The following is a 57671-nucleotide window of genomic DNA, read 5'->3' as shown; positions in this document are numbered from 1 at the left end:
ACAGTTGCATCAAGCTTTCAATGCCAATACCAAAGCGATTATTATCAACACACCCCATAATCCCACAGGTAAAGTCTTTAGCCGTGAAGAACTCACCTTAATTGCAGAACTTTGTCAAAAATGGGATGTGTTAGCGTTCACAGACGAAATATATGAACATATTCTCTATGACGGCACTCAACATATTGCCCTAGCGACTCTTCCTGGAATGGCAGAACGCACCGTTACTATTAACGGTTTGTCCAAAACTTATAGCATCACCGGATGGCGAGTCGGCTACATTCTGGCAAACCCGGAATTGACAGGGGCAATTCGCAAAGTCCATGATTTTCTCACCGTTGGCGCACCTGCACCTTTGCAACGAGCCGGAGTTGCCGCCATGCAACTGCCACCATCCTATTATGAAGAATTAGCCAAACTTTATCACCAGAAGCGAGACAGCATTTTACAAATTCTAGATCGAGTTGGCATTCCCTATTTCGTTCCTCAAGGAGCCTATTACGTTCTTGCAGATATTTCTAAATTTGGCTATAAAACAGATGTTGAATTCACTTACCATCTGATTAAAGATATTGGCGTTGCTGTAGTTCCTGGTTCCAGTTTTTTTAGTCAACCAGAAAAAGGACATTCATTGATTAGATTTTGCTTTAGCAAAAGACCTGAGACATTACAAGCAGCGAGCGATCGCTTACTGAAATTGCAATCAAATCTATAACTTACATCATATCTTATGTAAGTTGTGAAAATTACTTTTTTCGAGGAAATTTTATTTTAAGTGCAGTTGAAATTCTATTATGAATTACGAATTTTTTAATACCTATATCTTCAAGTTAATATAAATTAATCAAATACAAGTTAATATAAATTTGCAAATGCTTAGTTTAGGCATTCATTTGTTAAAAACAATAACATTATTTTCGAGTTAAATGTAACTCTAACTTGTGATCCCCAAGTAAAGTTGACTTGGCACATGAAACCCCACTCTGAAACGAGCGTTTCTAAGCTTTAATATATAACAGTTTCCAACAAAACAACACCAAACTAGTGTAGAATTAGTTCAGATTTCCGGTAATTATATCGGGATAGTAGGCTTAAAATTTATCTCTTAAAAACCCCATTGACTCTTTAAAAGGATAAGACTAATGTGATAAATAGTCCTTCGGGGACACTATTTTATGCATCAAAAAATCAGGAGGTACTTCCGATGATGATGATGATGACTGAAACCATGACTCCAGAAATGCAGACTTGCATGGATGTTTGTATGGACTGTCATAAAATGTGCATGGAAACCATGACTCATTGCATGAGCAAAGGTGGTCAGCACATGGACAAGAACATGATGAGCATGATGAGTATGATGCGTGATTGCTCTGAAATGTGCATGATGTGTATGAATATGATGATGAGTGGTTCTGAATTTATGGAACGCACTTGTATGCTTTGCGCGGAAATGTGCGATCGCACTGCAATGGCGTGTGAGATGATGAGCGATGATGCGAAAATGATGGAATGTGCTGCCGCTTGCCGTAAGTGTGCAGAGTCTTGCAGAAGTATGCACATGATGCCTGCTTAATTTCCCTAACTAGCAGAAGTTTCTCTGCAACCTAATATTCAAGCGCTCAGACTCTTTGGGTCTGGGCGCTTGAAGTAAGGGACTTCCAAGTAAAAAAAATATTCCATAGCAGAGGGACAAGGAAGACAAGGGGGACAAGGGAGACAAGGAAGAAAGAAGTCTAGTTCAGTAGACAAATTGGATAATTTATTTTTTGGAGTTCCCTAAGTACTTATAAAATTATCGGTTGATGCAAGTCTAAACCAATACTTTAAAAATATTTAATATTACTTAAAATAGTTTCAGAATTAGAGCGATGTCTGCGACAAGACGTCCGCGTAGCGTCTCCGACAGGAGAAGCGTTTATGCACTAAAGTAGTTTTATTTAGTGCAATCTTGCCACCTTGGAATTTGTTGAAATAGGCAATTGTGCTATATCCCTGTCCCACGGTTATTGGTTTATTTCCCGCTATGGATGTGCCACTATGTTCATAAGTTCTTTCTTGTAGTTAGTGAATCGGTGTTCTAGTTGCCAAATGAAATTTCTGGTTGAGGGACTATGGAAAAGATTCTGCATATTGATTCAAGTCCGCGTGGCGATCGCTCCAAATCTCGCAAATTAGCCAAGGAGTTTATCGCTGCGTGGCAAGACCAACATCCCGATGATCTGATTACCTATCGTGATTTAAGGCAAACGCCAGTTCCCCACGTCACCGAAGATTGGATTGTGGCTTGTTTTACTCCACCAGAAGCACTGACTCCAGAAATGGCTCAACTGCTAAAGTTTTCCGATGAGTTGGTGGATGAGTTTTTGGCGGCTGATCGGTGTGTGTTCAGCGTGCCGATGTACAACTTCAGCATTCCGTCCAACTTCAAAGGATACATCGATCAAGTGATTCGTGTGGGTCGCACATTCACGGAAGAGGATGGTCAAGTCAAAGGACTTGCGAACGGTAAAAAAGTGTTGTTCATCACATCACGAGGCGTTGAATATGGAGCAGGTTCTCCTTATGAAGGATGGGATTGTCAGGAACCTGCGCTTCGGTATGCTTTTCAATTCATGGGTGTGACTGATATTGAGTTCATTCATGCCAATGGTCTAGATATGGGAGACGAGGCACGGAAACGGGCGTTAGACAAAGCACAATCTGAAATTCAAGAATTAGTTAATAGTTGGTAGCGCCAGCCAGTTAACAAGTCGATGAAGCGGACGGGCAAGATATAGCTGTCGCCAAGTAGTTTATGACATAAACGATCGCCCCACTGAGTATTCCTGAAACAACTCCCCAACCCGAAAAAACAACATCACGGCAACTGCTTCAGGAAGCTGGTGAATGGCGATTGCTCCCAGAGTTGCGATCGCAACGCTTAGTGAAATATCGAAGAGAAGGACGTAACGTCTATTATAGTCTAGCCGATCGCCATGTCATCAGCCTTTATCAGGAGGTTTCAGAGCATTTGAAAGAGGTGAAGGATTAAATTACAAACTGAGTAGATTGCATTCAGTAACTCTTGGCTGTTATAACAAATCGCAGACTTAGAAAATCAACATTTTTTAGCTTTCTGTTGGCGTAAGGCAAAACCCACTGCCCCAATGATTAGAGTAATCAATTCCAATGTGCGCTAGCTAATAGTACTGAAAAAATATATAGGACTCCTATTTGATTTTTGAAAAACTTAGCATACCTCAAAAAGTCTTCTTTCCTCTTCCCTATTCTCTCCCTACGCAAGTAATTTCAGAAATCAAACCGGATTCCTATAAATAGATATTTCTGGTTATGTTGTGAAAACATCTACATAAATCCAAAAACCTCTATATTATGTGTACTTTATACTTATTGAAAATCTGTAACTTTTAAAACATAAATATAGTTTAAATCTCATATAGTAATTTTATTTAATTTATCAGAAAAAAACCTTTGAAATACCTATAGATAATTATTTTATATTTACGTATTTTCTCAGTTTTTAATTTGGATGGCTATAGTTTTTTTAATAGCGATCGCCACTAAAAATTTCACCCAAATTTCATATCGATATGAAACACTAAAAAAGGAGTACTATTCAAACTCCTTAAACTACTCACAAAAGCAATGTAACTAGCTAAAGAAAGCAGTAGTCCAAATTTGCACATTAAATGCCAACATCCAAAGGCGATTCTGCTTTCTCACTAACTTAGGACACAACAAGCGATGGGAATCTCTAATTTGTTTCAATCTTCTACTCCACTGCATTATGTTTCATTGACAATGTTAATGTTACTACTAAGTACTCCTACTACTGTTTTAGCTGGTGGTGGTCACGATCACAGTGGCAGCAGTTCGTTTCAAGCAGGAGGCGAATCGACGGGTTCTGTGGAAGTCGATGCAGAAACCGCAAAACTATTAGGAGTGAAGATAGAACCAGTACAACGCCAACGATTAGCGATTGGTATTAAAACTACTGGACAGATTGAAACTTTGCCTAGCCAGCAAGTAGAAGTCACCACCCCAATTCAAGGAGTAAAAGTAGTTGAATTGTTGGTAGAACCAGGCACAATAGTCAAGAAAGGTCAACCTGTCGCCATTGTAACTAGTCCTGATTTAGTGGAATTGCGAGTCAATTCTCAGGAAAAACTGGCACAAGCACAGGCTGATTTACAGCAGGCTGAAGCTGACTTGAGGTTAGCACAACAAAACCGCGATCGCTATCAACAAATAGCTGACGCTGAAATCGCCCAAGCCCAAAGCCAAGTCGCATTTGCTCAAGAAAAGTACGAGAAAGATCGAGTGTTAGCCAATGAAGGTGCTTTGGCACGTCGCAACGCCCTAGAATCTCAAACCCAGCTAGCAGAAGCCAAAGCCAAACTAACCGCAGCCAACAGCCGCCGGGATGTGATTGCTGCTGAAAATCAGCTAAAGCGCGCTCAAGCAGCAGTTAGCCTCGCAAAGTCTAATATTAATCGCAGTAGTGCTATTTATGAAACGCGGCTGCAACAACTAGGAAACAGCGCTAATGCTAAAGGGCTAATTACAGTAACAGCTCCGATTTCCGGCAAGGTTGTTGACAGGGAAGTTACTATCGGCCAATCGTTTGAGGACGCAGGTGGCAAGTTAATGACGATTGTAGATGATAGTCGGGTGTTTGCCACAGCGAATATTTATGAAAAAGATTTAGGCAAGGTAAGAACAGGTCAACCCTTAAGGATGAAGGTTGCTAGCGTACCTAATCAAACCTTTACAGGAAGAATTACACGGATTGGCTCAGTAGTGGCAGGAGAAACACGAGTAGTACCAGTACAAGCCGAAATCAATAATGCCAGAGGACAGCTCAAACCCGGAATGTTTGCCGAACTTGAAGTTGTAACAGACCAGACATCTACAGCTACTTTGGCAATTCCCAATTCTGCTGTAGTGGATGCAAATAATAAAAAATTGGTCTATGTGCGAAACGGTAATGCTTTCCAATCGGTTGAAGTTGAGTTAGGACAAACCTCTGGAAATTTAATTGAAATTAAAAGTGGTTTATTTGAGGGAGATTCAGTAGTTACTCAACGTGCACCACAACTTTATGCACAATCGTTGAAGGGTGGTAGTAAAGAAGAAAATCACGAAGAAGGTGATTCGCACTCAGAAGAAATTGATGCTCAAACTAACAGCTTCTCTCTACCTTTATGGTTGCTAGGTGCAGGGGGAGGAGTGGCGATCGCAACTTTGGCTTTTGTCGCTGGTAGTTTCTGGTCTAGCCGTCGTATCCGTTCCCGTATACTACAAGTAAGTGACGGGTTCAATTATGAAACCGAGCTTTATATCGACAACCACAAACAACCAACCGCTTCTATTTCTACTGAAGAACATGAAAAATCTCATCATTCAGACAGTCATTAACACTTCATGAAAACAAAATCAAAAATTAGCAATCAACAATTCAATAAATAATGATTAGTGCAGTCGCTAAATGGGTAATTTCTCGACGTTGGTTAGTAGTAATTGCGGCACTTATTTCCACAGTAATCATATTATTTAATACCATTCCGCAAATGCCGTTGGATGTTTTCCCCAACTTCGCACCTCCCCAAGTCGAAATTGAAACAGAAGCTCCCGGACTTGCTCCTGAAGAAATAGAATCTTTGGTGACATTACCAATTGAAAGCTCAATCAACGGTACACCAGGGATCGGTGCAGTTCGTTCTTCCTCTTCAGCAGGACTTTCTGTAGTCAGAGTTGTTTTTGGCTGGGGAACAGATATCTATCAAGCCCGCCAGTTGATACAAGAACGACTGCAACAAGCAGTGAGTAAGCTACCCGAAGGAATTGAAACACCTAGACTTGCTCCTATTAGTTCGCCTATCGGCACTGTATTAAAATATGCTTTGACAGTAGAAAATGAGGGAGAAAACCAAAACCTCAAATCCCAAATTGATTTGATGGAAGTACGCCGCATCATTGATTGGCAAGTGACAAACCGCCTTTTGGGAGTCCCTGGCGTTAGTCAAGTGCTAGTGTATGGCGGTGATGTGCGTCAGTATCAAGTACTAGTAGATCCGAACAAACTCAGAGCTTTTAATGTATCCTTGCAGCAAGTATCTGAAGCAGTACAAGGAGCAAATGTCAATGCTCCTGGTGGCTTTTTAATCACACCTGATAAGCAAACTTTGATTCGGGGAATTGGGCGAATTGAATCCCTGAACGATTTAAAACAATCTGTGATTGTTGCCCGTCAAGGAACGCCTGTGCGATTGGGAGATGTTGCCGAAATTAAAATTGGCGGTGCGATTAAGATAGGCGATGGCAGCTTAAATGGCAAAGATGCAGTAGTGGTGATGGTGAATAAGCAACCCCTAGCTGATACTCCTACCGTTACCCGTGCCATTGAAACTGCAATGACAGAGTTGGAAGCAGGTTTACCTCAAGGAGTAAAGGTAACACAAACCTTCCGCCAAGCAGATTATATCGATGCTTCACTAGAAAATGTCAGATCGGCCTTGGTGGAAGGCAGTATTATTGCTGCACTTATCCTCATTCCTTTTTTGATGAATTGGCGGACTCTGGGAGTTGTGCTGTTAAATTTTGCCCTAACTTTTATATTTTCATTACAAGTATTATCTTTTTTGGGCTTAGGGCTGAACACAATGACTTTGGGAGGATTAGCCGTAGCCATTGGTACAGCAATTGATGATGCCATTGTCTATGCGGAAAATGTTTTTCGTTTGTTGCGACAAAATAAGTCCTCTCCCAACCCTCGTCCGGTACTAGAAATTATTTTTGCAGGAGTACAGGAAGTTCAAGAATCTCTAATTGGAGCAACTTTAATTACTATTGTCGTTTTTGCTCCGATATTTGCCCTCGCAGGTGTAGAAGGTCGAATTTTTGGCCCAATGGGCATAACTTATCTGGTAGTGGTCATGGTTTCCAGTTTGGAATCATTACTAGTGAGTCCGGCGTTATGTGCAATTTTACTTCCGCACAAAAAAATGCCGTTAAAAGAACCATTAATACCCCGAATTTTCAAGCGGCTATATTATCCTTGTTTAGATTTTGCTATTCACAGTCCCATGATTATTATCTCTGTGGCTGTGGCGGGAATGATAGCGGCAACAGTGATTTTTCCAGCTTTAGGACGGGCTTTTTTACCAGAGTTTCAAGAAACAACTTTGGTCAATACTTTAGCTCTTTATCCAGGCTCATCTTTAGAAGCTACTAACAGTGCCGCTTTTGTATTGGAGACTAAACTAAAAGACGATTCCAGGTTAAAATATGTGCAATTACGGGCAGGACGCGCCCCTAATGACCCAGATGCAGCACCCGTAAATCTCGCTCACCTCGACATTGGGTTGAGCGACAAAGGAATGGAAAAACGTAAAGAGACAGTAGAATGGTTGCGAGAAGAATTTAATCAAGTACCGGGTGCAGCCGCCAATATTGGTGGATTTATTTCCCACAGGATTGATGAAATATTATCCGGGGTCAGAAGTCAAATTGCTGTGAAAATATTTGGCTCGGATTTAGAAGAACTCCGCCGAATTGGTAAACAAGTTGAAGGTGTAATGTCATCTGTTTCTGGGCTGGTGGATTTACAATTAGAACCGCAAGTTCCCATAGAACAGATGCAAATAAAATTTGACCGTGTTGCCGCATCACGTTATGGTTTAACTGTTGGGCAACTATCTAACATAATTGAAACTGCGCTCAATGGCAAAGTGGTATCGCAAGTTTTGGAGCAGCAACAAAGTTTTGATTTAGTGGTGTGGTTACAACCACAATACCGGAATAATTTACAAACAATTGAAAATTTATTAGTTGATATCCCTTCTGTTGGGGGAGATGCAGGGGCAAATAAAATTCCTTTAGCTAAGGTGGCTAAAGTTACTTATGGTACTGGCCCCAATACTATTAACCGGGAAAATGTCTCTCGTCTAATTGTAGTATCTGCGAATGCTCAAGGTAGAGATTTGCGATCGCTAGTCAATGAAATTCAAAACAAAGTCAAGTCCCAAATACAATTGCGCTCTGGTTACTTTATTCAGTATGGCGGTCAATTTGAAGCCGAAGAAAGAGCCTCACAAAATATTTTGATTTTCAGTGGCATTTCCTTCGTAGTAATTACGGTATTAATGTATCTTTCTGTCAAATCTATTGCTTCTACAGCAATGATTATGATTAACTTGCCCATCGCTTTAGTCGGAGGTGTAATTGCTGTAGCATTAACAGGAGGCGTTGTTTCAGTTGCTTCCTTGGTAGGTTTCGTGACTTTATTTGGTGTAGCTACTCGCAACGGACTGCTTTTAGTAGACAATTACATAACTAAATTTGATAGCGGAATGTCGTTAAAAGAAATCCTTATATCCGGTTCAATGGAGCGACTTAATGCTATTTTAATGACATCATTTACTTCGGTATTGGGATTAGTACCATTAGTCATTGCAGTAGGGCCAGGTAAAGAAGTTTTGCAACCACTTTCGATAGTAGTTTTGGGTGGTTTGTTTACTTCTACAGCTTTAACCTTGATAGTTTTACCTGCTTTATATTCTAAATTTGGTAAATTTTTATTGCCTCAGAAAAATTTAGCCTTTGTGGAGGATGGTAAGGTTGCTAATCCTGTTTTAGAAAATTAATTTTCTTAGAACAACTCCGCCAGCTTGTGATGCAGACAGAAGTTGCATTAGAGGCAAGTTTTTAGTTGTTAATTTCCAAAATATTGAGGAGTGTAAATCAATGAAATTGTTAAAAACTAGCTTTGTATTTTTAGGCAGTATCAGCTTGCTTTTCTTAGGTGCTTGTAGCGGTAGTAATCAAGCTGCAAATTCAGAGAATAATTCAGTAGCATCAACAACAACGGCTGCCAAGACTGAAACCGCAGCAAAAGATAATCACTCAGAAAATGATGGTCATTCTCATAATAAAAATAATGCTCAAGGTCATTCCGAAGATGGCAAAGGCGAGCATTCACACGGCGGTCAAGTTATTGAGTCGGGGCAGTATCATTTAGAGTTTCTTGCTGAACCGCAAAAGGATGTAACTCACATAGATTTCTATTTAAAGAAAGGAGAGAAGTACGATACAGTTTCAAATGCCAAGGTAACGGCTCAAATTCAACTACCTGATGGGAGTCAAAAATCACTTCCCCTCACCTATGAAGCTAAAGAACAACATTACCATGCTGTACTTTCTGAAAAAGCAGCAGGTGAGTATAAAGTTGCTATTCTGTCTGATATTAATGCTGAAAAGATGAACGGTCGCTTTACTTTTAAACGATAATTAACAGCAAGTGGTAGCAATAATCTTTAATTATTGCTACTGTCCCAGTGGTTATGGATACAGTTTTTAAATATTGAATCTTCTGCTACCTCAATCGCAGTTCTCCTTCATCTGTTGCCACTTACCATAACATGAATGAATAATTTTTATAAATATAGCAAAGAACTAGGGACTGGGTGAAAAGCCTTTTTGTGTCTAATTTTTATCGTCTGTTGATGTCTTAACCACCTTGACTGTTGCTATATATCTAATTTTATACAAATACAAAAAATACTAAACTTATGTCGATTTGTAACATAATAATAACAACTTTAAATACTAATATTTTGCTTCTTCAACTGTTTGTCAATATCGTTATATTTTAAAACGAAGTTAGAAAGAGCTTTGAGTCTATAACCAGACTATAAAAAAGTATACGTTTACGAAACGTTACGGCTCTATCAAAAATCCTTATTTATTTTTATTTTTAAAAAATTCCTTGAACTAGCTAAAATTTCACCCAAATTTCATCTCACTTTGTCAAGCTATTAAGAGGTAACATCTTTCACCGAAGATGATTCTGATAATTGATGGATATAGTGAGGTAATCATAAGAGGGTAATGAATAGAAAATTGATACACACTTCGATTTTAGCCTTAAGTATGGTAGTTTTAATTCCAGCTACTTATGCAAATTCTACACCAAAATCTAGTAACTTTCCTCACGTTATTAGCTTAGGGGAATCTCCTCAAGGTATTCGCCACTGGAGAATTCTCAGACATACTTTAAAAATAGCAGTTCCCCAAAACAGTAAGGCTATTTCTCAGCTAATAATCGAAGCTCCAGCTAACATTGTTCTTAGAGAAAGTATTGATGTGTCCGAGGAATCTGGTAAAGAAATTGCGGCAAAAGTTTCTATTCAAGGCAAAAAAGCTACGCTAGAGTTTTCTGAGTCAGTCGCTCCTGGAACTATCATCATCGTAGAAATGAAAAATGTTAAAAAAACAGCAATGGCCACTGGCGATCAGTTCTACAAGATATCTACAATTCTCGCTGGTATGAATGTAGAGTTACCAATTGGTGTCGCTCAATTGCGTGTAATTTAATGAACAAATTGCTAAGATACATCTCTTGATTATGAAAGTTTTGCTAGTGGAAGATGAGCCAGATTTGGGTGCATCGATTCAGCGAAAGTTGAGTAAAGAAAGATATATTGTTGACTGGGTTTTGGATGGAAATGAAGCCTGGATTTATCTAGAACATGATTGGACTCAATATACACTGGCAATTTTTGATTGGTTGCTACCGGGAATGTCAGGTTTAGAACTGTGCAAGCGTTTAAGGGAGCGGGGCAACGCTTTACCAGTGCTAATGTTAACCGCTAAAGATAGCATGGCAGATAAGGTTGCTGGACTAGACGCAGGGGCTGATGACTATCTGATCAAGCCGTTTGGCATGGCAGAACTACTGGCACGGTTGCGGGCTTTGCAAAGGCGAGCTTCCTTTGGAGGTGCAACACTTACACCCCAGTTCCAGCCTTTACAATTGCACGTTGGTGGCCTTATCCTAGATTGCGGTAATTGTACAGTTTCTCGTCAGTATTCTAATGGGGAAAATAAGGTAATTTATTTAACAAAAAAGGAATTTCAATTATTAGAGTACTTGATGAAACGTCCTAATACAGTTATTACTCGCGACCAGATTTTGAATCATCTGTATGCTTTTAGTGCAGAACGCGTTAGTAATGTAGTAGCAGCTCAAATCCGACTTTTGCGACGTAAATTATCGGAGTATGGTTGTGATGGGCTAATCGAAACAATCCCTAGTATGGGCTATCGTTTCAATCCTGGCAATGCAAATTCGACTATTTCGTAAGACTCGCTGGCAATTGGCTACCTGGTATGCGGTAGTTATGGCTTTAATTCTGTCCTTATGCGGTTTCGTGGTTTATGAGGTAATTATTGATGCTTATGTGGTTTCTATCAACCGTGAACTGGAATCGGTAGCGGGTACACTTCATGATGTAATTGAACCAAATTTGAAACAACCTGGTATTACAGAGCCAGTTTTTCGGCAGGTTTTACCGAATATTTGTTTAGCCCAGTCCAGTTGTTCTACCCAAAAGATCCTTCGGCACGGTAAAACCACTCCTGATGAACACGGCATTTTTAGTCCTGTATACAAAGATAAGCAATATTACATCCGTTTTGTCGATGGTTCAGGACGGTTAATTGCAGTGGCAGGTTTCCAAGCGGATGAATTGCCACCGACTGTGCTTCCCCAAGTTTGGCAAACACTCAAAGACTTACAAGGTAATCGTTACAGTCAAAAGTCTTTACTGCTGCACACTCAAGATAATCAATATTGGGGCTATATTCAGGTAGGGCGCAGTTTAAATGACCTTGATAATCGTCTCGCGGCTTTGAAAGTAATTTTGGCGCTAGGATTGCCAATTACGGTATTGTTAGTTGGCGGTTCTAGTTGGTGGCTGGCAGGGTTAGCAATGCGACCAATTGACTCTTCGTATAAACAAATGCAACAGTTTACGTCTGATGCCTCTCATGAGTTGCGTACTCCTCTAGCAGCGATTAATGCAACGGTAGAAACTTTATTTGATATGGAGTATCTATCTGAGGAGGCGCGAGATATTTTGGCATCTATTCAACGTCAAAATTATCGACTAGCTGAATTAGTTCAGGATATGCTGTTACTGTCTCGATTGGAACAGCAAACGCAGGCGACACAACAAATACATTGCTGTTTGAATATTTTGATTAATGACCTGATAGAAGAATTTTCAGCGTTAGCGGCTGCGGCTTCTTTGCAGCTAACATCTTTAGTGTTATGTCAAGAGCTTTTATACGTAATGGGAGATGAAGATCAACTGTTACGTGTACTTTCTAATCTAATTGCCAATGCTATTCAATACACCCCTGCTGGCGGTTATGTAACTGTCATCCTCAAACGCACCAACGGTCTTGCTGTAATTGAAGTTCAAGATACAGGTATTGGCATTGCATCGCACGAGCAAAAGTGGATTTTTGACCGTTTTTATCGAGTGAACAGCGATCGCTCACGTCGTACTGGTGGATCTGGATTGGGATTAGCGATCGCGCAAGCAATTGTTCAGGCTCATGGAGGTAGTATGCAGGTGCAAAGCCAAGTTGGTAAAGGTAGCTCCTTTATCGTTCACTTACCCTTGACAGAAAAACAGAAGCAACTGACCTGTCTATCAACAGATGAAAATTGAGTGGAATTGAGATTGCATTGTGTATCTCTGCGTTCACTCCATCAAAATTAACCGCAGAGGATCTAAACGCACATACCAAGGAAAAGGCTGGTCTTTCATCGTCGCCCATTTTTCTTTAAAGACTTCAGCTTGCAGATGGTAATCTTGAGAATTCTTTCCAGCCGAATGTAGTTTGAGAAACAATGTCATCCGGTGGGGCGTTTCACTTGTTCGTACTACCCAGCAAGGAAAGGTATTTTGCTGTGATGAGTTGTTGGTAAAAATAAACTGATGGGCACGGATACCCACGTGGGATAATTCGCTCTTGACTGGTTCAATTACTTGTAGAGTACAACTCCAATCAATCGCTTCCACCTGTTGAGATGACTGGAGAACAGCGCGGGAGAAGTTTTTACATCCAGTAAGTTGGGCGACACTAACGGTAGCAGGATGCTGGAAAATCTCATGTTTGCTGCCATAATGAACGGCTCTGCCATGCTCCAATACCAACAGATTTGGACAAATCCGATAAGCTTCTTCCATATTATGGGTGACAAATAGAGTCACACCTTGGTAATCAGCAAGAGTTTCTGTCATTTGCTGTTCTAATTGACTACGCAGATGTGTATCAAGTGCGGAAAACGGCTCATCTAAAAGCAATGCTTCCGGTTGACTCGCTAATGCTCTTGCTAAGGCTACCCGTTGTTGTTGTCCCCCAGAAAGTTGGTGCGGATAGCGATCGCCTAATCCCTGCAACTGCATCGCTATTAGTTGCTCCTCAACCTGTACCCGAATACTTCCAGCAGATAGGTTTTTGGGCAAGCCGAAAGCGATATTTTGCGCCACACTCATATGGGGAAACAGAGCATAATTCTGCACTAAAAAACCGATGCGGCGATCGCGGCTGGGTACATTAATTCCTTGTTCTGAGTCAAACAAAATTCTGTCATTTAAAACTATGCGCCCGGTTGTGGGTGTTTCTATTCCCGCAAGACAGCGCAAAATCATGCTCTTACCCGCCCCAGAACCCCCTAACAATCCCAAGGGTTGCTCATCAGTATTGAAAGCAACTTTTAAATCAAAGCTAGGAAGTATTTTTTCAATGTTGACAAACAATCCCCCAGATTCAAAGCTAGTGTGCGGAGTATAAAGATTTTCTCCCCCTGCTCCCCCTGCTTCCCCTGCTTCCCCTGCTTCCCCTGCTTCCCCTGCCCCCCTCCTCTTTTCTCTCAATTCTTGCCAGAAGTTGACTGCAATAATTCCAAAAAGAGAAATCACCATAATTGCGATCGCCCAAAACCAAGCCTCATTCATTGCTCCCGCTTCCACTGCAAAATAAATCGCCATTGGAATTGTCTGCGTTTGTCCGGGAATGTTACCAGCTAGCATCAATGTCGCACCGAATTCTCCTAAAGCACGGGCAAAAGCCAGCATTGTGGCGGCGACAATGCCGGGTAGTGCTAAGGGTAAACTGATGCGCCAAAAGATTGTGGTTTCATTTGCACCAAGGGTTCTAGCGACTCGCAGTAAATTAGCATCTATTTGTTCAAAGGCTCCCAGTGCAGTTTTATACATTAAAGGGAAAGAAACTACTGTAGCTGCGATCGCTGCACCATACCAAGTAAAGACGATGCTGAAGTCAAAAGCCCCCATGAATTTCCCTACAGGGCCATTTTTGCCAAAAAATAGCAGTAACAAAAACCCAACAACCGTAGGCGGTAAAATCAGGGGCGCAATAAAGATACCCTCAATCAACGATTTACCTCTGCCACCATATCCCAGCATCCAGTAAGCAGCAGCGATACCCAAAAAGAAGGTAATAAATGTGGCAAGTAATGAAGTTTTGAGTGATATCCAAAGAGGCGATAAATCCAATGGCATAGTTGCGTAGGGAAGAATTAGCTCAACTAATCCCTAATTTACCAACTTTGGCTTGAATATGTTGGAAAAAGTTGGTAAATTACATCACAATCAAGGAAATCCCAAAAATATCCAAGATTTAAACAAGATTCGCCTTCAGTTAGGTATCAAATATCAGAATTCGATACGGTTTACGATCATTTGATACTCATCTTGAAACCAACTGCTAAAATTGTTGGAAATTACCCAAGTGTAAAAACCTTAGTAAACACATCCTGTTAGCAGTATCTAATACTACCGTCAACAGAAAGTGCATCCTCCTCCTACCAGCAATCAAAAAAAACCCCAAGACCTTTTCTTAGTATGCGGACTCAAAAGTTTAGGGCAACATTGCGTTGCAATCCTCAAAGAATACGATGTTAAAGTCAGTGCCATTGAGGATGTGCAGCCCGAACATTGGGAAGTCCCAGAAGTACCTAACTTACTAGAAAAGTTAATCGTAGGAGACTGCCGCCAGCCAAGTGTTTTAGAGCAAGCAGGTATATGTCAGTGTCGTTCCATACTTTTAGTAACCAGAAATGAGCGGATAAATATAGAAGCTGCCTTTGCAGCACGGCGTCTTAATCCGCACGTTCGCTTGATTGTACGTTCTGACAAACAAAATTTCAACAAACTCTTGTGGGAAAATCTCGGTAATTTTGTTGCCTTTGAACCTACTCATCTTTCAGCTCATGCCTTCGCTCTGACAGCCCTTGGTTCTGAAGCTATTGGATATTTCACCTTAGAAGGGCAACTGTTGCAAGTCATAAAGCATCAGGTACAAGCAAAGGATAGCTGGTGTAATGGGAAGCCGGTACATAGACTTAATCTGACAACTCGCCGCATCTTGAGTCATACACCTGTTTCATCTAAGCCACTCAAAGAATTGTTTGGCTGGAATCCAGAGGCAGAAGTGCAGGTAGGAGACACGCTAGTTTACATTGATGTGGCATACGATTTAGCTTTCTCTGAACAACGCCGACAATCTTATAACCAAAAGTGGCATTGGCAACAGTTTATCCAAGGTATCACAGCGATAAATCTCAAGGAGAAAATAGTCCAATTTTGGCAATCTTACTACCAAAGCCAAAATCAAATCCGGCGAATTGCAACAATTTATGCGATTACTGTAATCATCCTGTGGTTTGTTGGGATAGTTCTTTACCGCTTATATTATCCTGATATCAGCATCCAAGAAGCTTTCTATGCGACAGCAATTTTGCTCTTGGGAGGATACGGAGATTTATTTGGTGGTGTTGAGTTTGCAGCGCAATCAAAGCCCTCAGACGCTATCCCTTGGTGGTTGCGGTTGTTTAGCCTGGGACTGACGTTGACAGGTCAAGCTTTCGTGGGAGTATTATATGCACTGCTGACTGATGCTCTTGTCACTTCAAGATTCCATTTTTTCAATTCCCGCCCTCCAATACCACAACGCAACCATCTAATAATTATTGGCTTAAATCGCTTGGGACAAAAAGTAGCTGCTCTTTTACAAGAACTCAACCAGCCGTTAGTAGGAATTCATCCTACCACTCTCGACCAAGAAACTTTACCCGATATGCCCCTTGTCGTTGGTAATGCTACCGAAGCACTCATTAAGGCGAATATCTCCCATGCTAAAAGCATCATTTTAGTTGGGGATGACAATATGGAAAATCTGGAAATTGGTTTGATGGCTCATGCAATGAATCCCGCCACTACCTTGATTATCCGCTCTCAAGACCGCCAATTTAGTGATAATGTCGCTCCTCTGTTCCCTTATGCTCAAGTTATATGTGGTGCGGCTTTGTCGGCAGAAGTTTTTGCTTGTGCTGCTTTTGGAGAAAATGTTCTCAGCTTGTTTCACTTGAATGAGCAAATAGTCATGGTGACGGAATACAAAATTGAAAATGGCGATACCCTGAATGGATTGCTTTTATCTGAAATAGCTTCTGGCTACAGTGTTGTACCGATTCTCTACCAGAAATATCAGCAAGACAATTACTCTTTAATGCCCTGGTATGATGTTAAGCTTGATGCTGGCGATCGCTTGATTGTTTTAGCCACAAGCAGTAGTTTGCAGCGAATTGAATGGGGTGAAATGCTGCCTCGCCAATGGAGCGTGCAGATTGAAAAAGCTCTGACTACAAATGCCATTATGTATGGCGCCCAAGAGATAGTTTTGATTACGGGATGTAGTTCCACGACCGCTAGACAATGGATGAATAATTTGCCTAGAGTGTTACCAATACCACTTTATAAACATCAAGCTCAACGTCTCGTGCGCGAGTTAACAAAAGTACAAGTTTTGGCGAATCTAATCTTCATTGGGCAACCTTAATCCTCCCATAACTAGAAGTCATATCAATACTGTTCGGTTAAGGCAAGAGACGCGATGAATCGCCGTCAAAACAAAAGACTGATTATTGTAGAGACGGCGATTTATCGCGTCTTTGTGATGATTGGAGTTTAGACTAAATAATCAAACTCAAAGTAAAAAATAAAAAACTAAAGTTCATAGGCATTTATTGTAAAAATAAAAGCACAACATTGTTGTGCTTTTGTAGATTATTTGTATTCCGTTTATTGTAACAATCAGAGAGTTTCTTAATTAATCCAGTTTCGTACTGTAAGCACTAAAACCATAAGCCAAAGTTTCTTTTAAATTATCTGATGGCTTGAGACTTCTGTTGATAGCATTAGCAAACGGCACCGGAATCCCTTTGATAGTTTCCGGCAAAATTGCATACTCTGCTGTTGGTTCGACAATGTATTCTGGACACTTAGCTTTCATCCCAGCAGTAGCTAACATTTCTTCTATTTCAGCAGATGAATATTGCTTGAGGTAAACTGGATTTCTCACAAATGGGTTCAGCCTTCTGATAAAATTATGGATAATATGAGAAGGACAAGACTTATTGTGAAAGGAATGATTAAAAACAAAAATTCCACCAGGTTTTAGCACACGAGAAATATCAGCTAATAAATTTCTTAATTGGGCATCTGGAATATGCATAAAAACGCAATTAGAAATTACCAAATCTATAGAATTATCTTCTAAAGGCAATGTTTCAGCAGAAGTGCAAATCAAGTTAAATTCAGCTTCTGGGAAAAAATTATATTCTTGTTTAACTTTGATTAGCCGCCGCAATAAAGGTTCAGAAATATCAATGCCGTAATATTTCTCGCATTTGAGATTTTTCGCTTTAGAAAGATGTAAAGGTGCGCGACCATAACCAGAACCAATTTCTAGAATAGAACCAACAGATTTATTCAACGGAAATTTGTTCCAAGTACCTCCAGGCGTACCAGTTAGCAGAGTGTAATCTTGTTTAATAGGTGATGTTGCTGCAACTTTTTCAATTTTTTGGGAGCCATAATATGTTTTACCAATTGCATCCCATGTTTTTTTATGTTGAGTATTAGTTAATTGTTCATAGTCGCTGGGAAAATAAATTCCATCTCGTAATTCAAAGTCATTTAGACTGGATTTTACATTTGCTAATTGAGACATTATGATTATCCTCATCAATAGTGAATTCTGTTTTCTGTTATACTCTTAACTCAGCATTAACCGCAAGTGATTTTTACTGAACGGCTTTCCCTAAGCCTTTTTTCAAGTTTATAACTATTTTAAATTCGATGGAATGTGCTAGCAAAGAGCCTATTGCATCCAAGTGAAAACCGCTATAATGACAACCCTTGCTCGATCGAAACACAAGTTCGTATACATTAGTTGATGGACTGCAACAATTGGAGGCGGCGATGGTAGGAGGGTTACAACAAAAACGGGTGGTAGTTGTAGGTGCGGGTTGGGCTGGTTTAGGAGCAACCTACCATTTGGCAAAACAAGGTTATGATGTGACACTTCTAGAAGCAGGCCCCTATCCTGGGGGATTGGTGGCAGGTTGGCAAACAGCAGCCGGAAAATCTGTGGAAGCTGGGATTCATGGGTTTTGGTATCCTTACAGAAATATTTTTTCCTTAATCAATGAATTAGAAATTAATCCTTTTACTACTTGGACTCGTTCTTCGCAATATTCACCAGCCGGTTTGGAAGTTGAATCACCAATTTTTCAAGATTTACCGCGACTCCCCTCGCCACTAGGAACTTTTCTCTACACTCAGTTTAAGCGGCTGCCACTAATTGACCGTCTCAGTGCCCTGCCTTTACTTTATGCGGTTGTTGATTTTGATAATTCTGATGCAGCTTGGCGGCGCTATGATTTTGTAACTGCCCGTGAATTGTTCAAAGACTTTAACGTTGCTGCGCGACTTTACCGCGATGCTTTTGAACCAATGTTATTAGTGGGCTTATTTGCCCCTGGCGAACAGTGTTCAGCCGCCGCAACTTTAGGGATGCTTTACTTTTTTATTCTGGCTCATCAACCGGATTTTGATGTGGTTTGGTGTCGGGGAACTGTCGGAGAAAAGATATTTCGTCCTTGGGTAAAACGTATCGAAAAAGCTGGGGCGCGAGTATTGCCTAAGCGTCGGGTTACAGACTTAATTGTTGATAGTAATCAAGTTAAGGGTGTGGTTTGTGGTGATGAAGTAATTGATGCAGATGCGGTGATTTTCGCGGTTGGAATCACAGGGATGAAGAAAATTGTCTCAACTAGCCCTAGTTTACAAAGTCGTGAAGAATTTCGTAATTTGAGCAATTTAGGAGCAATTGATGTTTTAGCCACGCGATTATGGTTTGACCGCAAAATTGATATTCCTCGTCCTTCTAATGCTTGTTTTGGATTCGACGTAACTACAGGTTGGACGTTTTTTGATTTGAATGCTCTACATGATGAATATCGAGATGAGCCGGGAACAGTGATTGAAGCTGATTTCTATCACGCAAATCAGTTTCTTGGTTTGAGTGATGAGGAAATATTAGCAATAGTTCAGGGTTATTTAGCAACTTGTGTGCCAGCATTTCGGGAGGCAAAGATAATTGATAGTAGTATCATTCGGCTACCTCAAGCAGTGACTCACTTTGCACCTGGTAGCTATCGTTATATGTTGCCTGCGAAGACAAGTTTTGAGAATGTGTTTATGAGTGGGGATTGGATTGTGAACCGTCATGGTTCCTGGTCGCAGGAAAAGGCTTATGTTACTGGTTTGGAGGCAGCGAATTTAGTAGTGTCTTATTTGGGAAAAGGTAAGCCAGCTGAGATTTTAGCTGTAGAAGAGGACGAAGTGCATATCCAAGTGGCGCGATCGCTCAACCAAACTTTGCGTAAATTGAGCAAATCTATCCTACCTGACTTTTGGCTGCCGTAATCTGTAGGGTAGCACAGCAGTGCATCCCTACTGCATGTATATTTCTCGCAAATCTAGTTAATCATCAATTGTAATTTAAATTCGATAAGCTAAAGAAAGCGATCGCGATACTATCCTTATAATGTAAATCAAATCACATAAGCTTATGGAGCCAGACTCTTTACCAACTGAGGTGATTCTGACGCACCCGCGTGAGTCCCTCGGTAGAGTGCAACTTGATTGGACACCCCAACCCGGAAACTATCTTGATTTTGAAGGTAAAACCTACGCGGTTTTAGAGCGCCGTCATAGATACAAACTTCAAGCTGGGCGCTACCGCTTGCATAATATTGCCATTTATGTACAGTCTGCTAAACGACCATCTGAGAAAAGTTTGGTAGCGGGACGTTGGGTAGTCGGCGATGCCACCTGCTGCTACAATGCTCATTCAGAACTTATTCGCTGTGCAGTCAACCCAGATGGCCCTTGCGAATCTTGCCGCTTTTATGAAAAGTTAGAAGTTAGGAGTTAGAAGTGAGGAGTTTGGAGTTTGGAGTTTGGAGTTACAAGTTTGGAGTTAAAAGTTATTCTCCCTCATCTCTTCCATCCCCGTCAGCTTCCCGTACCAAAAACTTCTCCTACAGTTAAGCGGGTACCATTCACAAAATCCCATCCAGACTGGGGACGTTTACCAGCTAGCTGAACTTCTCGCAACAGCAATAAACCTTCCCCAGTCTGGACAATCGCGCCAATTCCTTTAGCAATGCTGACTACAACTCCTGGTCGATCTGATGTATTTGACAAATCAGGCAATTTATGTATTAATTCTTGTAATTCTGGTGGGAGATCGCAATCGCTTACAGAACCAAGAGGAGCAGAAGCGGTGATTTTCAGCAGGTTGTTACGAAAGGTAGCGGTGCAGTTAGGGTAAAAGCCTCTGATTTGATTGTGTAGTTGGAGCGCGCTTTTTGACCAATCCAAAGCATAATCTTGTTTTTGAATTAGAGGCGCATAAGTAGCTGCTAAATTATCTTGAGGTATTGGTTGAATTTCTTTACGTTCCAACTTCAACAGAGTTTCCACCAACAAATCCCCACCGATTTCTGCTAGTCTGTCGGCTAAATCTTGAGCATTATCCAGTAATCCAATCGGTGTAGTGGCTATTTGGAGCATTGCGCCGGTATCCATCCCCACATCCATCAACATGGTGGTGATCCCCGTTTCTCTCTCACCGTTATACAAACACCACTGAATCGGTGCTGCACCGCGATATTTGGGTAAAATCGAGCCATGCACATTAATGCAAGCTAATTTTGGCATATTCAAGATTTTTGCCGATAAAATCTGTCCATAAGCGACAACAACAAACACATCTGCATCTAATTGTTTGAGTTTAGTTAAAGTTTCTTTGTCTTTTTTCACCCGTTCGGGTTGCCATACTGGTAAGTTGTGAGCAATAGCGATCGCTTTTATGGGTGAAGGTGTAAGTTTATTTCCGCGTTCCCGGCGTTTATCTGGTTGAGTTACAACCGCCAGCACCTCAAATTCTGAATGATTCAATAATTTTTCCAAGGTGGGTACAGCAAACTGAGGTGTACCAAAAAATACAATTTTCATTAATAATTTAGTAGTTTTTAGTTGTGAGTCATTAGTTCATCGTAAGTGCGCCCTTCATAACTGACAACATTAGACTTCTTGGCATTTATCGGGGTAAAGGTGAAGGGGAAAAGGGTAAAGAAACTCAAAAACCTTTCCCTTTACCCTTTTCCCTTTACCCTAAGAGTGCAAAAATATATTTTTGCAAGAGGTCTATTTAAGTTGTATGTTGAAACAGAATTCACTAAGCCTGCATCTAGCAGGTTTCTGTATTCGGGACGCAGTTGCAAAATACAGTTGTTAGCTGTAAATAATATTGGCTGTTTGGTGGTACAATATCTTCGTATTCATCAAACCAAAGGCTGCTTGATTAACTTGCCGGGTTAAGTTGACAAGCGTAACAGCTAGTATCAGCCGCATTTGCCTCTAGTGAAATTAATCACTTAGTGGTTTTTCTTTGCGAGTCGCTAGAGCATCTACCGAGTGAATTTTGTTGTGTTCCCGATCGTCTGCTTGAAATTAACTTTAAATGTAGTTACATTTCCGAAAAACTATTGCGTCTTCTAACTACTTCTGTAGTTTAGAAAGCAATTTATAACTTTGGGTTGCTGATAGCAATATATTCTGAGTATGATGTATTATGCGTCCGCTTTCCCAGGTTTTTAATTAACGCCTCACGTTTACTATCATGAGGGTTTGCGCTGTTATATTTAGTGTGTAACCTAGCTTATTTGCAGTGTACTAGCGATCGCTAGTACGATCCCCGATAGCTGAGTTATCTAACTCTTGTTCGCCAGCCTCATTCCTCAAACTATATCCTCAATATTTCTTAACCAAGACTTATTTTTGGTGTGTTTGGGTATAGGACACTATATATCGTGTAGTAATTACTGAGTTCTCAGCATATTTACTATACTCGCATATTTTTGCAAAAAAATATTCCGTATCTAAGCAAGAAAAGGTGTAGACAATGATACTTAATTTTTGTAAACCTCTGCAAACTTTGAAGATATTATTTCGTCATTAGTTTTAGTTTCTTGTTATACATATAACTACCACCTGCTCGTTGCTGTTGATGTATTGCTTCTCACATAGCAATTGCCCCCTCTAGAGAGTCTACAAATGCTTAAACCCCTTTTGCTGTCAGGATGGTTCCGCACCCAACCATTTCTCAATTACGTTGTCGTTGTGATACTGATTGCACCTTTATTAGGAGCATCGGCTCACACGATCCCAGTAAGATCCGAAGTACATAAACTAACTTCGATAACTGAAGAATCTGACTCTGGATCAAAGGAAATAGCTGTAGTTGGGGAACCTGAGATAGCTGAAACATTAAAAACAGATCAAATCGAATCGATAACAGAAGAATTTGACTCTGTACCAACACAAAGTACTGCTGTTCAGGAACCGCAAGTATTACCAGCAAATAAAATTGAGTCTTCAACTGAAGTAGATAATTATCTGTCAAGCAGCGATTTAGATGTAAGTGATGTAACTGTTCCCGATTCTTTGGCAGCAGTTGAACTCGCACCATCAACAGATGTTCCTGTTAGTCAACTTAATTTAATCCGCAAACTTAAAGCTGCTAATGTCAAGTTTTTAAGAGGACAAGAAAATTATCTCTCTAGAGAAAAGTCTTTGACTGAATCATTGACAGCAACTCAAGTAGCACCAGCTATTAAAGAATCTCAATCAACCACAATGACGGAAATACCTGTTGTGGAACCAGCTAATGAGTCCCAAGCAGAACAAATAGACCCAATAGGTAGTCCTCATCCGATTCCTTGGAAATGGATTACAGCAACTCAAGAAGCTGTTGCTGCTAATGGTGGTTCTGGAGTGCGTCACTATCGCAGCGTACCCGTGATTTCTCCAGATGGTAAATATGCTGTTTATAGTCGGGTGCAACTGGAGGTAAAACCTCAAATGTACAACAGCCGTGTCACCAGCGTGCTGTTTGTCCAAGATATGCACACTAAGAAATTGTGGGTGATGGCTTCAACGACTCCAGTTAGCGATCCTTTATTAAAGGTAAAGGCAGTAAAAGCGGAATCGTCAGAAGAAACCGATCCGAGCGGTAAGATTGGAGTATTAGTTCCAGTTAGCTGGTCAGAAAAAGGCGATCGCTTCTTAGCACGCAAGTTTGATGGTATATTTAACACAGGTGATTCTACAGATAGTGCAGTGATTTGGGATCGGCAAAAAAATCACGCTAACACAGTCGCTCCTGTAAGTGACGAAGAACATGAAAAAATTGCCGTATTGTTAGGCTGGAGTAAAAGCCAACCAGATCGCGTATTATTCCGTGCGGGAGAATTGGGCGAGGAAAACTGGCCATTAATGCAAGTTGCTAATGATGGTAAGACTATCACTACAACCGACAGCGATCGCGCGATTACTTTTGGTAAAAAGGTGACAGAAATTTGGGCAGGCCCCCAAGTTGCCTACCGATAGATTATAAAAAACCCTACATACTCCCGTTGTCGTCACTGCTGACAACGGGATTTTTTATCTGTGTTTTCGGAGAGTGACAGAGATTGAATATCTTCAATTTTTACTGGTTTGGTGAGACAAATTCATATTTTCAATCAGCAATATAATATCTACCAAACCATCTATAAAAAGCAGTTTGTAATCAAGACTTTAGTCCTCAAAGCCAGGACTAAAGTCTTGACTACGAACCAATAATTTAACTAAATCATAAATAAAAATACTTAAAATTAAACCTAGAGAGGCTTATCACCTCTTTCCCATTCAGGTATAGCACCCTTCACCCGGCGGATGGGTAAGTTGGCAATTAAAGCTGTGGTTCGTTGGTTGCTTTCTAAGGAGAACTCCAAGCCCTCTGTCTCAATTTCTACATAGCGACAGACTACATCTAGGATTTCTTTGCGCATTTTTTCCAACGTTTGAGGATCTATATCAGCGCGATCGTGAGCAATCACCAATTGCAGGCGACGTTTAACTTGAGTTCGACTGCTATCAGGGCCGCGAAAAAAAAGTTTTTCTAGAAGTTCAATCATTACGAATAGGTCTGGCGCGGAGACTGGAAAAGTAAGTTAGACAATCTTTGTCCTGAACAACCTTCGTATCCGGGCGAAGATGCTGTCTTGGGACGAGTCGATCTCCAGAAATTCGACACTTTCTCCTTCTAATCTACGAGCAATGTTCTCAAAGGCTGTGGCAGCTAAAGAGGGATTTTCTGCTAACACTAAGGGTTCGCCGCGATTGGTAGATACAATAACACGCTCGTCGTCAGGGATTACCCCGATCAAGGGAATGGCGAGAAGTTCCTGAACATCTTGCACTGACATCATATCATTTGCCTGCACCATTGCGGGTCTGATGCGGTTAATTATTAAATGAACACGCTTGATACCTTGTGCTTCTAGTAACCCTACTACCCGATCCGCATCGCGAACTGAGGAAATTTCTGGTGTGCTAACAATTAACGCTTCTTTGGCTGGGCCGATCGCATTTTTAAACCCATTTTCAATCCCGGCAGGGCTATCAATAATCACATACTGATATTTTTGCGCTAGTGCATTCACCAATAACTTCATCTGTTCGGGTGTGACTGCATCTTTGGAGCGATTTTGGGCTGCCGGCAAAAGTACGAGATTGGGTTGGCGCTTATCTTTCACCAAGGCTTGTTCTAAACGGCATTCTCTGGCTAAGACTTCTACCGCAGTATAAACAATGCGGTTTTCCAGCCCTAACAGCAAATCCAAATTTCTCAGACCAAAATCCGCATCAACCAAAGCAACTTGACGCCCCATTTTGGCTAAAGCCATACCCAAATTTGCTGAAACTGTGGTTTTACCCACTCCTCCTTTACCGGAGGTAATCACAATAATGCGAGTCATGATAGAAATGCGGTCAATGAGGGTTCAGGAAATATAAAACAGTAAATTGCAGTATAAAGTATGAAGTATCGTATCAAGTATGAAGAAATATCTGTTCTCCCTGATGAGGGTGAGGCATGAATATTTGTTTTATTTCATCTTTACTTATATACTTCATTCTTTAAGTAAATATTTATGGTTCTTAATTGCTCTTGGTGAATTGGTTTCTGGAAAAATCAGTCGCCCTAGCGATACGAATTCCTTGGGGCGTAATATGTGCCACCTCTGGAAAAAACTGCATTGGCGGTTTTTCTGGTGCTCTAGCTACAGCATCTGCGATCCGCAGTTGGGTTGGTTCCATTTGCAAGGCCATAATCAGACACTCACTATTGCCTCCAGCCCCAGCATGAGCGATTCCACGCAGACGACCCCAGATAATAATATCTCCATCTGCAATTACAATACCACCTGGATTTAAATCTCCCAAGAGAATTACTGTCCCAGGATGACGAATTTCTACTCCAGAGCGGACTGTCATTTCTAAATAGAGGGCATCTTCTTGGGGGATCGCTGTAGCTGTTGGCTCGGAACTCAGGGAAGTTACGGGCTGTAATTGTTCTACTGAATACCCAGATGTGACAGCAGCGATCGCAGTTTGTCGCCGACTCGTCGAGACAGATATTAGCCGGAGTTGGACTTCACTCAAAGCCTCGGCGAGTTCTTGGAGTTGTCTGGTATCTACCAAACGGTCTTGTGCCATTAAATGCACAGGTGTATTAGATACACGGAAGCGATCGCCTGCACTCAGACGTTGCCTGATTTGTTGCCAAATATCTGACCAAGTGAGTTCTGAAGCAGATACTTGAGATTCTGAGGGCAAAATTAATAAAAGTCGTCCCTCCTTACTTTTTAACTGGACTTGAGTATTATCATTTACGCGATGCGCTGGTAATGCTAACTCATTGGGATTTAAATCAGTCAGGATAAAATCCGATCCGGCATCAATATTTGTTGACTCTACATCTGGGTCAGCAGGATTTGACTCTACATCCCCAAGAACAGTATCTGATTTTAAATAAAGGAGGAGAGATTTTAACTCAGCATCCGGGAGGATAGAATCTGACTCTACATCAGAAACAGTAGGATTTGCCTCTACCTCAGAAAGGATAGAGTTTGATTCTGCATTAGGAAGCGCAGAATTTGACTTTAGATTGGGAATCGCAGAATCAGAAGTCATGCAGTACTAGCCAAAAGACAATAGATTTTCAATTTTGGGTCGCACCTTTGGTGCGCTGACAGCGCAACTTGGATTTTGGATTTGTGTCACGGAAAAGGGGTGTTGGCGTAGCGGGATATTAGTCCGACATTAACCAAAAGACTCTTTAATCTAAAAATCTAAAATCTCAAATTGGCACCGTCAACCTCTGATAAACTGTCCCCAAGGCATCAGCATCGCCGACATTACCTGGAAACAGCACCACAGGCAAATCAGGAAACTGGGGATGATCGGATGACGTTAACACCATTGAACAACCAGCTAAAATTTGACCGAGTAAACGGGCTGAAGTTAAAGCTAGTCCAGTACTCAAGACATCGTTTGAAGTAATGCCACCCTTGCTGATTAAGAATCCTATATCAGATGGTAAACCTCGCACAATATCCATTAATAAACTTGAAACTTTTTCCCCAAACTCCAATCGTGTTTTGGCATCTTGAAAATTTAGTTCCTGACGGCTAGTATAAACCACTGGTGTTTTGCCATCTTTGTGTGCCGCTCGTGTACTTTCTTGGATTTCAGTTAGTAATGCCGCAGATTGATTTGCATCATCAACTAATCGCTCTACATTTACTTCGATGCCTACAGTTCCTTCTAGTTGCAACAGCGTCTCTAATTGCTGGGTAGTCTTTTTCACATGGGAACCAACAATCACCGCACCTGGTTTGCCTTGGCGCACGTACTGAGCCATGTTTTCGGCGGCAATGGGTTGGGGTGGTAAAGCGGCTAAAGCCGTTAAAATACTTGCTGCACTGCGAAATAAAAAGCGTTTGCCTTGACTGGCGGCTGCTAATATATCTACTGCAAAGCGGTTGAGATCGGCTTGGGTTTCACCATCGACGACAGCGCACTGATTACCATGAAGTTGTAACAATCGTTCCAAACTACCAACGCGAATATCGGCCAGGAGAAACCTTTCTACAGCTTCGGCACTAATTCGTCCTTGAGTCTTTTCTTCGACGTACTTGGGTAAGTAACTGTGATGGTAGCTGAAGACGGAATCACGAGCAAATTCGGTTTCATGGACTGGGGTGGTTACACCGTCAATCATCAAGTAATGAACGCTATCGCGGGTGATGCGTCCGCCTTCAAAAAATGCTGGTACGAGAAAATGAGCATCAAAGGGGCCGAGTTCTTGGGCGATCGCATCTGTTTCAATGGGATAATGTCCCCGCAAAGTAGAATCAGAACGGCTGACAACTAAAAAATCGTCAATTCCTTCAGCCTTCAAAGCGATTTTGAGGTTGTGGCAAACTTCTTTGGTGACAGATGCAGCTGACTCTGGCGTTAGCGCTCTAGTATTAGTCAGCACAAAGAAAATCGGCGAATCATCCTGCAACCCACGGCGTAAAGTCTCCACATCCCAGTGCATTAGCAGCAAGCAGCTGTGGACTGTTTGAGAACCTGTAGGGTCATCATCCAGGACAATTATTTTGGGTTTGTTGCTCATTTAAGTCAACGGGGCGATTGTTTTCTGGGAAAATATTGGGTGACTAGAAGTCACTACTACATGAGTAAAGTCCACCTCCGTGAACTAATCCAAAATCAAGGGTTTTATAACCTGTGGAGGCAGGTAAATTCTCGTGTAACCACTTTTACAAACATTCTCTTAGCCTTTGTGCAATTTTCTGATTTCTGCTTGGACATCGATCGCAATTTGCAATGATTGATTTAGCAGTTGAGCATATTCGCCTGCTTGACTACTAACTTGTAAAGCTCGCAGACTGGCTAAATTATTCACAAATAACTCTTGGTTATTAGCAAGCAATTTTTTATTATCTCGCAAAATTCGTTCCGTTTTCAGAGCGCGGACTAAATCTTCTCTAATTAGTTGTAAAGCGGCGGTGACTTGATCTCGGTCATGGATACTGCTTTCTACGTTTCCTGATGCTGCCAATTGGTCATTAATATCGATAGCAGCAACCAGGTCATGATATTTATCAACTTCATCTAAAAGTATTGTCAGTCCTTCAGGACAGGTTAATTGTCGCCACAGCCATCGCCCCACTAATATCGGCATTGGCACTAAAATTAGTAAAAGAATTCCTAATCGAACTGAAGAACCAATTGTTGGCAGAATAATAAACGCGTAAACAAAGCCTACAATTATTGGCGTTAGCGCCAGCGTCACCAGCATTTCACTGATAAAAAACCCTAATCGCTTTTTGCCATCTCGCAAAACCGAGGGACGAAAAACGTCTTCTGGATCGAACCCAGTCAAACGTCTTAGTTCCCCCTTACTAATTTCCAAGCCTATTAAATCCGGCTGCACGTCTGCATACTCCTATGGAAACCCAAGTTGCGTATTCATTTTAATCGGGTTTACCGTGATGATTGTGGTTATATTCAGGAAACCAGTTTTCATCTAAGATTTGTTCTAAAGAGCCAATGGGTATAGAGGGAAATATGTCAATGGCAAGTTGAGAGCGATCGCTTGCTTCTATCCTTGCATCTTGATAACATTCATCAAATATTTCTAAAATGTAAGGTTTAAGACTAGGACTCTCTTTAAGTCGCTCTTTAATCTCTCTACGAAATGTCCTGATTTCGCCTTTCCAATGCCCTTCATTTCGCTCCCGTTCCCTATCCCAATATATGAGCTTAAGCAGATGTTCCAAAAGTCGAGTCAATAGACTTTTGACCGCTCGCTTTTCGCTCCTACCCATAGTTTCTAATTCTTCTAACAAATTATCTAAATCAACAGCAGAAAACTGTCCAGCGCGAAGTTGGTTTATAGTTGTCCTCAGCCACAGGTAATAATCTTCGTCGTATAAACTTTGAGTTGCTGGTTGTATTATTGGTGTCACCATACAATAGCCAAACTCCTACTATTTTTTTTAATTGAGCTTCAATTGAGCTTCTATGCAATTGGAAGCCCAAGTTGCGTATTTATTTTAATCGGTTTTGGTGTGGATGAATTTCTTTAGCCAGATCGACTGAGGGTAAACGCCAACTCAGCGTGACTCGCACCCCTCCATTAGGCAAAGTTAGGCAAAGTTAACAGAAGTAACTGATTGTCACTTCTGTTGTAACATCAAAGACAAGCAGAACTTAGTACAGCATTTCATTAATTCGTAGCGAATTAAATTTGGCAATACACGACAATGCTAATACATCGGCGGCCTTGTTAATGCATCGGCTTGCATTAAAAACGCTACGCTTTTACGCAAAGCTGTACTTAGTTGTGTTCAAGACTTATATCACTAACAGTTTCACTGTCAGCTTTGGTGTTTCAACAAAAATCGAAAAAGTCTAGCTAAGGTGCAGGAGCAGTTTAGTAGTGTACCGTGTGGGAATCTTCAACTGGTGTTTGAGGTTTGAGCTGTAGCCTTGAGTTGCTAATGATATATACTCAGCATCCATCATGCTGAGGTTATGAATTTCAATCAAGGTGCTATACCGAAAATATTCCTTAAGTCTAAATTAAAGCTTACTCAAAGAATGAGGTTTTCATTTCTCAAGTCATTGAGAATATACGAGTTCCCATTCATTAACCTCCAAATATCAGTCTGATAAATCAATTATTACTGAGGTAAAAATGGCTAAAACTAAAGCTAAATCAACAGATATTCTTTCATTAATTGAAGCAGAGCATCGCCAAGTTGAGAAATTTTTTGCAGAAGCAGAAAAAGCTAAAGGTGCAAGGTTGGTTGAGCAATTCAATCAAATCTATATAGAATTGATATTACATGCAAGAACTGAAGAATTAGTCTTCTACCCAGCTTTGCGAGAATACGAAGAAACTGAACAATATGTTGAAGAAGCTGAAGAAGAACATGAAGAAATTTCAGTTATTTTAGAAGAAATTAAGGCGCTTAAGCCTACTCAACCTGAGTTTAAAGAAAAAATGAGCGAATTGAAGGAAACACTTAAGCATCATGTAGAAGAAGAAGAGGGCGAAATTTTTAATGCTGTGCGCGAATGTATGAGCGATCGAGAACTAACTGAATTGGGACAGGAGTTTCAGGAAACTAAAGCTAAGTTGGTGTCAAATGTGGAAGCTGCATTAGCAATGTAGGAATACATTTGTTCTAAATGTTTGCATAAATAGTTAGCCATAATTTCCACGTAATTAGGGCATTAAAATTACCCAAATATTCCTTCATCAAAGAGTACAAAAATGACTGCTACAAATGGTAAGAACAAAATTCGTTATGCCGTTGTTGGTTTAGGTTGGTTTGCCCAACAAGCTGCCTTACCTTCATTTGTCCACGCTGAAAACTCGGAATTAGTGGCACTAGTTTCAGATGACCCCACTAAAAACGAAGAATTGAGCAAAAAGTATGGAATAGAGCATACTTACTCCTACGAAGAGTATGAGAACTGTCTGGCAAGCGGCGAGGTTGATGCAGTTTATATTGCGCTACCTAATCACTTGCATTGTGACTATACTGTGCGGGCTGCTAATCAGGCAATTCATGTATTATGTGAAAAGCCAATGGCAGTAACAGAAGAAGAGTGTGAGGCAATGATTAAAGCTGCTAATGACAATAATGTGAAGCTGATGATTGCCTATCGCTTACATTTAGAAGAAGCTAATTTACAAGCAGTCGAAATTTTGCGTTCAAAGCAAATTGGTGAACCACGAATTTTCAACTCAGTTTTTACTCAGCAAGTAGAAGAAGGCAATATTCGTTTACGAGATGTTACAGGTGGCGGCACGCTCTATGATATTGGCATCTACTGTATTAATGCTGCACGTTATCTATTTCAAGATGAACCAATTGAAGTATTTGCTGTAGCTGCTAATAACGGAGAAGAACGCTTCAGCGAAGTGGAAGAAATGGCTAGCGTTATCTTGCGCTTCCCAAATGAGCGTTTAGCAACATTTACCTGTAGCTTTGGAGGAGCAAGTGTTTCAACCTATCAGATTGTAGGTACTCAAGGCGATTTACGAGTAAATCCTGCATATCCTTGGCAAGGAGAAATCAAGCATTACCTGACAATTAATGGTGAAACCCAAGAGCAAACTTTTAAGGATCGCGATCAATTAGCAGCTGAATTTACCTACTTCTCTGATTGTATTCTGCAAGATAAAGACCCAGAGCCATCTGGAACGGAAGGATTGATTGATGTTAGTATCATTCAAGCACTTTATCAGTCAATTGAAACTGGTCAACCTGTGCAAATCCAAACTCGCGATCGCCATCAACGTCCCACATCAGATCAAACTATTGAGCGTCCTCCTAGTGACGAGCAGCCAGACTTGATTCATGCTGCTGCACCTTCTGGGCAGTCATAAGGTTGGTTGAAGAAGATGTTTAAATGCTTTGCATGGGAATGCTTCATGTGTACTGTTGACTGGAAACAGCAGCCCCTAATTAGTCATTCTCATGCAGAGCATAGGAACAAAAGAACAATGAGGAAACCTAGCTTTTTTCGACGACTTGTATATACACCGTAGATTCCCTAGTAGATGGCGATTAGTGGTAAGGGGTTAGGTTTGAGTAAAAGTTGCACAAGACGTTAATTTATAATCTATGTACAACTGCTGAGGACTATTGAAGGAATATATCCATTTGTAGGGGATGAAATTGATACCCAACCATCTTTTCCACGATTTTTAATTGTTACTTGCTGACCACTTTGTAGAACTCCAAGAATAGGGCTGTTAATTGAGGGTTCTTGCCTTACACGTAGAACTCCTTCCACAAAAATTTTGCGACAGTTATCTGTTTGAGAAGTTGTTTGTGAGGGAGATACTGGCTGTCCACATTGCTTGAGATAAGCGGCAGATATATAGCCAGACTGCGGCGATGATATTGCCACCCAGCTACTTGAAGAATTGGTCTTTTCAATAATTACAAGTGAGTCATTACGCAATGTTCCAATAATTGCACCATCTGGACTAGACCGGATATTGAGATTATCACCATTAGTCTCAACTAGGCGGCAGTTATCTGGGGCCTGTACAAGTTGATATTTACTTGAATGTTGGAGTGATGTATGAATAGTAGAGCCAGCAGGATATGCTGTCAGTGTCAACGAAAGTGTTGCAGTTATCGCTAAAGGTTTTCTCCAGTCAAGAAACTTTATCATAAGCAAACATCTCAGTCTAAAAATAATGATTAGTAATACCAATTATTTGTGAAACACAAAATCAAGCTTGTTAAGACTTAGGACTTAACCCTAAGTTCTGGAGCAACCTTGCAGGTAAATCGGTATAAGTTGCATTTTTAACAAATGACGTTGGTGAAGAAAGTTTTGTTGCAAAAAAAACGCTTGATTAGTCAAAAGTTGCTTGAAAATTAACAACGCCTTTTTTTGAGTTTGCTTGCTATATTTATGAAACTTACTATTGTGATATCGAAGACATTGAGTACTAGTTATTTTGTCGCGATCGCCCAATAATAAAAGGCAGATAGATCGCTGGCGGTTCAAGTAAAATTACTGCCGACAACGATCTATCTATTCTGCCTGATGAACAACAAAATAAACTAAGGATAAAGACCTCTGTCAGTCAACGCTTGAGCTACTCTACCTACCCCCAGTGTGTAAGCTGCTAGCCTTAAAGAAATTTGCCGTACCTCCGACTGGTGAATCACCTTGCGATAGGCTTGCACCATCAAATGTTCCATTTCGCGGTTGACGCGCTCCTCATCCCAAAATACGTAAGAAAGACCCTGCACCCACTCTAAATAACTGACTACTACACCGCCAGCATTCGCCAAAATATCAGGTAGCACTGTCACACCCCGCGCCTCTAAAGCCAAGTTAGCCTCAAGAGTAACCGGGCCGTTAGCTGCTTCTGCGACAATTTGCGCCTGCACCTGATTGACATTTTCTTCAGTGATTTGGTTCTCCAAAGCCGCTGGTATTAAGACATCACAGGGTAGAGTTAATAAATCTGCATTGCTAATTGGTACAGATTGCGGGAAACCGACAATACTCTTGCGATTTTCAGCGGCGTAGACTTTTAATTTGGGAATATCAAGACCAGCTTCGGAGAATATTCCTCCAGCACCAGTCGAAACGGCGATAATTTTCGCGCCTGCTTCATATAGTAATTCTGCTGCGGCACAGCCGACGTTACCGAAACCCTGAATAGCTACTCGCACTCCTACCAAGGATTTACCTCGGTCTGCTAACGCCTCACGGACAATAATCATTGTGCCACGTCCGGTTGCCATTTCTCGTCCCAGAGAACCACCAATCGAAAGGGGTTTCCCAGTTACAACTCCTGGTACAGCATGACCGACATTCACAGAGTAAGTATCCATCATCCAAGCCATTTCACGGGCAGAAGTACCCATATCTGGCGCAGGAATATCTACGGAAGGCCCAATATCTTTAATCAACTCGCTGATATAACGGCGGCTGATTCGCTCTAATTCACCAACACTGTAGCGTTTGGGATCTATAGCAATGCCACCTTTCCCGCCACCGTAAGGAATACCTAATAAGGCACATTTCCAGGTCATCAGCATTGCTAAAGCAGATACTTCGCGCAATGTCACAGCCGGATGGTAACGAATTCCGCCCTTGTATGGGCCTAAGACATCAGAGTGCTGCACTCGGTGTCCAGCGAGAACTTGTATTTCCCCATTATCTAGTTTCACGGGAATGGAAACCGTGACAACCTTACGCGGGTGGCTGAGAATTTCTAGCAAACCCTGATTTAAATTTAATTCTTTAGCTGCCGCTTCTAAGTAACTACACGCTTGGTCAAAGGGGCATATATGCGCTGGTGAAGCAGGTTCTGACAGCAACGAGGATCTTGAAATCATAAATTTTCTCCTAATCACGGTATCTTTGCGAACCGGATCTCATCTGTACAAAATCTATCCTTTTTTTTTGGAAAAAGGATAGATTTTGTAGTTTTTGTTACAGTTTTATATTTTAGATTCTGCTTTATGTGCAAAGCAGTATACGGACTAATACATTAGACTTCTTGGCATTTGTCAGGGTAAAGGTGAAGGGGAAAAGGGTAAAGAAACTCAAAATCCTTCCCCTTTAACCTTTACCCTTTTCCCTAAGAGTGGAAAAATATATTTTTGCAAGAGGTCTATTCACTTTAGGCATCGCTTCGCACCGTTGATTGCCTCTTTCTCTAAAGTTGCTATCAAAGGCTTTGCCTGCGATCGGAATTGGTTTGTTAGCTGCCGATGATGTAGGCTTTGACAAAATCTATAAAAAAGCGATCGCATCAGAGTGCGATCGCCTTTTGATCTAGTTTGAACGAAAAATCATCGTTTCAGGCACTTGAAATAATCGAATGTACAAAAAGCCTTGCAATATCTTAACCAGATGAATTTCTTCATCCACTATGAATAATGCTATCGAGTTGCAGTTCAAGATAGATAGTTTTAAATCCACTGTTGTTTGGGGATTCACCAATTTGGTAAAAACCGCGTTTGAGATAAAGCATCCGGGCTACATAAGAAGAAGAATGTTCCCAAGTATACAAACGTAAGTACCTTTTTGCTTTTGCTTGTGCTAAGTCGATGGTAAAGTCTAATAGCTCTTTTCCAATTCCTTTTCCTCGAAATTGTGATGCTACACAAAACCAGCCTAACCAGTCAGCTTCTTGTTCGTCTTCGCTTTTGCAATATAACCCAGTTAGCCCAATTACTTGAAAAGATTTCTCATCGATAGCAACCCAGTAATTGAGCTGGGTAATTCCACTGTTTGAAAACCATTGAGCATATTCATCTCGATATAAACTTGCCGCCAGCGATGGACTATCACTACTATTACTCACACCTGGAAAAACTTCCTCTCTTAAGTGAATTGCTTGCTCCAAGGTTGCTATCGATAATAATTCAATGTACATAACACTAGTAACTCAAGCTTAAAGTAGCTATACCTATATCTAAGCTACTATCTCAATTAATCTGTAAATTTTTCGGCGAGCAGGCATTAAGTGGGAACCATTATTGCTGCCATTCTCCCTCTTCATTCCGAAGAACTAATTTTACTCTAGCTTTCATACCTAATTTGCTTTTCCTCTTTGAGTTTGTTTTTTTTCTTAGTTGAGCATGGCACCAAATCGAAACGAAATACGAGCAAGTCCTGAATCTGAATGCTGTTTTCGTAGCTTGGCTGAGGTAAATACCAAAAGTAGTCATGGCGCACATGATCCATCCGAAATCCGCACTTTTGATAAAAAGCAATGTTGCCAAGACTTGAATTAGACGTGCCGACGAGTATCTGCCTCTTGCCGCGTTGCCTCGCCTCTTGAATCAACCAAGCAACGAACTCCTTACCTAAACCCTGCCTTTGAAACTCAGGGGCTATACCAAGTTCCATAATTTCGCAGGGGTCGCTGCGCCATTTCATCGTTGCTGCACCAACCAAGTGTTCGTTGTCGTCCATGCGATATACAGCATCAACGAGGTTAGCAAGCCCCCATCGCAGTGCACGCTCCGATTCTTCTGCCAACAGTAGTATCGGAATCAGCGCTTCAAGTTCGTCGTCACGAGCTTGTCGAATAGCAATCGCCATTCATATTCCCTTTTAATCACAATTTATTTTTCAAAACTATAGTAACAAGTAGATGTTGAACGTTTTAGGTTTTTGACTTGAGGAGGCGACAAGGGAGCTAAAGAGCTGCTAACGCGATCGCCGCATTCTGTCCTCCAAAGCCAAAACTCAAACATAATACCTGGCGAATTTTACTTAGACGTGCGGCTGTAACAATATCTAAATCAAATTCTGGCTGCCGCAATCCTAAACAAGGTGGTAATATTTGATGCTTTAGCGCCATGAAAGAAAAAGCTACACCTAAAGCTCCAGATGCGCCTAGTGTATGACCTGTGCTTCCCTTGGTGGAACTAACCGCCACGCCTTGGGGAAACATACGCTGGATTACCATGCTCTCCATCTGGTCATTTAGCTGGGTAGCTGTACCATGAGCATGAATGTAATCGATATCGGCTGGTGATAGACAACTACGTTCTAGACATTGTTTGATAGCAGCGATCGCACTTTTCCCTTCGGGTTCTGGTGAATTACTATGATATGCGTCGTTGGTTAAGCCGAAACCGAGAATTTCACCATACACTTTTGCTTGACGTTGCTTTGCAAACTCTGCTGATTCTAAGACAAACACAGCTGCGCCTTCGCCCAAGACTAAGCCTTCCCGGTGCAAATCAAAGGGATAAGCCCCAGTTTTTGCCAAAGCACCCATCTGCTGAAACCCAGCTAAAGTTAAAGGTGTAATCGGTGCTTCCACTGCACCTGCGATCGCCTGTTGACATTGCCCAGTTTGTATAAGCATAGCTGCTTGGGCAATAGACCAAATTCCAGTTGCACAAGCTGTCATTGGTGCTAAAACTATCCCTGATGCACCAATTTGTCGCGCTGCTGCGATCGCATTGAAATGAGGTAATGTATCTAGCCAATTTCCAAAAGAGGACACGGGGAAATCATTCGCGTTATACATTTGCCGCGCCAGCATTTCCCAAGATGCTTGATAAGAGCGACTCGATCCAATGACTACAGCACAATCAGCTAAAGGTGCAACTAACCCAGAATCTTGTAAAGCAGAAGCAACAACCATCTGAGTTAACCTTGTCAACTCAGATGGTTGTTCACCAATCAAACCTAGAGGAAGTGGTGTCAGTTCTGGAAATGGTTGATGTAACCGAATTCCAGATTTACCTGCGATTAAATTTCGCCAGCTATCCTCTAAGCTTCCACCCAAGGCAGAAACTAAACCAATACCAGTAACACAAACTTTAACCAATCTGAATTTTAGGAGTAAAGAATCTTCCGCTATTCAAACATTCAATTCTTCATTTTGAATTTTAAATTTTGAATTTTGAATTGATTTCTCCTACTGTCCAGGCGTTTTTAAGTTTTCAGCACCTTGAGTGACTTTAGCAGAGTCAATGCGATCGCCTTGCTGAATTTTGTTTACTACATTAAAGCCTTGAGTGACATTGCCAAACACGGCGTAGTTACCATCCAAAAATGCTAGATCGGCTAAAGCAAAGTAAAACTGGGCAGAAGCGGAATCTGGTGATTGCGATCGCGCCATTGCTACTGCACCCTGTTTATGGGGCAATACGACGGGTTGAGCAGTAGCATCAAATGGTTTATTGTAAATCGGAGTATCTGAACCTTTAGGCTTAACTTCTAAAGGTATATAACGAGCATTTCCCGTTTTTGGGTCAATATAGCTACCTGTTCCCAGTCTATCTGCTGGAACTTTCGGGTCTTTGCTTTGAGGATCGCCCCCTTGAACTACAAACGGTTGGGGTTCGCGCACAACTCGATGGAAAGCTAAACCATCGTAAACCCCCTTTTGCACTAAATCTACGAAGTTGCCAGCTGTAATGGGCGCATCAGTGCCGTCTACTTCGATAGTAATCGGCGAACCTTTAACTGTGATTACCACAGTAGCCTTGCCTTCGAGGCGCGGTAAATCTGCCAGTCCAGGAATGCTCTCACTACTAGTTTGAGATACAGATGTTGCTTCAGTAGTTGTCTTGGTGCTTGCCTCGGTTGTGGTCGAGGTAGCTGTCGAGTTTGGAGAAGAGCTATTAGAAGCGACTTGCTGTGTTGAACATCCTCCCAAGATCAAGGCACTGATAATCACAAAAGAAAGCAAAAATTGAGAAATTTTTAACAGCATTGCCTGTTACCGATTTAACCAGAGTATCTTATCGTTTTGAGGAGCATTGGGCATAAGAGGCAGAGGGGCACAGAGGTAGAAGTTCTAAAATGTTTGAATTTTGAATTTTGAATTTTGAATTGATTTCTCCCCTGCTCCCCCTCTTCTTCCCTCACTCCCTTACAATCCTTCTAACGATACTCCCAAAAAGCGGGCTAACTTTGCGCCTTCTGTTTCCAACTCTGTTAAAGATACTGGTTGTCCAACCCTTGTTAATGGTATATCTCGCCGTCCTTTAATGCGTAGATAGAGGGCGCGACGGGGGTTAAGACCTTCTTTTATGTCTATTAATACAGATTGGACATCTTCTATGCGGCTATCAATCTGAATTTGGCGGTTTTTACCAGGAAACCCCCAACGAAAGATTTTGATTGCGCCAGTTTCCCGATCGAATTCGTTGTAACCGCCTCCAACATCCAATAAAATTACTAACCACAGGTATGTAGCTAATAGCAAGCCAGCAGTACCATATAATCCCATTACTAATCCTTGGGGGACAAATACCAGTTGAGTGGGATCGGAAACTATGAGTAAATTAACTTTTAAATAACTGGATATTCCAGCCAATAGAAAGCCGCTTGCTCCCAAGGTAACGATAGTTGCCCACCAGTAGTTACTCAACCGACGAGAACCGAGAACATTTTGGTGCAGGAGGCGATCGCCTTTGTTAATCGTTGTTGATGTCGTCATTGAACTACTATTGCCCGTGAGATACTCGCTGTCACATAATCGTACACTAAATGCTTTTGCATACAGTGGTGGGTTCCTTTGCCAATCCGGCTATTGCTTAGGAGGCACGGAGAGCTATGTTTGAAGTCCACGGGAACCCTGCCGCAGACTATAATTTCACTTTGTACCCTACAAATTTTACTGTCCCGGATAATGCTGGCTTCCTTGTACTACAAGACAAACCACTTAGGCTATTTGTATTAGTCAAGATATGCCAACTTCCTTTTTCCTTGTCTAACGTTTCACATAGGTTTTCCAGAGGTGTATCAACGACATGGCTGCAAAGTCATTATCCACATTTTACCAAACATCGTTGACAAAAACTCAACTGCGCCCTTCCATGTTCCTGCTACCGATATAATTTTTAAGGGTGTTGTACTATTTTTTTACTCAATGGCTGATAAAAATTCTTTACTCCCCACTCTCTGCCCCTCTTATTCCCTGCTCTCCTCTCTATGCCTGTTTTTGACCTCTTGAAATGAGTTATTTACCTACCTCCATCTACATTAAATTTTTTTAGATTTCTGAGAAAAGTTGTGTCAAATTGTAAAATTTCTGATATTCATATTATTTATAAGGTTCGTGTTTCATAGCTAATTTCCTTTTGCGTATCAGGCAAAAACCCTGAGTAGTGTGATAAGTTAAGAATCATTAAGTTACCACAAGCTAGATTACTAGCCGATGGTACGTGTAATGTCATAACCCTGAGAAATAATGACTTAACTAGTCAGTAAGCTCTCAGAATCTCAGTTACTTAAAAGCAGTTGAGATTGTCAAAAAAACGTTAATTCCTCACGGCAGTCGGTTACATTGGCTTTCCGTACTACCTTAGAAACGTTGCAATTTTAGTAAAAAAGAGGATTTAAGTCCGATGACCATCGCAGTTGGACGCGCGCCCAGTAGAGGGTGGTTTGACGTTCTAGACGACTGGCTCAAGCGCGATCGCTTCGTATTCGTAGGTTGGTCAGGAATACTATTATTCCCCTGCGCCTTCCTAGCACTAGGCGGTTGGCTGACCGGCACCACCTTCGTCACCTCTTGGTACACCCACGGATTAGCCTCCTCCTACTTAGAAGGCTGTAACTTCCTAACAGTGGCAGTATCAACTCCCGCAGACAGCATGGGACATTCTCTATTGCTGTTGTGGGGCCCAGAAGCCCAAGGCGACCTCACCCGTTGGTTCCAATTAGGTGGGTTGTGGCCATTCGTTGCCCTACACGGAGCCTTCGGTTTGATTGGCTTCATGTTACGGCAATTTGAAATTGCGCGTCTAGTGGGTATCCGCCCTTACAACGCTCTGGCTTTCTCTGCTCCGATTGCAGTATTCGTCAGTGTATTTCTGATGTACCCCTTGGGACAATCTAGCTGGTTCTTTGCACCTAGCTTTGGTGTCGCAGCAATTTTCCGGTTCCTGTTATTCCTGCAAGGGTTCCACAACTGGACACTCAACCCCTTCCACATGATGGGTGTTGCGGGTGTATTGGGTGGTGCGCTACTGTGTGCGATTCACGGTGCCACAGTCGAAAACACCTTGTTTGAAGATGGTGATGGTGCTAACACCTTCCGCGCCTTCAATCCCACCCAGTCGGAAGAAACCTACTCAATGGTGACAGCAAACCGTTTCTGGTCACAGATTTTCGGTATTGCTTTCTCTAACAAGCGCTGGTTGCACTTCTTTATGTTGTTCGTGCCAGTCACAGGCTTGTGGATGAGTGCCGTCGGCATCGTCGGTTTAGCACTGAACCTGCGGGCTTATGATTTCGTCTCCCAAGAATTACGGGCGGCGGAAGACCCAGAGTTTGAAACCTTCTATACCAAAAACATTTTACTCAACGAGGGTATCCGCGCTTGGATGGCTCCTCAAGATCAACCCCACGAACAATTTGTATTCCCTGAGGAGGTATTACCACGTGGTAACGCTCTCTAATAGACCAAATATCTTAGGCGGCGCTGGACGCGACCAAGAATCCACTGGGTTTGCCTGGTGGTCTGGTAACGCCCGTTTAATCAACCTATCTGGCAAACTACTCGGTGCTCACGTTGCCCACGCTGGTTTGATTGTATTCTGGGCTGGAGCGATGACTTTGTTTGAAGTCGCTCACTTCATTCCTGAAAAGCCCATGTACGAGCAGGGTTTGATTCTGTTACCTCACCTTGCCACTCAGGGCTGGGGTGTTGGTCCTGGTGGTGAAGTAATCGACACCTTCCCCTACTTTGTTGTCGGTGTACTCCACCTAATTTCCTCAGCTGTCCTTGGCTTTGGCGGTATCTATCATGCCGTTCGCGGCCCAGAAACCTTAGAAGAATATTCTTCTTTCTTTGGTTACGACTGGAAAGACAAGAACAAGATGACCAACATCATCGGGTTTCACCTGATTATTTTGGGATGCGGTGCATTGCTTTTAGTGTTAAAGGCAATGTTCTTTGGTGGGTTATACGACACCTGGGCACCAGGCGGTGGTGATGTTCGGATTATTACCAATCCGACATTGAACCCAGCAGTTATCTTTGGTTATGTACTCAAGTCTCCCTTCGGTGGCGAAGGCTGGATTGTCAGCGTCAATAACTTGGAAGATGTGGTCGGTGGTCACATCTGGGTTGCCTTTATTTGTATTGCTGGTGGTATTTTCCACATTCTTACCAAGCCTTTTGCTTGGTCACGTCGTGCATCCATCTGGTCTGGTGAGGCTTATCTTTCCTACAGCTTGGGCGCTCTTTCGCTGATGGGCTTCATTGCCTCAATTTTTGTTTGGTTTAACAACACAGTTTATCCAAGCGAATTCTTTGGCCCTACCGGTCCAGAAGCCTCTCAAGCTCAGGCTTTGACCTTCTTGATTCGTGACCAACGCTTGGGTGCTAACGTCGGTTCTGCCCAAGGTCCTACTGGTCTAGGTAAATATCTGATGCGCTCTCCAACTGGTGAAATCATCTTCGGTGGTGAAACCATGCGCTTCTGGGATTTCCGCGGTCCTTGGTTGGAGCCTCTACGTGGTCCCAATGGTCTTGACTTGGAAAAAATCAAGAATGATATTCAGCCTTGGCAAGCTCGTCGCGCTGCTGAATACATGACCCATGCTCCTCTGGGTTCTTTGAACTCCGTGGGTGGTGTGGCTACCGAAATTAACTCCTTCAACTACGTATCTCCTCGCGCTTGGTTGGCGACTTCTCACTTCGTACTAGGATTCTTCTTCCTAGTTGGTCACTTGTGGCACGCTGGTCGCGCACGGGCCGCGGCTGGTGGTTTTGAGAAAGGAATTAACCGTGATACTGAGCCAGTGATGTTTATGGACGACCTAGATTAAGTTGTAAAGTTTATTTCATCACTGACAACTAAATAATTTAGAGGCTCTTGCATAAAAGCAAGGGCTTTTTTTATAGGAAAATTAGTAATCTATTAATTAAAGTGAGCGACTTGCCAAGGTAAGTAATCTATGAACGACTCCAATTTTATTGATGCTTTGCGATGGACATCTGAAGCTAAGGAAAAGTTACAAAACATTCCCTTTTTTGTCCGCTCTCAAGCTCAAGCCAGAATTGAACAGCTGGCTCGTGAAGCAGGCCAAGATGTTGTGACTGCTGATTTGGTAGAACAGGCTAGGCTTGAGTTTGGACAATAAATCAGGAGTCAGAATTCAGAATTGGTAAATACTCTACCATAAAAACATAGAGTTTTAAGGCGAGAAGATTCTAGTCAATTTAATTCATAATTACGAATTACGAACTTGTACTGAGCTTGTCCTGAGCGTAGTTGAAGGGCGTAGCCGAAGTATTACGAATTACGAATTATTATCAACTTCCTCCTACATTCATTGCTGCTAAAACAGCCTTCTGACTTACATCTCTGTAAACGCTATTTAAATATTTCATTACCACATCACTTGAAGTTGAATTTACTGCGTTTTCCTCTTCCTTTGCTAGGGGAATCGCTCCCAATACATCTAATATCGTTTCGCTGCTAGACGGTACAATCACTACCAAGGATGACTCTAATGGCTCATTGTATTGCCAGAAAGAGTCAATTTTTACTGAATATTTGTTATTAGTAATTGACTGTTGAACATCAAGCGTTTCTGTAGTATTGGGTTCTATCTTGGCACTACGTAATTTACGCAGGTCGCTGATAATTTGCTCTTTAGAACGTCCGCGCAATTGAAATAGTACAAAGGGGTCTTCACTGAAGCGATCGCCTAACTGATAGTAGATCGCACCAATGTGTTTACAAGGATTTGCTTTATCCGGACAAGAGCATTTACTGTGAACATCAGCAAGGGTAAATGGAAATATCGAAAGACCATTAGCCGTGAAGACTTCTTCTATATTTTGTGGCATTTCTCCTGCTAGCAGCTTGGCAGCAAAAATTGCTCTTTGTGACATGGTTTCAATTACATAACCCCACTGTTCATCGGTAAATGGTTCAAGGGAAAGGGAAACTTTATAAGGTTCTACTTCGCTACCTTGAACCCTAGCTAATACTTTTGCACCTTTAAATTCGATGCTGAGAACATTTCCTTGACGAGCATAATTTCTCGCACGTTCTAAACGCTTTTTAAAACGATAGGAATCTAGCAAATCTAGCCATTGTTGTGACCACCATTCTCGGCTTGCTTGCAATGTGTAATTAGTCATAATCAATTTAAAAATTTTGTAGTATGTCTGATTAATTTTATGAGGTTCGTAGTGAGCGCTTTAGCGCTCAAATTAAGGATGTTTAGTCCTGACTACGAAATTATTCTGCATCATCGTCAATTACTGCACTGCGATCGAGTATTAGTAAGTTGCGAAGTTGGTCTGTATCCAGTTCAGTCAACCATTCTTCCCCAGCACCCACAACTTGTTCAGCCAATTGTTTTTTACTTTCAATCATGTCATGAATTTTTTCTTCTAAAGTGCCTGTGCAGACAAATTTATGTACTTGCACATTCCGGGTTTGACCAATCCGAAATACTCTATCTGTAGCTTGATTTTCTACGGCTGGATTCCACCATCTATCAAAGTGGAATACATGATTAGCTCGTGTTAGATTCAGTCCTACTCCACCCGCTTTCAAAGAAAGAATCATAATTGGTGGCCCTTGAGGATCGTGTTGGAAACGGTCAATCATTTCCTCACGTTGTTTTTTGCTGGTGCTGCCATATAAAAAGAATATTTCTCGTCCTAACTGTTTTTCTAAATAGGGTTTAAGTAATTTACCCCACTCAGCAAATTGTGTGAAAATTAAAGCTCTATCGCTTTCTGCTAAAACTTCTTCTAACATTTCTTCTAGGCGCAGAAGTTTGGCTGAATTATGTTGCTCTAATGTCACTTCTTTCAAATATTGGGCTGGGTGATTGCAGATTTGCTTGAGTTTGATTAGTAAAGCCAAAATCATCCCTCGACGTTGCAATCCTTCAGCAGATTCTATCTCTACTAAAGATTGTTCGACAATTTGTTGATAAAGTGCAGCTTGTTCGCCAGTTAAACCGCAAAATACGGTCATTTCTTGCTTATCTGGTAAATCTTGAATGATCTCGCGATCGCTTTTCAATCGCCGCAGTATAAATGGTTGCACTAATGAACGTAACTGAGTCAAAGAAGCTGTATCGCCATACTTTTCAATTGGCATGGCAAACCGCCTCTGGAAAAATTGCTTATTCCCTAAATACCCAGGATTGAGAAAATCTAAAATAGACCATAGCTCTTGCAGTCTATTTTCTACTGGTGTCCCCGTTAATGCAATGCGGAATGTCGCTTCTAATTCCCTGACTGCTTTTGACTGCTTCGCCTCTGGATTTTTCACATTCTGGGCTTCGTCTAAAACTATTATCTGCCAAGAGACACTTTGCAATGACTTGATATCTCGATGAAGCAATGAGTAACTGGTAACGATTAAATCATGCTTTTTCACTGCTTCTAAGAACGCTTTACCTTTTGGACGTTTGTCACCGTGATATTGCAAAATTTTCAGGCTTGGTGCAAATTTATTGACTTCCCTTTCCCAGTTGCCTAAAACTGAAGTTGGACAAACTAATAGTGTTGGATTTTCTAGTACATCCTGTTCTTTCAAGTGCAGCAGAAAAGCAATGAATTGGACAGTGTTATGGCAAAGAATATTGTTAGCGACAAAATTATGATGTTCGCTAACTTCAAAGTCATAAACCCATCCCTCATAATCTATCTCCTCTATAGATTCAATCCGACAATAAAATACCTCTTGGTCGAGAAGACATTGCAAAGACTGTCTTGTTAAGCTCAACTGTTCTACATCTAGGTTGCTATATGCTGACAATGTTTGAGTTGTCCATTTAGAAGGTTTTAGTAGCTGATATTGTTCTTGGGCTTCTCCACTAATCATCTGGCTCATCCCAGCTATTACTTGCTGTAAACTATCTCTAGAAAATTGCTGTGAGCCATTAATGTAAACAGTGTTGTGCATCCCAAAATGCCGCAACGGTAGCCTCGTTCCCCTGACTGTTTGGGCAACCATATCAGAAGCAGGAATTCCTTCAATATTTGTGTTGCTAACCAGTTGACAAATTCGTTCTAACTTGCTCTGTTTTTCTGAGTTATTAAAACCAATTTTTTGGATAAATCTGCGGGCAGAATTTCCTCCAATTACACCAATATAGTAGGTGCGAAAAGTGCGAGTTCCATTAGTGGCACACTTCAGTTTGGGTGATATTCGCAACCAAATGCCGAAACGACGCAATAATGCAGAAAGTTGCTGAATCAGTAAAGCTGAAGCTGTAGCAATTTCAATACTCCCCATACTCAAAACAACGGCAGATTCAGCATCAAAATAGTTTTGTAAAAATATCCGCACACTATCCAAATCTGCTTGCATAATGAACGGCGGAATCGATTTTTCTGCCGATAATTTACCCCAAACATAACCTTTAGCTTCTAAGAATCGCCGATAGGCTTGGCTGTTAACTCGAAGAGCAGAAACTCTATTAGGGAAGGTAGAAATATTAGGGCTGTTAATTTTGAGGTTATAGCGCTTTTGAATGCGTTGACAAGTCTGGAGTAGATCCTCTAATACTTTGGTATCTTTTTGAGATATTGTGACTCTTCCCACATCTGGTAGTTCATGCCCTTCTGCAATCTGCCAAGCAAGAAACTTGACTAAATCAGGGTCTTGTAGTTGTCCATTCCAGAGCGTTTTACCTGGGACACAAACGTAATCACCCACCTGTAAGTTATTTGTCCAACCTTTACTTGTTAATAACTTATGACGATGAGTGATTGTGATATTGCTACCGTCTTCTAGCGTGATTTTTCGCAATTTTTCGCAGACTTGCTGCCGATACAATCGTCTGACATTAGCTTGGACAATTTTGCCAGTTTTTTCATCTATGGAATTAACTAGTAATTGCTCTGTGGGGTTAGACCAAAATCCTTCGCCGTCAAATTCTGTTTCTCCTGCGTGAGTTGTCCAGATTGTCTCGGCTGTGCGTAACAGTCCATTTATATTTATTAGAGTATCATTGGCTACGCATTTACCGAGTCCCATATCGTCGGCGAGACACGCGCCCAAACCCCAACGTTCCAAGAATGACAACCAAGCAGCACCACGTTCTTGATAAGGTCGCAACTGTCCTTTAAAGCCTGTTGGTGTCGGCAAAGGTGCGATCGCTTGATTATTTGTTAATGCCCCAATCAACTCTTGCAATGCCCCAGATGCATCAAAGCTGACTACTGGTAACTTTTCAATTGCTTGAGTATCTCCTGTACTCAGACGCAAAGCATCTTCCAGGGAAAGCGCCATTTGGTCTTTGCGAGTGGTAAAAAATGTTTGGGCTGTCTTGATATCTTGGGGCCGCAATTCTACCCACTCACCGTTAATTTCCACTAGCGGACTATTTAAAGCCACAAGTTTATCAAACTCGGCTTTGGAAATGGTCTGTCCGCCAATTGCCAATTGCCATTGGAAATTTAGTAAACTCTGCAAACCTAAACGTCCCTGCTTTTTCTTTGGGGTTTCGGCTGTAATTTTTAAACCTAAACGGTTCGCCCATCCTTCGCGATTCGCCAAGCTGGGAGGCAAAATTACTCCTAAACCACTGTCTTCCAATCTCCAAGCTACAGCTTTGATAAACTCATAAGCTTGGATGGGGGTGAGACGAGAAAATTGGGGATATTCGGTTTCAAAACTGGCTACTATTGTTGGATATAAACGGGAAGCTACCCCCAAACCTCGCAAAAATGTTTCTTGTGGTTGGTCAATTGTGCGATTTTCATAAACCAATTGTTCAACTGGATTGTTCCAAATAGTTGCTGCATCCACTAAAAACTCTTGATCGTCAGCTGCTTGCAAAAAATACGCCAATGTCCAATCTGTTTCGCCAGACTCTGGAGAACGCAGTTGAAAACAGGTACGAAATTGAGTTTTAAGAGTTAACTGGTATTGTAGCGGCATAGTCCAAGCCTTCAGTGCCGCTTCCAGCCGTTCCATTTCAATTGCATCTGCATTAACTGTACCAGATCCACTAGTTAAGGCTGGCAACCACTGTCGCACCCCAGATGGTAAAGATGCGATCGCCTTAGCTTCCATTGGAGGTTGAGAACCCATCATTTCTCGCACTTGGACATCTATCGTACTGTTGAGAAATCCCAAAAGTAATTCTTGAGGTTCTGTGGGAAAGTCTACATAAAGTAGGGATTGAGGAAACTCCTCCTCAGTCCCCACTTCCTCTTGATAAGTGCGACAAATCAACGGTATATTCCCAGAAAATCTTTCTAGGCGGGTTCCATCTACAGCACTATCTAGAAGTACTCGCCATTTGGCAGAAAATGCACCATCTGATTGTCGGTCAATTGTTGGTAAAAACTTACATCGGGAGATTAAATCTAAACTCCATCGGGCAACCTGCGACCAAAAGCGTAAATCTCCACCCAAAAAAGCATCTTCCCCTTTAGCAGCATTTAGGGGAATCGCGGCGAGAAATTTTACTGCTTCGCTGGGGTTGAGACAAAAACCTTCAACTCGCCACGGTTGCAAATATTGCGGGGAGTCTGTATTTTCCCCTAAGCTAGCAGAATGTACAGGGAAAATCGCTGTTGTTCCTTGATCGCTACCTTCTATATAAGTTGGTAGGGCAATGATTTGAGAGTGTGTTGGTAAACCGATCTCAGGCGCACTGGCCGCTTTGCGCGTTCGCTTAGTAGTTGCGATCGCCTTGCCCCCCGCAAGCATCGCAACTTGAGGTTGCTGAATGAAGTTGGTAATTGCCATGTTCTGGGAACGCAACCACTCACTCAACTCAACCAATGTCATTGCCAATGGATGTACTGGGATATCTCCAGATCCATTAGACTCGAAATTCACTCGTGGCGATCGCCAAGTTTCCCCCCAAATAAATAAACTACCATTTTGATTTTTTAGTAACCAATTACAGTGTAAAATCGCCATTTGCTAACTACTCAGATTTTCCCAAAACTCTAGAATTCAAATCACAATTATTCTACTTTTTGTATCTTCTCAACAAAATTTATTGCCTAAATTTCTCATATAATAAATATTTCAGTAATTATTCCATATAAACATTGTTAATAATGAATTTTCCCCTAATTAAAGTCTTAAAAACCGGGATGTTAGTGGAACTTGATTATATGCATCCTCAAGAAAAAGAGATTGTCAGATCGTTACTCAATGTTGTAATTGTTGAAGGTAAAACTTATCCTCAAAAGCAACCTCTATCTCCTACAGAATTTTCAGCTTACTGGTTAAGCAAGGATGCCTTTGTTGTCAGGACATCTGTTGTAGAACCTACATACAAGTCAAAAGAAATATTAGGGGCGTTTTATTTAAAGCCAAACTTTCCCGGTCGGTGTAGCCATATTTGCAACGCTGGTTTTATTGTACAACCTGGATTACGCGGTCAGGGTTTAGGACGGTTCATGGGAGAGGCTATGCTTTCGATCGCAGCAAATCTGGGCTACGAAGCAGTGATGTTTAATTTGGTCTTTGAGACTAATATACCTTCAATTACACTTTGGCAGTCGTTAGGATTTGAGATTATTGGGCGAATTCCGGGCGCGGCGAAGCTAGAAAATGGGCAGGTAGTAGACGCACTAATCTTGTATCACACTTTGCGTTAAACGACTTGTCTATCTTTGTATGTACTAGAAGTCAGCCATAGGGCATAAATGTTAGGATTGCCACAGAAAGAGAATAGCGAAAGAGAAGGAAAAAAAACTGAATGGCAGAAGTTGATAAGTCAATATCCTTCGATGGAAGGGATATTCGACTGAAAGTAGGCCTACTAGCTCCCCAGGCAGGTGGGTCGGTTTTGATAGAATCAGGGGACACATCCGTTTTAGTGACGGCTACGCGATCGCAAGCCAGAGAAGGCATTGATTTTCTTCCCCTGACTGTAGATTATGAAGAAAGGCTATATGCCGCTGGTAGGATTCCCGGCGGGATCATGCGGCGAGAAGGTCGTCCACCAGAAAAAACAATTCTCACCAGCCGTCTTATAGACCGTCCCCTGCGTCCTTTGTTCCCTTCATGGTTGCGGGATGACCTGCAAATTATTGCCTTAACGCTGTCGATGGACGAGTTAGTACCACCCGATGTGTTAGCAGTTACAGGTGCTTCCATTGCTACCTTGATTGCCCAGATTCCTTTTAATGGGCCAATGGCAGCAGTGCGGGTTGGTTTAGTAGGAGATGATTTCATCATCAACCCCACCTATGCAGAAATTGAAGCCGGAGACTTGGATCTGGTAGTAGCTGGTTCACCAGATGGCGTGATCATGGTGGAAGCGGGAGCCAATCAGTTGCCAGAGCGAGATATTCTCGAGGCGATTGACTTCGGTTATGAAGCAGTGCGGGACTTAATCAAAGCGCAGCAAGATTTAATCACCGAACTGGGTCTAGTAATAGTGCAAGAAGCACCACCAGAAGTAGACCCAACCCTAGAAAATTATATCCGCGATCGCGCTAGTGGCGAGATTAAGAAAATCCTGTCTCAATTTAGTTTGAGCAAACCCGAACGCGATGCAGCTTTAGATGTCGTCAAGGATGAAATTGCCGCGACGATTACCGAACTGCCAGAAGAAGACCCGATTCGAGTTGCCGCAACTACAAATAAAAAAGCACTTGGTAACACTTTTAAAGATATTACCAAACACTTCATGCGGCGACAAATCATCGAAGATAACGTCCGCGTTGATGGTCGTAAACTCGATCAAGTGCGTCCGGTTTCTTGTTTAGTTGATGTCTTACCAAAGCGAGTCCACGGCAGCGGTTTATTTAACCGAGAACTAACTCAGGTATTATCCACTTGTACTCTGGGTACGCCAGGGGATGCTCAAAACCTCAACGATGACATGCAGCTAGACCAGCACAAGCGTTATCTGCATCATTACAACTTCCCGCCGTTCTCAGTCGGAGAAACCAAGCCAATGCGGGCCCCAGGAAGGCGCGAAATTGGTCACGGGGCATTAGCAGAACGAGCGCTAATACCTGTGATACCGTCAAAAGAACAATTTCCCTACGTGATTCGCATCGTGTCGGAAGTACTTTCTTCCAACGGTTCCACCTCAATGGGTTCAGTCTGCGGTTCCACTCTCGCCTTGATGGATGCTGGTGTACCAATTCTCAAACCCGTTAGTGGCGCAGCAATGGGTTTGATTAAGGAAGGGGACGAAGTACGAGTCCTGACCGACATCCAAGGCATTGAAGACTTTTTGGGCGACATGGACTTCAAAGTTGCCGGGACGGATACCGGGATTACCGCCTTGCAGATGGATATGAAAATCTCCGGTTTGTCTTTGGAGGTTATAGCCCAAGCCGTCCACCAAGCCAAAGCAGCCCGGTTGCACATTCTGGAGAAAATGCTCGCCTGCATTGACACACCACGGACTGAAACCTCACCTTATGCTCCACGTCTGTTAACAATCAAGATTGATTCAGACATGATTGGTTTGGTCATCGGGCCTGGAGGCAAGACTATTAAGGGAATCACAGAGGAAACTGGTGCAAAAATTGACATTGAAGATGATGGCACCGTGACAATTTCCGCTGTGGATGAGAACAAGGCCAAGAGAGCCAGAAATATCATCCAAGGCATGACCCGCAAGTTGCACGAAGGGGATGTCTATGCCGGACGCATTACTCGGATTATACCGATAGGTGCATTTGTGGAATTTTTGCCAGGAAAAGAAGGCATGATTCACATTTCTCAACTAGCTGACTACCGCGTTGGCAAAGTTGAGGATGAAGTAGCGGTGGGCGATGAAGTGATTATCAAAGTGCGCGAAATTGATAACAAAGGTCGGATTAATCTCACTCGTTTGGGTATCCACCCAGATCAAGCAGCAGCAGCAAGAGAAGCAGCGGCGGTGAATCGGTAACTCGATTTGGGATTTTAGATTAGATTAAATCTAAAATCCGCGATGCCTATCGTGAAGGCATCGCCGTATGCTTCTCTAATTTGATAAATTACGAATTATTTTAACGACTTTTCTAATTTTTTTGGCTCTGGTAGAGGTTGACCGTCAGCCAAAGATGATTCAATCAGCATTTCTAAAACTTATTGAGCATTTTTGAAAGCTTCTTCGTAATACCAATTTGAAATTTTTATATTTTTGAAACTCTTTTACTTCTCTAATTCTGCCAACTTCTGCTGAACAAACTCTCGCACTTCTTCATCTGGGTCATTCTCTGCTTTGTCACGCAACAGTGGTAAAGTCTGGGAATACTGAGGAAATTGCTTGATAATTATCTCCAGTGCAATGCGCCGAGGGTTGGTTTCATAATATTTGTTACGCTCAAAAGGATCATTGACAGCGCAATCGTAGTAAATTTCAAACAACTCAGGCTGATTTCTGAAGTATTTGGCTAATGCTTCGATGGCTGCACGTCGCACATTCACTTCATTATCAGCAGTGGCGCGGTCTTTGAGAATCGAGCGGGTATCTGGGTCATCTTTGAAATTGCTGGCTAATGCTTCGATGGCTGCACGTCGCACATTTCCTTCATTATCAGCAATGGCGCGGTCTTTGAGAATCGAGCGGGTGTCTGGGTCATCTTTGAAATTGCTGGCTAATGCTTCGATGGCTGCACGTCGGAGATTCCATGCATTATCAGCAATGGTGAGGTCTTTAAGAATCGAGCAGGTATCTGGGTCATCTTTGAAATTGCTGGCTAATGCTTCGATGGCTACACTTCGCACATTCCATTGATTATCAGCAGTGGCGCGGTCTTTCAGAATCGAGCAGGTATCTGGGTCATCTTTGAAATTGCTGGCTAATGCTTTGATGGCTGCACCTCGCACATTTTCATGATCAGCAGTGGCGCGGTCTTTCAGAAACGAGCAGGTGTCTAGGTCATCTTTGAAGTTGCTGGCTAATGCTTCGATGGCTGCACATCGCACATTTTTATCATCATCAGCAATGGCACAGTCTTTGATAAACAACCGAGCGTCTGGGTCATCTTTGAAATTGCTGGCTAATGCTTTGATGGCTGCACCTCGCACATTTTCATGATCAGCAGTGGCGCGGTCTTTCAGAAACGAGCAGGTGTCTAGGTCATCTTTGAAGTTGCTGGCTAATGCTTCGATGGCTGCACATCGCACATTCATTTCATCATCAGCAGTGGTGAGGTCTTTCAGAAACGAGCGGGTGTCTAGGTCATCTTTGAAATTGCTGGCTAATGCTTCGATGGCTGCACGTTGCACATCCCAATCATGATCAGCAGTGGCGCGGTCTTTGAGAATCGAGCAGGTGTCTGGGTCATCTTTGAAATTGCTGGCTAATGCTTCGATGGCTGCATATCGTACATCCCATGCTATATCAGCAGTGGCACAGTCTTTGATAAACGATCGGGTGTCCGGGTCATCTTCAAAATTGCTGGCTAATGCTTCGATGGCTGCACGTCGCACATTTTCATCATCATCAGCAGTGGCACAGTCTTTGATAAACAACCAGGTATCTGGGTCATCTTTGAAATTGCTGGCTAATGCTTCGATGGCTGCACGTCGCACATTTTCATCATCATCAGCAGTGGCGCGGTCTTTCAGAAACGAGCGGGTGTCTAGGTCATCTGGGAAATTGCTGGCTAATGCTTCGATAGCTGCACGTCGCACATTTTCATCATCATCAGCAGTGGCGCGGTCTTTGAGCCAGTGTAAGGTATCGCTGTTATCTTTCCAAATCGCAGCGACTGTTGCAACTGCTTGAGTGCGAATTTCCTGAACTAGCTCAGTTTCTTCTTCATCATCATAAAGTTCGTAATAGTACCATAGATCGTATTTAGTTAAGTCTTTTAGTTCGTTAAGCAATTTATTAGCCACTGATGCAATCACCAAGCGATTTCTCACTTCTGCAAGACACTTAGCAGCTAAAAACAAGTTGATAAATTTTTGCTCTTCACCATCTTGCACCATTAAGTAATCAATAATTTCACCAACAAATTTTGGCTCAATCATTCCCGCAATGAGCCGCAATACCTCATGCCAAGTTTCATCTTGCCAGTGTTTGCCAAAAACTTCAGTTTTGAGAAACTCAATTGTAATACTGCGTTCCTTCTCAAACTGCCAGACAAACTCCCAAGCACAGAAATATTCTAAAAAAGTCCGATGCACAAAGGCATAGTAATCTGCACCCAAGAAACATAAAATAAAGTTGCGATCGCGCAGTTGTTTCATCAACCGTCTGGCTTTGTCTCTGGCATCACTCACTGGTATGCTTTGCAGATATTTAGTGAAGATTGCTTCTAAATCATCTGCATAGATAAAGTTACCAGCTAAACCTTTTTCACTGGTTTGCATAAGATAAGCAACTTGACGCAACATTGCCTGTTTATCTTTATAATCAATAATGTCCAGACGTTCATCGGGTTTTAAATTGCGTCCGTCGTCCCAATTATGCAGCAGAACCTCTGAAGCATCTTTATACAGTTCACTTCTATCTCTGGGCAATTCACGCTTGAGATTGAGAATTGCCATCATGGTTAACAGCAGAGGATTTTGTGCTAATTCTGCAATTGCTTTTGATTCATTAATTACTCTTTGTAAACGCTCTTGTTTGATATTTTTATCTCTTTCTTCGGCTTGACTAAAAGTTTTATCATGCCAACGTTGAATAAAATCTTTAATCTGTGCTGATTCTAAATCTTGCAACATGAAGTGACGAAACTCTGCATCTCGCAATTGTTGCTGCTTATAGCCGATAATCCGAGAAGTAACAATTACCTGCACATCGGGATATTCATTTGTGAAGCGATGAATACTGGTAATGACTTCTTCCCGCTTCGTCGGTTCAAAGATTTCATCCAAACCATCAAACATGACTAAAGCGTTACCAGCCTTTAGCTGTTCATGCAATTTATGCTGATTGAGGTGATAAAAACAATTGGGACTATTATGGTAAAATTGAAGAAAATTATTACAACTACCCGTATCGCGATCGCGCATATAATTGCGTAATTCAATTAGCAAAGGAATTGGCAGATTAAAATCATTCTGTTCGAGAGTTTTTTCTACCCAATCCAACGCTAGATATTGCAACAATGTAGACTTGCCGGAACCAGGATCGCCTAAAATAACTAAATAATTCTTACGTTGCTTCTCTCGGATAACATCTAATACTGAACGGATTGGCTGCTCAAAATAAGTGCGTTGATAACGTTCTGTTTCTTCTTGAAATTTTTCTATTTCAAATTCCGTATCTAATTGGTTACTTTCTTGTAGCCTGCGGAGATGTTCTTTAGGCAGTTCTGGTAAAACCTGATAAACTTGCCGCACATTTTGCGGGATAAACATTTGCCATAAGTTTACCGGATGTTCGCGGGATGTAGTTTCTAAACTATCTAACTTCAGATTACCGTAGCGTTCACGAATCGCTTCTAAATATTGCAGTAAATTAAAATCCTTGGTAATATCAGCGTTTTCTTTTAAAATTTTATCAATACTAGATAATTTTTGAAGTTCCAAGATATAGCGTAATTCTTCTGAATCCGAAAGAATATCTTGGACTTGTATGAGATACTGGTCTGTAATGGTTTGCCAGTTAAATTTAGGCGGGAGAGGTTTGAGTTGAAGTCTTTTCCAACTATCTGCGAATGTTTTAAAATCTAGAGAATCACATTTAATATCAAAAGCCTGACCAAGAATTTCTTTAACCGACTTATCACGGATAAACATTTTGATATCTTCAGTATAATTTTGAATTTCAGCTTCAGAAAGCTTGCAACGAACCTTTAACTGCTGCTGCATCAATTGCAAAAATTCTGTCAGCGCCATGATTACAGCTTTCTGAAACGGTTCTTGCTTAAGCGCTTCTTGCTTAAGCGCTTCTTGCTTAAAGGGCGCAGTTACAGCATTATTAAAGATATTTTTGAAAAAATCTTTAGCGTAGTCCTTGACTAAATCCTTGAGAAACTCTTCGCTGATAATAGTTTTGACAAGAAATCCAACCGTTTTTTGACCAATCCAGAGAGTGAACCACTCAACTATCATACTCACGCCTGCTAAGTGCTTGACTACGAGTATATACACTTGCTAGAGAAATATTTCCAGATTTCTGGGTTTTTAAGGAGTGCGAGTCTACTCATCCAAAACTTAAGATTATCTGGTTTTATATGCTGCCATCGCACAAAGATATAGTTAACAGGAACATTATCCTTACTTCTAAGCTTAAGAGCAAGGCTACCTGAAGATTTGTTAAAAATAACTATATACTGTGCATTGATATTAGGAATAATTTTATGGTTCTACAAGTTAACCCCATCCAAAAAGAACCAATTGTTACTTGGGAAGCACTTCCAGCCGACTTCATTTTACCAGATGAGCCAGTGGAAAATATTCAACAACCTGCGATCGCTGCTGCGCTTACCGATGCTTTGGGAAGCACAGGACGCATCCAACCCCAGATGCTGATTGGCTCTAATTTTGGACTTGTAGCCACAGTCAACAAAAAAATCGTTGTCAAAGCCCCAGACTGGTTTTACGTTCCTCAAGTGCAGTCTGTGGGAACAAATGTAGTTCGTCGCAGCTACACCCCAAATTTAGAAGGTGCTGCTGTGGCTGTAGTGATGGAATTTCTCTCAGATACAGAAGGTGGAGAATTATCAGTCCGTTCAACTCCACCCTACGGTAAACTCTATTATTACGAAAAGATTCTGCAAGTTCCAACTTACGTAACCTACGACCCTTACGAACCAAGCATAGAACTACGCTGCTTGCAAAATGGACAATATACTTTGCAGCAAGCAGACACGAATGGACGCTTTTGGATTCCTGAGTTAGAGTTATTTCTCGGAATTTGGCAAGGTGAAAGATTATGCCAAACCATGAATTGGCTGCGCTGGTGGGATACAGAAGGAAATTTACTGTTGTGGAGTAGCGAAGAAGCCGAACAAGAACGCCAGCGCGCCGAACAAGAACGCCAGCGCGCTGAACAAGAACGCCAGCGCGCCCAACAAGAACGCCAGCGTGCTGAGATATTAGCTGCTAAGTTACGTGAGCTAGGTATTGACCCTGATGCGACTTTGAATAGCCCATCGTAGACATCGCATAACCTACAGAAATGCTGGGAATAATAATTTTGGGACATCAGCACCAAAATTCATTCTATGAAACAGCAAAAAAATCAGTTCAGCCATCTCACTGCGATCGAAAGAAGTTATCTGTCATTTCCGGCACAGTTTTTATTAAATCAAAATCTTCTCCAAGGCAAAATACTAGACTTTGGTTGTGGCTTTGGTAATGATGTTAAAATATTGCGCCAAAAAGGTTGTGATATTACAGGCTATGACCCTTATTATTTCCCACAATATCCCGATCAGAAATTTGATACCATAATTTGCTTTTATGTTTTAAATGTTTTATTTCCCGAAGAACAAACTAATGTTTTAATGGAAGTATCACACTTATTAAAACCAGGAGGCAAAGCTTATTATGCTGTAAGAAGGGATATCAAAAGGGAAGGATTTCGAGAACATTATGTCCATAAAAAGCCTACTTATCAATGTATTGCAAAACTTCCTTTTACTTCAATTTGCTTAGATGAATATCGAGAAGTATATGAGTATGTTCACTATAATCATCAGCGAAATTCATCTAACTATTGCATATTCTGTAATCCCCACAAAAATCTAAAATTATTAACTGAATCAGCAACAGCTTATGCTATTTTTGATGGCTATCCAATCAGTAAAGGTCATGTTTTAGTTATTCCCAAACTTCATGTTAGCAATTATTTTGAACTTTCATTAAAAGAGCAATCTGCTTGCTGGTTTATGGCGAACAAAGTCCAAAAAATTATCAAAAGTGAATTTGAACCTGATGGTTTTAATGTAGGAATGAATATCAATCGAGCTGCTGGTCAAAATATTATGCACGCCAGTATTCATATCATCCCTCGCTACAAAGGTGATACTGTCTCTGCTAAAAGTGGAATCAGGAACGTTATTCCTAAAAAATAATAGTTTTTCTGTAATGATTCAGGATTCAAAATTATATTTAAATGATGCTAGCGATCGCAGGATACGCTACAGTTGCAGCAATGGAAGCAGCAGCAATTTTGCTTTGAGAAAAAATATTTTGGTAAAAGCTGGAGTATGTCGGCTCAGGCTGGCGATCTCGCGTAATTCAGGCATTTGCAAACCTTCTTCGCCACTACAGCGACTCTCAAAACATTGTGTGTAGATACGGTGGTGAGGAGTTTGTTTTGGTTTTATCTGGGCTGACACAAGAGAAAGCATTTCAGCACGCCGAACACATCCGGTTATCGTTTCAAGCTGCGCGGTTGGAATCTGAAGGTAAACAAATACATACAACGGTTTCAGGTAGAGTGACCGCCTAATTTTTAGATTTTGTTGAAAATATTGCAAAATATTTCAGTTAGGCCAGATTATCTGGATCTATTCCCAGCGCTCTTAATTGTTCCGCCAACTGTCGAACCCGTTGTTCTGCAACATCGGCGCGTTGCGCTTCTTGTTGGGCGCGTTGCGCTTCTTGTTGGGCGCGTTGCGCTTCTTGTTGGGCGCGT

The 57671-nt window shown here is 41.7% G+C and carries 43 protein-coding genes and 3 pseudogenes (1 of these 46 running past the window's edge); 26 read left to right on the top strand and 20 right to left on the bottom strand.

Annotation, left to right across the window (positions count from 1 at the left end):
- The 11 genes and pseudogenes from RM368_RS11015 to rppB form a co-directional block, all read left to right on the top strand.
- Nucleotides 1–715: the 3' portion of a pyridoxal phosphate-dependent aminotransferase gene (locus tag RM368_RS11015; RefSeq protein WP_322694108.1), read on the top strand. 464 nt of this gene lie to the left of the window's left edge; 715 of the gene's 1179 nt are visible here — the last part of the coding sequence; its start codon lies off the left edge, out of view; the stop codon is at nucleotides 713–715.
- Between the two features lie 489 nt (nucleotides 716–1204).
- Nucleotides 1205–1576, top strand: coding sequence for a four-helix bundle copper-binding protein (locus tag RM368_RS11010; RefSeq protein WP_094351003.1), 372 nt, complete (start codon nucleotides 1205–1207; stop codon nucleotides 1574–1576).
- 538 nt (nucleotides 1577–2114) lie between these two features.
- Nucleotides 2115–2735, top strand: coding sequence for an FMN-dependent NADH-azoreductase (locus RM368_RS11005; RefSeq protein WP_322694107.1), 621 nt, complete (start codon nucleotides 2115–2117; stop codon nucleotides 2733–2735).
- A gap of 173 nt (nucleotides 2736–2908) precedes the next feature.
- Nucleotides 2909–3034: pseudogene (locus RM368_RS11000) on the top strand (ArsR family transcriptional regulator); the annotation flags it as partial.
- 713 nt (nucleotides 3035–3747) lie between these two features.
- Complete coding sequence (locus tag RM368_RS10995) at nucleotides 3748–5421, top strand: efflux RND transporter periplasmic adaptor subunit (RefSeq protein WP_322694106.1); 1674 nt, start codon at nucleotides 3748–3750, stop codon at nucleotides 5419–5421.
- A gap of 50 nt (nucleotides 5422–5471) precedes the next feature.
- Nucleotides 5472–8648: an efflux RND transporter permease subunit gene (locus RM368_RS10990; RefSeq protein WP_322694105.1), complete on the top strand. Its 3177-nt coding sequence runs from the start codon at nucleotides 5472–5474 to the stop codon at nucleotides 8646–8648.
- Between the two features lie 100 nt (nucleotides 8649–8748).
- On the top strand, nucleotides 8749–9291 hold the full coding sequence (locus RM368_RS10985; protein ID WP_322694104.1) for a hypothetical protein: 543 nt from the start codon (nucleotides 8749–8751) through the stop codon (nucleotides 9289–9291).
- Nucleotides 9292–9317: 26 nt separating this feature from the next.
- Nucleotides 9318–9434, top strand: a pseudogene (locus RM368_RS10980) (CemA family protein); the annotation flags it as partial.
- A gap of 457 nt (nucleotides 9435–9891) precedes the next feature.
- Nucleotides 9892–10377: a DUF2808 domain-containing protein gene (locus tag RM368_RS10975; RefSeq protein ID WP_322694103.1), complete on the top strand. Its 486-nt coding sequence runs from the start codon at nucleotides 9892–9894 to the stop codon at nucleotides 10375–10377.
- Between the two features lie 31 nt (nucleotides 10378–10408).
- A complete protein-coding gene (gene rppA, locus RM368_RS10970; protein ID WP_322694102.1) occupies nucleotides 10409–11146 on the top strand; it encodes a two-component system response regulator RppA in 738 nt (245 codons plus the stop codon).
- Nucleotides 11124–12521, top strand: a complete 1398-nt coding sequence (rppB, locus tag RM368_RS10965) for a two-component system sensor histidine kinase RppB (protein ID WP_322694101.1) — start codon at nucleotides 11124–11126, stop codon at nucleotides 12519–12521. The genes rppA and rppB overlap by 23 nt, the downstream gene beginning before the upstream one ends.
- A 33-nt stretch (nucleotides 12522–12554) precedes the next feature.
- Here the strand turns inward: rppB and modB are convergent, their stop codons facing one another.
- Nucleotides 12555–14381, bottom strand: a complete 1827-nt coding sequence (modB, locus tag RM368_RS10960; protein WP_322694100.1) for a molybdate ABC transporter permease subunit — start codon at nucleotides 14379–14381, stop codon at nucleotides 12555–12557.
- Nucleotides 14382–14670: 289 nt separating this feature from the next.
- Between modB and RM368_RS10955 the strand changes: the two genes are divergently transcribed.
- Nucleotides 14671–16719 carry a potassium channel family protein gene (locus RM368_RS10955; RefSeq protein ID WP_322694099.1) on the top strand — a complete coding sequence of 683 codons (2049 nt, stop codon included), beginning with the start codon at nucleotides 14671–14673 and terminating at the stop codon, nucleotides 16717–16719.
- 270 nt (nucleotides 16720–16989) lie between these two features.
- On the opposite strand, the gene RM368_RS10950 is transcribed toward RM368_RS10955, so the two are convergent.
- Nucleotides 16990–17892, bottom strand: a complete 903-nt coding sequence (locus RM368_RS10950; protein WP_322694098.1) for a class I SAM-dependent methyltransferase — start codon at nucleotides 17890–17892, stop codon at nucleotides 16990–16992.
- Between the two features lie 251 nt (nucleotides 17893–18143).
- Between RM368_RS10950 and RM368_RS10945 the strand changes: the two genes are divergently transcribed.
- Both RM368_RS10945 and RM368_RS10940 read left to right on the top strand, forming a co-directional pair.
- Nucleotides 18144–19652, top strand: a complete 1509-nt coding sequence (locus RM368_RS10945) for a hydroxysqualene dehydroxylase (protein WP_322694111.1) — start codon at nucleotides 18144–18146, stop codon at nucleotides 19650–19652.
- 145 nt (nucleotides 19653–19797) lie between these two features.
- A complete protein-coding gene (locus RM368_RS10940) occupies nucleotides 19798–20163 on the top strand; it encodes a DUF6464 family protein (RefSeq protein ID WP_322685160.1) in 366 nt (121 codons plus the stop codon).
- Between the two features lie 80 nt (nucleotides 20164–20243).
- On the opposite strand, the gene fmt is transcribed toward RM368_RS10940, so the two are convergent.
- A complete protein-coding gene (fmt, locus tag RM368_RS10935; protein WP_322694097.1) occupies nucleotides 20244–21248 on the bottom strand; it encodes a methionyl-tRNA formyltransferase in 1005 nt (334 codons plus the stop codon).
- A gap of 1101 nt (nucleotides 21249–22349) precedes the next feature.
- On the opposite strand from fmt, the gene RM368_RS10930 reads away from it, so the two are divergent.
- Nucleotides 22350–23684, top strand: a complete 1335-nt coding sequence (locus RM368_RS10930; protein WP_322694096.1) for a hypothetical protein — start codon at nucleotides 22350–22352, stop codon at nucleotides 23682–23684.
- A 272-nt stretch (nucleotides 23685–23956) separates the two neighbouring features.
- On the opposite strand, the gene minE is transcribed toward RM368_RS10930, so the two are convergent.
- The 6 genes from minE to RM368_RS10900 form a co-directional block, all read right to left on the bottom strand.
- Nucleotides 23957–24253, bottom strand: coding sequence for a cell division topological specificity factor MinE (gene minE / locus RM368_RS10925; RefSeq protein ID WP_292776638.1), 297 nt, complete (start codon nucleotides 24251–24253; stop codon nucleotides 23957–23959).
- A 36-nt stretch (nucleotides 24254–24289) separates the two neighbouring features.
- Nucleotides 24290–25096: a septum site-determining protein MinD gene (minD, locus tag RM368_RS10920; protein ID WP_109012001.1), complete on the bottom strand. Its 807-nt coding sequence runs from the start codon at nucleotides 25094–25096 to the stop codon at nucleotides 24290–24292.
- A gap of 181 nt (nucleotides 25097–25277) precedes the next feature.
- Entirely contained in the window at nucleotides 25278–26312 is a 1035-nt protein-coding gene (minC, locus tag RM368_RS10915; protein WP_322694095.1) for a septum site-determining protein MinC, read from the bottom strand.
- A gap of 166 nt (nucleotides 26313–26478) precedes the next feature.
- Entirely contained in the window at nucleotides 26479–27801 is a 1323-nt protein-coding gene (locus RM368_RS10910; protein WP_322694094.1) for a four-carbon acid sugar kinase family protein, read from the bottom strand.
- 159 nt (nucleotides 27802–27960) lie between these two features.
- Nucleotides 27961–28623 (bottom strand): hypothetical protein, encoded by a 663-nt coding sequence (locus tag RM368_RS10905; RefSeq protein ID WP_322694093.1) that lies wholly within the window; start codon nucleotides 28621–28623, stop codon nucleotides 27961–27963.
- Between the two features lie 40 nt (nucleotides 28624–28663).
- Nucleotides 28664–29161 (bottom strand): DUF29 domain-containing protein, encoded by a 498-nt coding sequence (locus RM368_RS10900; protein ID WP_322694092.1) that lies wholly within the window; start codon nucleotides 29159–29161, stop codon nucleotides 28664–28666.
- A 728-nt stretch (nucleotides 29162–29889) separates the two neighbouring features.
- Here RM368_RS10900 and RM368_RS10895 point away from each other — a divergent pair.
- Nucleotides 29890–30369: a hemerythrin domain-containing protein gene (locus RM368_RS10895; RefSeq protein WP_322694091.1), complete on the top strand. Its 480-nt coding sequence runs from the start codon at nucleotides 29890–29892 to the stop codon at nucleotides 30367–30369.
- 102 nt (nucleotides 30370–30471) lie between these two features.
- Nucleotides 30472–31593 carry a Gfo/Idh/MocA family oxidoreductase gene (locus tag RM368_RS10890; RefSeq protein ID WP_322694090.1) on the top strand — a complete coding sequence of 374 codons (1122 nt, stop codon included), beginning with the start codon at nucleotides 30472–30474 and terminating at the stop codon, nucleotides 31591–31593.
- A gap of 236 nt (nucleotides 31594–31829) precedes the next feature.
- Here the strand turns inward: RM368_RS10890 and RM368_RS10885 are convergent, their stop codons facing one another.
- Both RM368_RS10885 and RM368_RS10880 read right to left on the bottom strand, forming a co-directional pair.
- Complete coding sequence (locus tag RM368_RS10885) at nucleotides 31830–32390, bottom strand: SH3 domain-containing protein (RefSeq protein WP_322694089.1); 561 nt, start codon at nucleotides 32388–32390, stop codon at nucleotides 31830–31832.
- A 398-nt stretch (nucleotides 32391–32788) separates the two neighbouring features.
- Nucleotides 32789–34078 (bottom strand): Glu/Leu/Phe/Val dehydrogenase, encoded by a 1290-nt coding sequence (locus tag RM368_RS10880; protein WP_322694088.1) that lies wholly within the window; start codon nucleotides 34076–34078, stop codon nucleotides 32789–32791.
- A gap of 311 nt (nucleotides 34079–34389) precedes the next feature.
- On the opposite strand from RM368_RS10880, the gene RM368_RS10875 reads away from it, so the two are divergent.
- Nucleotides 34390–34524: a hypothetical protein gene (locus RM368_RS10875; protein ID WP_322694087.1), complete on the top strand. Its 135-nt coding sequence runs from the start codon at nucleotides 34390–34392 to the stop codon at nucleotides 34522–34524.
- Nucleotides 34525–34608: 84 nt separating this feature from the next.
- Here the strand turns inward: RM368_RS10875 and RM368_RS10870 are convergent, their stop codons facing one another.
- The 5 genes from RM368_RS10870 to RM368_RS10850 all read right to left on the bottom strand — a co-directional run bounded on the left by RM368_RS10870 (nucleotide 34609) and on the right by RM368_RS10850 (nucleotide 38658).
- Nucleotides 34609–35124 carry a GNAT family N-acetyltransferase gene (locus tag RM368_RS10870; RefSeq protein WP_322694086.1) on the bottom strand — a complete coding sequence of 172 codons (516 nt, stop codon included), beginning with the start codon at nucleotides 35122–35124 and terminating at the stop codon, nucleotides 34609–34611.
- Between the two features lie 146 nt (nucleotides 35125–35270).
- The gene (locus tag RM368_RS10865) at nucleotides 35271–35795 is read right to left on the bottom strand and encodes a GNAT family N-acetyltransferase (protein WP_322694085.1); all 525 of its coding nucleotides are present in this window, start codon (nucleotides 35793–35795) and stop codon (nucleotides 35271–35273) included.
- A gap of 97 nt (nucleotides 35796–35892) precedes the next feature.
- The gene (locus RM368_RS10860; RefSeq protein ID WP_322694084.1) at nucleotides 35893–37038 is read right to left on the bottom strand and encodes a beta-ketoacyl-ACP synthase; all 1146 of its coding nucleotides are present in this window, start codon (nucleotides 37036–37038) and stop codon (nucleotides 35893–35895) included.
- A gap of 90 nt (nucleotides 37039–37128) precedes the next feature.
- On the bottom strand, nucleotides 37129–37929 hold the full coding sequence (locus RM368_RS10855) for a peptidylprolyl isomerase (protein WP_322694083.1): 801 nt from the start codon (nucleotides 37927–37929) through the stop codon (nucleotides 37129–37131).
- A gap of 159 nt (nucleotides 37930–38088) precedes the next feature.
- The gene (locus RM368_RS10850) at nucleotides 38089–38658 is read right to left on the bottom strand and encodes a photosystem I assembly protein Ycf4 (RefSeq protein WP_322694082.1); all 570 of its coding nucleotides are present in this window, start codon (nucleotides 38656–38658) and stop codon (nucleotides 38089–38091) included.
- 910 nt (nucleotides 38659–39568) lie between these two features.
- Here RM368_RS10850 and psbD point away from each other — a divergent pair.
- From psbD to RM368_RS10835, 3 genes are all read left to right on the top strand, one after another.
- Nucleotides 39569–40624 (top strand): photosystem II D2 protein (photosystem q(a) protein), encoded by a 1056-nt coding sequence (psbD, locus tag RM368_RS10845; protein WP_322694081.1) that lies wholly within the window; start codon nucleotides 39569–39571, stop codon nucleotides 40622–40624.
- Entirely contained in the window at nucleotides 40608–41999 is a 1392-nt protein-coding gene (gene psbC / locus RM368_RS10840) for a photosystem II reaction center protein CP43 (RefSeq protein WP_322694080.1), read from the top strand. The genes psbD and psbC overlap by 17 nt, the downstream gene beginning before the upstream one ends.
- A gap of 129 nt (nucleotides 42000–42128) precedes the next feature.
- Nucleotides 42129–42314, top strand: a complete 186-nt coding sequence (locus RM368_RS10835; RefSeq protein WP_322694079.1) for a PCP reductase family protein — start codon at nucleotides 42129–42131, stop codon at nucleotides 42312–42314.
- A gap of 172 nt (nucleotides 42315–42486) precedes the next feature.
- Here the strand turns inward: RM368_RS10835 and RM368_RS10830 are convergent, their stop codons facing one another.
- The gene (locus tag RM368_RS10830; RefSeq protein WP_322694078.1) at nucleotides 42487–43323 is read right to left on the bottom strand and encodes an SWIM zinc finger family protein; all 837 of its coding nucleotides are present in this window, start codon (nucleotides 43321–43323) and stop codon (nucleotides 42487–42489) included.
- 100 nt (nucleotides 43324–43423) lie between these two features.
- On the bottom strand, nucleotides 43424–48085 hold the full coding sequence (locus tag RM368_RS10825; protein ID WP_322694077.1) for an SNF2-related protein: 4662 nt from the start codon (nucleotides 48083–48085) through the stop codon (nucleotides 43424–43426).
- A gap of 143 nt (nucleotides 48086–48228) precedes the next feature.
- On the opposite strand from RM368_RS10825, the gene RM368_RS10820 reads away from it, so the two are divergent.
- Together RM368_RS10820 and RM368_RS10815 are read left to right on the top strand one after the other, a co-directional pair.
- Nucleotides 48229–48774, top strand: coding sequence for an N-acetyltransferase (locus RM368_RS10820; protein WP_322694076.1), 546 nt, complete (start codon nucleotides 48229–48231; stop codon nucleotides 48772–48774).
- A 101-nt stretch (nucleotides 48775–48875) separates the two neighbouring features.
- Nucleotides 48876–51032 carry a polyribonucleotide nucleotidyltransferase gene (locus tag RM368_RS10815; RefSeq protein ID WP_322694075.1) on the top strand — a complete coding sequence of 719 codons (2157 nt, stop codon included), beginning with the start codon at nucleotides 48876–48878 and terminating at the stop codon, nucleotides 51030–51032.
- Nucleotides 51033–51127: 95 nt separating this feature from the next.
- On the opposite strand, the pseudogene RM368_RS10810 reads toward RM368_RS10815, so the two are convergent.
- Together RM368_RS10810 and RM368_RS10805 are read right to left on the bottom strand one after the other, a co-directional pair.
- Nucleotides 51128–51241 (bottom strand): annotated as a pseudogene (locus tag RM368_RS10810) (type II toxin-antitoxin system HicB family antitoxin); the annotation flags it as partial.
- A gap of 36 nt (nucleotides 51242–51277) precedes the next feature.
- Nucleotides 51278–55138: a HEAT repeat domain-containing protein gene (locus RM368_RS10805; RefSeq protein ID WP_322694074.1), complete on the bottom strand. Its 3861-nt coding sequence runs from the start codon at nucleotides 55136–55138 to the stop codon at nucleotides 51278–51280.
- Nucleotides 55139–55386: 248 nt separating this feature from the next.
- Between RM368_RS10805 and RM368_RS10800 the strand changes: the two genes are divergently transcribed.
- The 3 genes from RM368_RS10800 to RM368_RS10790 all read left to right on the top strand — a co-directional run bounded on the left by RM368_RS10800 (nucleotide 55387) and on the right by RM368_RS10790 (nucleotide 57485).
- Nucleotides 55387–56187 carry a Uma2 family endonuclease gene (locus RM368_RS10800; protein ID WP_322694073.1) on the top strand — a complete coding sequence of 267 codons (801 nt, stop codon included), beginning with the start codon at nucleotides 55387–55389 and terminating at the stop codon, nucleotides 56185–56187.
- A 66-nt stretch (nucleotides 56188–56253) separates the two neighbouring features.
- Entirely contained in the window at nucleotides 56254–57105 is an 852-nt protein-coding gene (locus RM368_RS10795) for a bifunctional class I SAM-dependent methyltransferase/HIT family protein (protein ID WP_322694072.1), read from the top strand.
- Nucleotides 57106–57320: 215 nt separating this feature from the next.
- Nucleotides 57321–57485 carry a GGDEF domain-containing protein gene (locus tag RM368_RS10790; protein ID WP_322694071.1) on the top strand — a complete coding sequence of 55 codons (165 nt, stop codon included), beginning with the start codon at nucleotides 57321–57323 and terminating at the stop codon, nucleotides 57483–57485.
- The last annotated feature ends 186 nt before the right edge of the window (nucleotides 57486–57671 follow it).

Source organism: Nostoc sp. DedSLP03 (assembly GCF_034530815.1).
Taxonomy (GTDB): domain Bacteria; phylum Cyanobacteriota; class Cyanobacteriia; order Cyanobacteriales; family Nostocaceae; genus Nostoc.
This window is presented reverse-complemented; position numbering and strand designations above follow the sequence as displayed.

What these genes read in the sequence shown, in the direction of transcription:
- minE (WP_292776638.1), bottom strand. Translation starts at nt 24,253, where the DNA reads ATGATTGAACTTCTAGAAAAACTTTTTTTTCGCGGCCCTGATAGCAGT.
- rppA (WP_322694102.1), top strand. Translation starts at nt 10,409, where the DNA reads ATGAAAGTTTTGCTAGTGGAAGATGAGCCAGATTTGGGTGCATCGATT.
- RM368_RS10985 (WP_322694104.1), top strand. Translation starts at nt 8,749, where the DNA reads ATGAAATTGTTAAAAACTAGCTTTGTATTTTTAGGCAGTATCAGCTTG.
- fmt (WP_322694097.1), bottom strand. Translation starts at nt 21,248, where the DNA reads ATGAAAATTGTATTTTTTGGTACACCTCAGTTTGCTGTACCCACCTTG.
- RM368_RS10865 (WP_322694085.1), bottom strand. Translation starts at nt 35,795, where the DNA reads ATGGCGATTGCTATTCGACAAGCTCGTGACGACGAACTTGAAGCGCTG.
- RM368_RS11010 (WP_094351003.1), top strand. Translation starts at nt 1,205, where the DNA reads ATGATGATGATGATGACTGAAACCATGACTCCAGAAATGCAGACTTGC.
- RM368_RS10820 (WP_322694076.1), top strand. Translation starts at nt 48,229, where the DNA reads ATGAATTTTCCCCTAATTAAAGTCTTAAAAACCGGGATGTTAGTGGAA.
- RM368_RS10850 (WP_322694082.1), bottom strand. Translation starts at nt 38,658, where the DNA reads ATGACGACATCAACAACGATTAACAAAGGCGATCGCCTCCTGCACCAA.
- RM368_RS10880 (WP_322694088.1), bottom strand. Translation starts at nt 34,078, where the DNA reads ATGATTTCAAGATCCTCGTTGCTGTCAGAACCTGCTTCACCAGCGCAT.
- RM368_RS10995 (WP_322694106.1), top strand. Translation starts at nt 3,748, where the DNA reads ATGGGAATCTCTAATTTGTTTCAATCTTCTACTCCACTGCATTATGTT.
- RM368_RS11005 (WP_322694107.1), top strand. Translation starts at nt 2,115, where the DNA reads ATGGAAAAGATTCTGCATATTGATTCAAGTCCGCGTGGCGATCGCTCC.
- RM368_RS10800 (WP_322694073.1), top strand. Translation starts at nt 55,387, where the DNA reads ATGGTTCTACAAGTTAACCCCATCCAAAAAGAACCAATTGTTACTTGG.
- minD (WP_109012001.1), bottom strand. Translation starts at nt 25,096, where the DNA reads ATGACTCGCATTATTGTGATTACCTCCGGTAAAGGAGGAGTGGGTAAA.
- RM368_RS10885 (WP_322694089.1), bottom strand. Translation starts at nt 32,390, where the DNA reads ATGATAAAGTTTCTTGACTGGAGAAAACCTTTAGCGATAACTGCAACA.
- RM368_RS10830 (WP_322694078.1), bottom strand. Translation starts at nt 43,323, where the DNA reads ATGACTAATTACACATTGCAAGCAAGCCGAGAATGGTGGTCACAACAA.
- RM368_RS10940 (WP_322685160.1), top strand. Translation starts at nt 19,798, where the DNA reads ATGGAGCCAGACTCTTTACCAACTGAGGTGATTCTGACGCACCCGCGT.
- RM368_RS10895 (WP_322694091.1), top strand. Translation starts at nt 29,890, where the DNA reads ATGGCTAAAACTAAAGCTAAATCAACAGATATTCTTTCATTAATTGAA.
- RM368_RS10835 (WP_322694079.1), top strand. Translation starts at nt 42,129, where the DNA reads ATGAACGACTCCAATTTTATTGATGCTTTGCGATGGACATCTGAAGCT.
- RM368_RS10990 (WP_322694105.1), top strand. Translation starts at nt 5,472, where the DNA reads ATGATTAGTGCAGTCGCTAAATGGGTAATTTCTCGACGTTGGTTAGTA.
- modB (WP_322694100.1), bottom strand. Translation starts at nt 14,381, where the DNA reads ATGCCATTGGATTTATCGCCTCTTTGGATATCACTCAAAACTTCATTA.
- RM368_RS10945 (WP_322694111.1), top strand. Translation starts at nt 18,144, where the DNA reads ATGGTAGGAGGGTTACAACAAAAACGGGTGGTAGTTGTAGGTGCGGGT.
- RM368_RS10950 (WP_322694098.1), bottom strand. Translation starts at nt 17,892, where the DNA reads ATGTCTCAATTAGCAAATGTAAAATCCAGTCTAAATGACTTTGAATTA.
- rppB (WP_322694101.1), top strand. Translation starts at nt 11,124, where the DNA reads ATGCAAATTCGACTATTTCGTAAGACTCGCTGGCAATTGGCTACCTGG.
- RM368_RS10910 (WP_322694094.1), bottom strand. Translation starts at nt 27,801, where the DNA reads ATGAGCAACAAACCCAAAATAATTGTCCTGGATGATGACCCTACAGGT.
- RM368_RS10900 (WP_322694092.1), bottom strand. Translation starts at nt 29,161, where the DNA reads ATGGTGACACCAATAATACAACCAGCAACTCAAAGTTTATACGACGAA.
- RM368_RS10815 (WP_322694075.1), top strand. Translation starts at nt 48,876, where the DNA reads ATGGCAGAAGTTGATAAGTCAATATCCTTCGATGGAAGGGATATTCGA.
- RM368_RS10890 (WP_322694090.1), top strand. Translation starts at nt 30,472, where the DNA reads ATGACTGCTACAAATGGTAAGAACAAAATTCGTTATGCCGTTGTTGGT.
- RM368_RS10805 (WP_322694074.1), bottom strand. Translation starts at nt 55,138, where the DNA reads ATGATAGTTGAGTGGTTCACTCTCTGGATTGGTCAAAAAACGGTTGGA.
- RM368_RS10930 (WP_322694096.1), top strand. Translation starts at nt 22,350, where the DNA reads ATGCTTAAACCCCTTTTGCTGTCAGGATGGTTCCGCACCCAACCATTT.
- RM368_RS10795 (WP_322694072.1), top strand. Translation starts at nt 56,254, where the DNA reads ATGAAACAGCAAAAAAATCAGTTCAGCCATCTCACTGCGATCGAAAGA.
- psbD (WP_322694081.1), top strand. Translation starts at nt 39,569, where the DNA reads ATGACCATCGCAGTTGGACGCGCGCCCAGTAGAGGGTGGTTTGACGTT.
- RM368_RS10975 (WP_322694103.1), top strand. Translation starts at nt 9,892, where the DNA reads ATGAATAGAAAATTGATACACACTTCGATTTTAGCCTTAAGTATGGTA.
- RM368_RS10855 (WP_322694083.1), bottom strand. Translation starts at nt 37,929, where the DNA reads ATGCTGTTAAAAATTTCTCAATTTTTGCTTTCTTTTGTGATTATCAGT.
- minC (WP_322694095.1), bottom strand. Translation starts at nt 26,312, where the DNA reads ATGACTTCTGATTCTGCGATTCCCAATCTAAAGTCAAATTCTGCGCTT.
- RM368_RS10825 (WP_322694077.1), bottom strand. Translation starts at nt 48,085, where the DNA reads ATGGCGATTTTACACTGTAATTGGTTACTAAAAAATCAAAATGGTAGT.
- RM368_RS10870 (WP_322694086.1), bottom strand. Translation starts at nt 35,124, where the DNA reads ATGTACATTGAATTATTATCGATAGCAACCTTGGAGCAAGCAATTCAC.